The organism is Ochrobactrum sp. PL_is501 (genome assembly GCF_055816895.1).
Genome location: NZ_JBVPGR010000026.1, coordinates 56822 through 112556, shown reverse-complemented (window position 1 = coordinate 112556; position 55735 = coordinate 56822). Strand labels below are relative to the sequence as shown.

The 55735-nt window shown below is 56.9% G+C and carries 58 protein-coding genes (2 of these 58 cut by a window edge); 23 read left to right on the top strand and 35 right to left on the bottom strand.

The window, feature by feature from the left end; all coding sequences use genetic code 11:
- Positions 1–207, top strand: the 3' portion of a protein-coding gene (locus AC0TOF_RS03190) for a TRAP transporter permease (RefSeq protein WP_473767197.1). It extends 1899 nt beyond the left edge of the window; the window shows 207 of its 2106 coding nt (coding positions 1900–2106); the start codon falls outside the window, past its left edge; its stop codon occupies positions 205–207.
- Entirely contained in the window at positions 207–566 is a 360-nt protein-coding gene (locus AC0TOF_RS03185; RefSeq protein ID WP_473767196.1) for a DUF1850 domain-containing protein, read from the top strand. The genes AC0TOF_RS03190 and AC0TOF_RS03185 overlap by 1 nt, the downstream gene beginning before the upstream one ends.
- A gap of 245 nt (positions 567–811) precedes the next feature.
- Here AC0TOF_RS03185 and AC0TOF_RS03180 read toward each other — a convergent pair whose 3' ends face one another.
- The 5 genes from AC0TOF_RS03180 to AC0TOF_RS03160 form a co-directional block, all read right to left on the bottom strand.
- Complete coding sequence (locus AC0TOF_RS03180; protein WP_473767195.1) at positions 812–2137, bottom strand: NAD(P)/FAD-dependent oxidoreductase; 1326 nt, start codon at positions 2135–2137, stop codon at positions 812–814.
- Positions 2138–2243: 106 nt separating this feature from the next.
- Positions 2244–3548 (bottom strand): histidinol dehydrogenase, encoded by a 1305-nt coding sequence (gene hisD / locus AC0TOF_RS03175; protein WP_473767194.1) that lies wholly within the window; start codon positions 3546–3548, stop codon positions 2244–2246.
- Between the two features lie 127 nt (positions 3549–3675).
- On the bottom strand, positions 3676–4713 hold the full coding sequence (locus AC0TOF_RS03170; protein WP_473767193.1) for a LacI family DNA-binding transcriptional regulator: 1038 nt from the start codon (positions 4711–4713) through the stop codon (positions 3676–3678).
- A 25-nt stretch (positions 4714–4738) separates the two neighbouring features.
- A complete protein-coding gene (locus tag AC0TOF_RS03165; protein ID WP_473767192.1) occupies positions 4739–5182 on the bottom strand; it encodes a MaoC family dehydratase in 444 nt (147 codons plus the stop codon).
- The gene (locus AC0TOF_RS03160) at positions 5179–5610 is read right to left on the bottom strand and encodes an acyl-CoA thioesterase (protein ID WP_473767211.1); all 432 of its coding nucleotides are present in this window, start codon (positions 5608–5610) and stop codon (positions 5179–5181) included. Before AC0TOF_RS03160 ends, AC0TOF_RS03165 begins: the two co-directional genes overlap by 4 nt.
- Before the next feature lie 195 nt (positions 5611–5805).
- Between AC0TOF_RS03160 and AC0TOF_RS03155 the strand changes: the two genes are divergently transcribed.
- From AC0TOF_RS03155 to AC0TOF_RS03100, 12 genes are all read left to right on the top strand, one after another.
- The gene (locus tag AC0TOF_RS03155) at positions 5806–7845 is read left to right on the top strand and encodes an acetate--CoA ligase family protein (RefSeq protein ID WP_473767191.1); all 2040 of its coding nucleotides are present in this window, start codon (positions 5806–5808) and stop codon (positions 7843–7845) included.
- A gap of 5 nt (positions 7846–7850) precedes the next feature.
- The gene (locus AC0TOF_RS03150; RefSeq protein WP_473767190.1) at positions 7851–8669 is read left to right on the top strand and encodes an enoyl-CoA hydratase/isomerase family protein; all 819 of its coding nucleotides are present in this window, start codon (positions 7851–7853) and stop codon (positions 8667–8669) included.
- Between the two features lie 39 nt (positions 8670–8708).
- Positions 8709–9803 (top strand): ABC transporter ATP-binding protein, encoded by a 1095-nt coding sequence (locus AC0TOF_RS03145; protein WP_473767189.1) that lies wholly within the window; start codon positions 8709–8711, stop codon positions 9801–9803.
- Positions 9804–9827: 24 nt separating this feature from the next.
- The gene (locus AC0TOF_RS03140) at positions 9828–10895 is read left to right on the top strand and encodes an ABC transporter substrate-binding protein (RefSeq protein WP_473767188.1); all 1068 of its coding nucleotides are present in this window, start codon (positions 9828–9830) and stop codon (positions 10893–10895) included.
- A 136-nt stretch (positions 10896–11031) separates the two neighbouring features.
- A complete protein-coding gene (locus AC0TOF_RS03135; protein ID WP_473767187.1) occupies positions 11032–11904 on the top strand; it encodes an ABC transporter permease in 873 nt (290 codons plus the stop codon).
- Positions 11901–12710 (top strand): ABC transporter permease, encoded by an 810-nt coding sequence (locus AC0TOF_RS03130; RefSeq protein WP_473767186.1) that lies wholly within the window; start codon positions 11901–11903, stop codon positions 12708–12710. Before AC0TOF_RS03135 ends, AC0TOF_RS03130 begins: the two co-directional genes overlap by 4 nt.
- 263 nt (positions 12711–12973) lie before the next feature.
- Positions 12974–13627 carry a hydrolase gene (locus AC0TOF_RS03125; protein ID WP_473767210.1) on the top strand — a complete coding sequence of 218 codons (654 nt, stop codon included), beginning with the start codon at positions 12974–12976 and terminating at the stop codon, positions 13625–13627.
- A gap of 105 nt (positions 13628–13732) precedes the next feature.
- The gene (locus tag AC0TOF_RS03120; protein WP_473767185.1) at positions 13733–13984 is read left to right on the top strand and encodes a DUF1427 family protein; all 252 of its coding nucleotides are present in this window, start codon (positions 13733–13735) and stop codon (positions 13982–13984) included.
- A gap of 143 nt (positions 13985–14127) precedes the next feature.
- Entirely contained in the window at positions 14128–15978 is a 1851-nt protein-coding gene (locus AC0TOF_RS03115) for an amidohydrolase (RefSeq protein ID WP_473767184.1), read from the top strand.
- Between the two features lie 2 nt (positions 15979–15980).
- A complete protein-coding gene (locus AC0TOF_RS03110) occupies positions 15981–16397 on the top strand; it encodes a DoxX family protein (protein ID WP_473767183.1) in 417 nt (138 codons plus the stop codon).
- Positions 16394–17983, top strand: coding sequence for an MFS transporter (locus AC0TOF_RS03105; protein WP_473767182.1), 1590 nt, complete (start codon positions 16394–16396; stop codon positions 17981–17983). Before AC0TOF_RS03110 ends, AC0TOF_RS03105 begins: the two co-directional genes overlap by 4 nt.
- 124 nt (positions 17984–18107) lie before the next feature.
- Positions 18108–19037 (top strand): LysR family transcriptional regulator, encoded by a 930-nt coding sequence (locus AC0TOF_RS03100; protein ID WP_473767209.1) that lies wholly within the window; start codon positions 18108–18110, stop codon positions 19035–19037.
- Positions 19038–19126: 89 nt separating this feature from the next.
- Here the strand turns inward: AC0TOF_RS03100 and AC0TOF_RS03095 are convergent, their stop codons facing one another.
- The 8 genes from AC0TOF_RS03095 to AC0TOF_RS03060 form a co-directional block, all read right to left on the bottom strand.
- On the bottom strand, positions 19127–19471 hold the full coding sequence (locus tag AC0TOF_RS03095; RefSeq protein ID WP_473767181.1) for a RidA family protein: 345 nt from the start codon (positions 19469–19471) through the stop codon (positions 19127–19129).
- Between the two features lie 2 nt (positions 19472–19473).
- Positions 19474–20970: an FAD/NAD(P)-dependent oxidoreductase gene (locus AC0TOF_RS03090; RefSeq protein WP_473767180.1), complete on the bottom strand. Its 1497-nt coding sequence runs from the start codon at positions 20968–20970 to the stop codon at positions 19474–19476.
- Between the two features lie 2 nt (positions 20971–20972).
- Positions 20973–21272 (bottom strand): (2Fe-2S)-binding protein, encoded by a 300-nt coding sequence (locus tag AC0TOF_RS03085; protein ID WP_473767179.1) that lies wholly within the window; start codon positions 21270–21272, stop codon positions 20973–20975.
- A complete protein-coding gene (locus AC0TOF_RS03080; protein WP_473767178.1) occupies positions 21256–22380 on the bottom strand; it encodes an NAD(P)/FAD-dependent oxidoreductase in 1125 nt (374 codons plus the stop codon). Before AC0TOF_RS03080 ends, AC0TOF_RS03085 begins: the two co-directional genes overlap by 17 nt.
- A gap of 61 nt (positions 22381–22441) precedes the next feature.
- Complete coding sequence (locus AC0TOF_RS03075; protein ID WP_473767177.1) at positions 22442–23269, bottom strand: lysine/arginine/ornithine ABC transporter substrate-binding protein; 828 nt, start codon at positions 23267–23269, stop codon at positions 22442–22444.
- A 32-nt stretch (positions 23270–23301) separates the two neighbouring features.
- Positions 23302–24084 carry an ABC transporter ATP-binding protein gene (locus AC0TOF_RS03070; RefSeq protein ID WP_473767176.1) on the bottom strand — a complete coding sequence of 261 codons (783 nt, stop codon included), beginning with the start codon at positions 24082–24084 and terminating at the stop codon, positions 23302–23304.
- Positions 24081–24800 carry an ABC transporter permease gene (locus AC0TOF_RS03065; protein ID WP_473767175.1) on the bottom strand — a complete coding sequence of 240 codons (720 nt, stop codon included), beginning with the start codon at positions 24798–24800 and terminating at the stop codon, positions 24081–24083. The genes AC0TOF_RS03070 and AC0TOF_RS03065 overlap by 4 nt, the downstream gene beginning before the upstream one ends.
- A 2-nt stretch (positions 24801–24802) precedes the next feature.
- A complete protein-coding gene (locus AC0TOF_RS03060; protein ID WP_473767208.1) occupies positions 24803–25498 on the bottom strand; it encodes an ABC transporter permease in 696 nt (231 codons plus the stop codon).
- A gap of 162 nt (positions 25499–25660) precedes the next feature.
- Between AC0TOF_RS03060 and AC0TOF_RS03055 the strand changes: the two genes are divergently transcribed.
- Entirely contained in the window at positions 25661–26611 is a 951-nt protein-coding gene (locus tag AC0TOF_RS03055) for a LysR substrate-binding domain-containing protein (RefSeq protein WP_473767174.1), read from the top strand.
- Here AC0TOF_RS03055 and AC0TOF_RS03050 read toward each other — a convergent pair.
- The 4 genes from AC0TOF_RS03050 to AC0TOF_RS03035 all read right to left on the bottom strand — a co-directional run bounded on the left by AC0TOF_RS03050 (position 26574) and on the right by AC0TOF_RS03035 (position 29783).
- The gene (locus AC0TOF_RS03050) at positions 26574–27620 is read right to left on the bottom strand and encodes a LacI family DNA-binding transcriptional regulator (RefSeq protein ID WP_122002119.1); all 1047 of its coding nucleotides are present in this window, start codon (positions 27618–27620) and stop codon (positions 26574–26576) included. The two genes, AC0TOF_RS03055 and AC0TOF_RS03050, sit on opposite strands and share 38 nt — an antisense overlap.
- A 191-nt stretch (positions 27621–27811) precedes the next feature.
- The gene (locus AC0TOF_RS03045; RefSeq protein ID WP_473767173.1) at positions 27812–28135 is read right to left on the bottom strand and encodes a MoaF-related domain-containing protein; all 324 of its coding nucleotides are present in this window, start codon (positions 28133–28135) and stop codon (positions 27812–27814) included.
- A 177-nt stretch (positions 28136–28312) separates the two neighbouring features.
- A complete protein-coding gene (locus AC0TOF_RS03040) occupies positions 28313–28738 on the bottom strand; it encodes an SRPBCC family protein (RefSeq protein ID WP_473767172.1) in 426 nt (141 codons plus the stop codon).
- A gap of 25 nt (positions 28739–28763) precedes the next feature.
- A complete protein-coding gene (locus AC0TOF_RS03035; protein ID WP_473767171.1) occupies positions 28764–29783 on the bottom strand; it encodes an aldo/keto reductase in 1020 nt (339 codons plus the stop codon).
- Between the two features lie 105 nt (positions 29784–29888).
- Between AC0TOF_RS03035 and AC0TOF_RS03030 the strand changes: the two genes are divergently transcribed.
- Complete coding sequence (locus AC0TOF_RS03030; protein ID WP_473767170.1) at positions 29889–30818, top strand: LysR family transcriptional regulator; 930 nt, start codon at positions 29889–29891, stop codon at positions 30816–30818.
- Positions 30819–30912: 94 nt separating this feature from the next.
- Here the strand turns inward: AC0TOF_RS03030 and AC0TOF_RS03025 are convergent, their stop codons facing one another.
- From AC0TOF_RS03025 to AC0TOF_RS02985, 9 genes are all read right to left on the bottom strand, one after another.
- Positions 30913–31257, bottom strand: coding sequence for a RidA family protein (locus AC0TOF_RS03025; protein ID WP_122002124.1), 345 nt, complete (start codon positions 31255–31257; stop codon positions 30913–30915).
- Between the two features lie 21 nt (positions 31258–31278).
- Positions 31279–32388: an NAD(P)/FAD-dependent oxidoreductase gene (locus AC0TOF_RS03020; RefSeq protein ID WP_473767169.1), complete on the bottom strand. Its 1110-nt coding sequence runs from the start codon at positions 32386–32388 to the stop codon at positions 31279–31281.
- Positions 32385–33794, bottom strand: a complete 1410-nt coding sequence (locus AC0TOF_RS03015) for an FAD/NAD(P)-dependent oxidoreductase (RefSeq protein ID WP_473767168.1) — start codon at positions 33792–33794, stop codon at positions 32385–32387. The genes AC0TOF_RS03020 and AC0TOF_RS03015 overlap by 4 nt, the downstream gene beginning before the upstream one ends.
- The gene (locus tag AC0TOF_RS03010; RefSeq protein WP_473767167.1) at positions 33791–34087 is read right to left on the bottom strand and encodes a (2Fe-2S)-binding protein; all 297 of its coding nucleotides are present in this window, start codon (positions 34085–34087) and stop codon (positions 33791–33793) included. Before AC0TOF_RS03010 ends, AC0TOF_RS03015 begins: the two co-directional genes overlap by 4 nt.
- 24 nt (positions 34088–34111) lie before the next feature.
- Positions 34112–35236, bottom strand: a complete 1125-nt coding sequence (locus AC0TOF_RS03005) for an NAD(P)/FAD-dependent oxidoreductase (RefSeq protein WP_473767166.1) — start codon at positions 35234–35236, stop codon at positions 34112–34114.
- 9 nt (positions 35237–35245) lie between these two features.
- Complete coding sequence (locus AC0TOF_RS03000; protein WP_473767165.1) at positions 35246–36052, bottom strand: ABC transporter permease; 807 nt, start codon at positions 36050–36052, stop codon at positions 35246–35248.
- Entirely contained in the window at positions 36049–36915 is an 867-nt protein-coding gene (locus AC0TOF_RS02995; protein WP_473767164.1) for an ABC transporter permease, read from the bottom strand. Before AC0TOF_RS02995 ends, AC0TOF_RS03000 begins: the two co-directional genes overlap by 4 nt.
- On the bottom strand, positions 36915–37943 hold the full coding sequence (locus AC0TOF_RS02990; RefSeq protein ID WP_473767163.1) for an ABC transporter ATP-binding protein: 1029 nt from the start codon (positions 37941–37943) through the stop codon (positions 36915–36917). Before AC0TOF_RS02990 ends, AC0TOF_RS02995 begins: the two co-directional genes overlap by 1 nt.
- Before the next feature lie 237 nt (positions 37944–38180).
- Positions 38181–39215 (bottom strand): ABC transporter substrate-binding protein, encoded by a 1035-nt coding sequence (locus AC0TOF_RS02985; protein ID WP_473767162.1) that lies wholly within the window; start codon positions 39213–39215, stop codon positions 38181–38183.
- Between the two features lie 133 nt (positions 39216–39348).
- Here AC0TOF_RS02985 and AC0TOF_RS02980 point away from each other — a divergent pair, with 133 nt between their 5' ends.
- The gene (locus AC0TOF_RS02980) at positions 39349–40254 is read left to right on the top strand and encodes a LysR substrate-binding domain-containing protein (RefSeq protein ID WP_473767161.1); all 906 of its coding nucleotides are present in this window, start codon (positions 39349–39351) and stop codon (positions 40252–40254) included.
- Positions 40255–40376: 122 nt separating this feature from the next.
- Here AC0TOF_RS02980 and AC0TOF_RS02975 read toward each other — a convergent pair whose 3' ends face one another.
- The 4 genes from AC0TOF_RS02975 to AC0TOF_RS02960 all read right to left on the bottom strand — a co-directional run bounded on the left by AC0TOF_RS02975 (position 40377) and on the right by AC0TOF_RS02960 (position 45103).
- Complete coding sequence (locus AC0TOF_RS02975; protein WP_122002133.1) at positions 40377–41075, bottom strand: polysaccharide deacetylase family protein; 699 nt, start codon at positions 41073–41075, stop codon at positions 40377–40379.
- Positions 41076–41831 carry a putative nucleotide-diphospho-sugar transferase gene (locus AC0TOF_RS02970; RefSeq protein WP_473767160.1) on the bottom strand — a complete coding sequence of 252 codons (756 nt, stop codon included), beginning with the start codon at positions 41829–41831 and terminating at the stop codon, positions 41076–41078.
- Positions 41832–42188: 357 nt separating this feature from the next.
- Positions 42189–44300: a carboxy terminal-processing peptidase gene (locus tag AC0TOF_RS02965; protein ID WP_473767159.1), complete on the bottom strand. Its 2112-nt coding sequence runs from the start codon at positions 44298–44300 to the stop codon at positions 42189–42191.
- 167 nt (positions 44301–44467) lie between these two features.
- The gene (locus tag AC0TOF_RS02960; protein WP_473767158.1) at positions 44468–45103 is read right to left on the bottom strand and encodes a hypothetical protein; all 636 of its coding nucleotides are present in this window, start codon (positions 45101–45103) and stop codon (positions 44468–44470) included.
- A gap of 181 nt (positions 45104–45284) precedes the next feature.
- Between AC0TOF_RS02960 and AC0TOF_RS02955 the strand changes: the two genes are divergently transcribed.
- The 5 genes from AC0TOF_RS02955 to ptsP all read left to right on the top strand — a co-directional run bounded on the left by AC0TOF_RS02955 (position 45285) and on the right by ptsP (position 50092).
- Positions 45285–45716: a transcriptional regulator GutM gene (locus AC0TOF_RS02955; protein WP_473767157.1), complete on the top strand. Its 432-nt coding sequence runs from the start codon at positions 45285–45287 to the stop codon at positions 45714–45716.
- Between the two features lie 37 nt (positions 45717–45753).
- Positions 45754–46539: a PTS glucitol/sorbitol transporter subunit IIC gene (gene srlA, locus AC0TOF_RS02950; RefSeq protein ID WP_473767156.1), complete on the top strand. Its 786-nt coding sequence runs from the start codon at positions 45754–45756 to the stop codon at positions 46537–46539.
- Between the two features lie 21 nt (positions 46540–46560).
- Entirely contained in the window at positions 46561–47547 is a 987-nt protein-coding gene (gene srlE / locus AC0TOF_RS02945) for a PTS glucitol/sorbitol transporter subunit IIB (protein WP_473767155.1), read from the top strand.
- A 116-nt stretch (positions 47548–47663) separates the two neighbouring features.
- Positions 47664–48044, top strand: coding sequence for a PTS glucitol/sorbitol transporter subunit IIA (locus AC0TOF_RS02940; RefSeq protein WP_473767154.1), 381 nt, complete (start codon positions 47664–47666; stop codon positions 48042–48044).
- Between the two features lie 50 nt (positions 48045–48094).
- Complete coding sequence (ptsP, locus tag AC0TOF_RS02935) at positions 48095–50092, top strand: phosphoenolpyruvate--protein phosphotransferase (RefSeq protein ID WP_473767153.1); 1998 nt, start codon at positions 48095–48097, stop codon at positions 50090–50092.
- On the opposite strand, the gene AC0TOF_RS02930 is transcribed toward ptsP, so the two are convergent.
- Positions 50080–50856, bottom strand: a complete 777-nt coding sequence (locus AC0TOF_RS02930; protein ID WP_473767152.1) for a hypothetical protein — start codon at positions 50854–50856, stop codon at positions 50080–50082. The genes ptsP and AC0TOF_RS02930 overlap by 13 nt on opposite strands.
- A 146-nt stretch (positions 50857–51002) precedes the next feature.
- Between AC0TOF_RS02930 and AC0TOF_RS02925 the strand changes: the two genes are divergently transcribed.
- Positions 51003–52025: a sugar-binding transcriptional regulator gene (locus AC0TOF_RS02925; protein ID WP_122002142.1), complete on the top strand. Its 1023-nt coding sequence runs from the start codon at positions 51003–51005 to the stop codon at positions 52023–52025.
- 68 nt (positions 52026–52093) lie between these two features.
- On the opposite strand, the gene AC0TOF_RS02920 is transcribed toward AC0TOF_RS02925, so the two are convergent.
- The 4 genes in view from AC0TOF_RS02920 to AC0TOF_RS02905 are tightly spaced (at most 11 nt apart) and all read right to left on the bottom strand, a layout consistent with a single transcriptional unit that may run on beyond the window.
- On the bottom strand, positions 52094–53425 hold the full coding sequence (locus AC0TOF_RS02920; protein ID WP_473767151.1) for an acetoin dehydrogenase dihydrolipoyllysine-residue acetyltransferase subunit: 1332 nt from the start codon (positions 53423–53425) through the stop codon (positions 52094–52096).
- Positions 53426–53427: 2 nt separating this feature from the next.
- A complete protein-coding gene (locus tag AC0TOF_RS02915; protein WP_473767150.1) occupies positions 53428–54426 on the bottom strand; it encodes an alpha-ketoacid dehydrogenase subunit beta in 999 nt (332 codons plus the stop codon).
- Positions 54427–54428: 2 nt separating this feature from the next.
- A complete protein-coding gene (locus tag AC0TOF_RS02910; RefSeq protein ID WP_473767149.1) occupies positions 54429–55466 on the bottom strand; it encodes a thiamine pyrophosphate-dependent dehydrogenase E1 component subunit alpha in 1038 nt (345 codons plus the stop codon).
- Between the two features lie 11 nt (positions 55467–55477).
- On the bottom strand, positions 55478–55735 hold the 3' end of the coding sequence (locus AC0TOF_RS02905; protein WP_122002146.1) for an NAD(P)H-dependent oxidoreductase. 1062 nt of this gene lie beyond the right edge of the window; only the last 258 of its 1320 coding nucleotides appear in the window; its start codon lies beyond the right edge, outside the window; its stop codon occupies positions 55478–55480.

The following is a 55735-nucleotide window of genomic DNA, read 5'->3' as shown; positions in this document are numbered from 1 at the left end:
CTCAGTATCCTGCTTTGGGGAGCTGCCGCTATCGGGCATCTGCGAACACCGCTGAATATGTGGGAGCGCATATGGGCCTTCGTTGCCATCGCTCTGATGCTTGCAACCTATCCCTATAGCGATGAGCTCGGTTTTGCAGCCTGTGCTGCCTTTCTTGCCTGGCACTTCTGGAGATCGCGGCCTTCCATCGTCGCGTCATCAGGTTGATGGCTGTCTGTATTGCAACGGCTGGCGGCGTTCTGAAAATCGCCGCCACAAGTTTTATTCTATCTTGGACGCACAGCGTTGAAAAAGTGCCGTGGCAGGAATTCTGGACTGTCACGGCGCAGGGATTGGTATTGTCCGAGGCCCGCATCAAAGGCTCCGGCGCGGGCATGGAGCCTCCGGAAGATGCTGTTTTCAACGAAGGGTGGTATATTTACCATCCAAACATTCCTCCGCGCCATGAAATTGTCCTCGCTGCGTCTGGCAAGACGATTGGAGGCTGGACTTTCTGCTCGGACCAAAAATGCATGGAACTGGGCAAAACGGAAGAAAAGCCAATACGTATCCTCCCCTGCAACTAAAGCGTGTCGTACTTTATCATAGTCATATGACACGCTTTAAGTTTTTGTTTTCATGCATGTCTTTATCCCATCGTAGCGGGATCAGAAATCAGTCCAGTGAACTGATTTCCCCGCGAAGGCGGTTCCCACTTTTGGGAGACATGCATTGGGCTCAGACTGAGTTCAACGCAATCAGATCATTGCGCGTAGGAGTTGGCTGAAACCCATGAACGCAGTCAATATGTTCTCGCATGACGAGCAGGCACCTACAATGCACCGCGCATTCCATAGGACGCGTTTTCAAACAGTCGACCATAGCGATAAGGCTGAGGATCGACGATTGGTTTGTCGCCTGTAACAATATCGGCAATGAGGTGACCAGCCGAAGGTCCAACTCCGAAACCATGGCCGCTGAAGCCTGATGCGAGATAGAGGCCCGGCAATTTTTCGATTGGCGACATGATCGGAAGGGAATCCGGCGTCCAGTCGATGGCCCCTCCCCAGGCTTCCGCAACGCCTGCCCCGGCAGCCGCCGGGAATATCTTTTGCAGTTCGGCTTTTGCTGCGTCGATCAATGATTGCTCGGGAGCGGGGTTTAAAATACGCACTTTTTCGAAGGGCGTTATCTGATCCAAGGTCCAGTTGCGGTTCGCGAGACCGGAGAGGAACGTGCGGCCAACCTTGATTTTGAGATCCTTGCGACGCGCCAGAAACATTGGCCAGAATTTGCGCGCATAACGTAGCGAGTCCGGCGTCATATCAAGCGTTCCCTTGCCCTTATAGGCAACAGTCACGCTACCGTCCAAACGCTGGCGTATACAGACTGTCGGGGTGCCAACAGCGCCGGTTGGAATGGTGAGATTGCCAGCAGTTCTGAAAACCGTAGCATTGACTGCGGCTTGCGGGAAATCGATGCCGTGTTGCCGACAGAACATACTCGACCAGACGCCGCCGGCCACGATAACGTTGCTGGTTCTGACACTGCCCAGTTCTGTCACCACGCCTGAAATGCGGCCATTGCTGGTCTCGACACCACGCGCCGCACAATTCTCCAGAATAACGACGCCTGCATCGCGGGCATATTGGGCAATGCCTTGAGTTGCGAGCGATGGTTCGGCGCGTCCGTCTGTACTGGTGAGCATCCCGCCAACCCAGTTCTTCGCACTTCCCGGCATGCGCGCGTCAACGTCGCTTTTCCGCAATATCTGGCTGTGAACGCCGAAATCGACGGCTTTGGCCGCCCATTTTTCCCAGCTCGCAAGCTCTTCAGGCTTGTCTGTCGCCCATAAAATGCCTGATGTTCGAAAGCCGAGCTCTTGGCCGTTCTCCTGTAATTTGCCCCATAGATTCAAGCCTTCGCGCGCAAGGGGGATTTCAATCTCGTCTCGGCCTTGTTGGCGTACCCAGCCCCAGTTGCGGCTTGATTGCTCGGCAGCGATACGGCCTTTCTCGACCAGCAAAACCGACACTTTGCGCTGTGCGAGATAGTAAGCCGCGCAAACACCGATAATTCCGCCGCCGATGATAACGACGTCCACCGACGAGGGCAGCGGGGATTGCGGATGATGATGGACGGACGGAGAGGAAAGCATCTTTAATCCGATCGGAGCTGATTTGTGTCAGGGATTATGCGGATCTCGGTTCAAGACGACACACGAGGATATCGTCTTGAACCGGCAGGCCTGGGAGGTATTAGCTTCATGCACTTTGCGCATAGGGGACGTTTTTGCCGCCATATTGCCGCAAGCGAATATTGGCCTGCTCGGCATGGCCGGCGAAACCTTCGAGCATGCACAGTCTGGAGCAATATTCGCCGATGCTGACGCTGGCCTCATCCGTCAGCACTTTCTGATAGGTGCAAGTCTTGATGAACTTTCCAACCCACAATCCACCCGTGTAACGGGCCGCTCCCAAAGTCGGCAACGTATGGTTCGTGCCGATCACCTTGTCACCGTAGGCAACATTGGTGCGCGCGCCGAGGAAAAGAGCGCCGTAATTCTTCATCCGGTCCTTGAATATATCGGGGTCCCTTGTCATGACCTGAACATGCTCGGAAGCAATCCGGTCAGCCTCGGTGATCATCTCTTCTTCGGTGTCGCAAAGGATGACCTGTCCGTAATTGCCCCATGATTGGCGGGCGATGGCAGCCGTTGGCAGAATTTCGAGAAGACGGTCGATTTCGCGCAGTGTTGCATCCGCCAGCGGGCGCGACGTTGTCAGAAGGATAGCGGGAGAATCCGGTCCATGTTCTGCTTGCCCCAATAGATCGGTTGCGCAAATTTCTGCATTGGCGGTTTCGTCGGCAATGACCAGCGTTTCTGTCGGGCCGGCAAACAGATCAATACCAACCTGTCCGAACAATTGGCGCTTGGCCTCAGCGACATAAGCATTGCCGGGGCCGACCAGCATGGAGACGGGATTGATGGTCTGGGTTCCGACCGCAAAAGCGACCATGGCCTGAACGCCGCCAAAGCAATAGATTTCGTCTGCACCGGCCAGATGTTGCGCCGCAACGATTGCTGGCGCCGGTTTGCCCTGAAAGGGCGGCGCACAGGTCACAATCCGTTCAACGCCCGCGACCCGCGCTGTGATAACCGACATATGTGCCGAAGCAAGGAGGGGATATTTGCCGCCGGGAACATAGCAGCCCACGGAATCGACCGGGATATTCTTGTGCCCCAGAATGACGCCGGGAAGGGTTTCGACTTCAAGGTCAAGCAGACAGGATTTCTGATGCTCGGCGAAGTTTCGGACCTGTTCCTGAGCGAACTTTATGTCGTCAAGCGCCTTTTGTGGAAGTTCGGCAACGCAATCCAGAATCTCCTTTTTGGTGAGCCGGTAATCGCTGCGATCCCAATTGTCGAACTTGACTGAATAGGCACGCACGGCCTCGTCGCCTTTTTGGCGGACATCCTCGATGATCGATTGCACGATATGCGGAACATCATTATTCCGCTGAAATTCCTTTGCTGAAGCGGTGCGATCTTTCAGTATTCTTATCATGTCATGATCCTTGCGTAGATTGTTCGATCCAAACTTGTAAATCCGGGCCTGTATCAGGCCGCAGCGAACCCTTTGGGGGAGCCGAATGCTCCTCCATGCTTAAATTTGTGAAGTCGTTTGCGAGGGCCTATGTCATGCCGAGACGCACGGTCTTGCGAATGATCAGCCGGCCCGGCTCAAGATGAAAGACAGGTTCCATATCCGGATTTTCAATATTGGCCTTCAGTATATCGAGGGTGGCGCCGATCATTCTGTCGCCTTGTTGCTGCACCGTGGTCAGCTCCACGCCCGACCAGCCCGCCATGGCAATGTCATCGAAACCGACAAGCGAAATGTCTTCGGGAACGTTCAGCTTGAGGTCGATCCGCAGGCCATCCAGTGCCCCGATTGCCATGATATCGTTTGCGCAGAAAATCGCGTCCGGCTTGTCGCCCTGGAGGATCAGCCGCTTTACCGCCTCGCGCCCGCCCATATAGGTATAATCACCATGTTCTACAGCGGGCATCGGAAAGCCCGCTTCGGCCAGTCGCTCGGTAAAGCCCTTGAAGCGATCACGGTTGGTCGATGTGTCTTCCGTGCCCGAAATATAGCCGAAACTTTTATGTCCGGTCTGGATCAGAAGCCGGGCAACATCGCGCCCGCCCGCTAAATTATCGCAGCAAACCGCGTTGAGATTGCCATCATCGATATGTCGGTTGAACAATATGACAGGCAATCCAGCCTGCTTGCATTGTGTGATCGCCCTCGATGAAAGCACTGCGGATAAAGCGATCAGGCCATCGACCTGATACTGCAAGACCTTGTGCAGAATATCGTCGAAATTGTCGTTTGGTCCGACTGAAAACAACAACACCTGGAGGTCGAGCGTTTGCAGACGTTCATTGGTCTGGCGCACCATATCCCAGTAGAATGGATTATCCATGGACCCGCAGACGACTGCAATCAGGCCCGAGCGCTGGAGGCTTAGGCTGCGGGCCATGGCATTTGGCCTGTAACCGAGAATGGCAGCAGCGTCCTGGACAAGTTTTCGGGTTTTTGACGAGACCAGCGGATTGTCCGCCAGGGCGCGCGACACTGTCGGCTGCGATACGCCGGCGAGTCTGGCCACATCGGCTGCCGTCGCAATGCCCTTTTTGTTGGCGCTCAACTCATGGAAAGTCGTCACGGGAAACCCTTTGCCTAAAACGCTGTTACAACGGCTTTTCACGTGTTTGAACGCTGAGCAGCGCTTCACCGGTCAGGACGGTCACCGACCCGCAACTGCATATGGTATCGAGGATCACACGCCTGCGTTCCGGGATCAGCTCTCTGATCGTAACCGTGGCGGTTACGACATCGCCGGGTTTCACCGGCGCCTGGAATTCCAGGGTCTGCTTCAGATAGATATTGCCGGGTCCGGGTAGTCTGGTGCCCATGACCGCAGAAATCAGGCCAGCGGTCAGCACACCATGGGCAATGCGGCCCTTGAAGCGTGTGGTCTGCGCCCATTCCTCGTCGATGTGAACGGGATTGCGGTCACCCGTAACCGTCGCGAACAGATCGATATCCTCTTGCGATATCGTTTTTGTGAGCGAAGCGGTCATGCCTACGGTCAGATCCTCGAAATAGTAACCCGAGCTTCGCGCATCGATCATTTTTCGTTCTCCTGCACAGATTCATGAACAAACGGAAACAAGCGCGCGCGCACATCATCGGGAATGCGTGAGGACTGCTGCTCCCGGTAGTCGAAATACACGTAGACGATCATGCCTTTCGCGCAGATGACGCCATTCTGGCTCGCGGTTTCGCGGATCGTCAGGCTCTTGTTCCCCAGCTTTGAAACCCATGTGGATATTTCCACGTCTGCGTCCAGATAGATCTGTTTCAAGAACGACACGTTCATTTCAACAAGGCTGAGCTTCCACTCCGAGAAATGCAGAGAAGGGGTAATCGCCTTGAAAATCTCGCGCCTTCCCGCCTCGAACCAGACCGGCAGGGTTGTGTTGTTGATATGGCCGCATCCATCGGTCTCGGACACTCGCGGAGTGATGGTTGTGCGGGTCGCCTGGGAGGGGATCAGCATCACGGTTTCCTGATTGTTTCCTCAAAACTGCATACGTATTCAGTTTATGTCAATACGGAAAAATGGCTGAATCATGGAGTTTGATATTTTTCTCTATTCAGCATGGATTTCATATTGACATGAAAGCAGAAATAAAATTGCATGCGCATGCAAAGCCTGCAAAACGACATGAGGTGAGGGATGTTAAGTGTCAGTATGGGGAAGCTCCTCAGGCCAAAGAGCATCGCGGTTATCGGCGCGAGTGCGAAGCCTGGCAATGTCGGAGGCCGCATTGTTGGCGAGTTGGAGGGGTGTGGATATGAAGGACAGGTCTATGCCATTCACCCGCGTGCCGAGAGGGTTCTGAACGCCGAGGGATTTGCAAACGTCAGCAGCATTTCTTCCGGTGTCGATTTCGCCGCATTGTGCGTTCCCGACGAAGCGCTTGTTCCCACGCTGGAAAGTCTGGCAAGCGATGGCGTGAAGGGATTTTTCATTCCATCCCGCGCCTTCGACAGGGCATCAGGCTCCCATACCAAAATACCCGACGCCATGGCCGCCATCGCCAAGGCAGGCAATCTGGCAATTTGCGGGCACAACTGCATGGGCTTTGTCAATTTTCGCGACAAGGTGACCATGACATTTGGCGTGCCTGCAACGGATGCGAAGCCCGGCGGCGTCTGTGTCGTCTCGCAGAGCGGTTCTACCTGGTCTGGCATCGTGGGCAGCCAGAGAGACCTCGGCTTCGATATTGTCGTCTCCGCGGGCGGTGAAATTGCCACCGGCGTTGCCGACTATCTCGAATATTTCGTGTCGCTGCCGGAAACACGCGTAATTGGTCTGGTGATCGAGACCATTCGCGAACCGGAGCGCTTTATTGCAGCCTTGACCGAAGCCGAACAGCGGGGGATTCCGGTTGTTGGCCTGTTCGTCGGCCTTAGCGAAGCGGGCGCACGATTTACCGCGGCGCATTCAGGTGGGTTGTCCAGTCCGCGCCAGATTCTCGATGCAATTTCGCGCCAGCACGGGTTGATCGTCACAAAGAATCCCGACGAGTTTCTCGACTGCCTTGAAGTGTTCCGCACCAGCCGACGCCCGATGGGGGAAAGCGCGGTCATCGTCAGCGATTCAGGCGGTGAACGCCAGTTGATCGCAGATGTCTCGTCCCGCGTCGGTCTTTCGCTGAGCCGATTCACGCCGCAGACCGAGCAGGCTCTGGCGGATATTCTCGATCCGGGCATGGTCGTGGGCAATCCGATCGACTGTTATGGCGATGGCCAGTTGCTGATGTCCGAATCCGGTATCATCGCTGCCAGGGATCCGAATGTGGCATTGGTCGGCGTCGGCACCAATCTTGTGCATGGGCGCAAATTCCTGGAAACGACATCCAATGCGTGCGTCGATATTTACGATGCCACTGAAAAACCCGTGGTCGTCTTCGGCAATATGTCCTCCACGATTTCGCGTGACGGCGCGCGCAAGCTGCGGGAGAAAAACATTCCGGTGCTGATGGGGACCGAAACTGCCTGTTATGCGATCGGACAATTCATCGGCTGGCATTCGCGGCAACGGAATTCCGGCGCGAACCGTGCGGCGGCGGACATATCAACCGCTCAGATTGTGCAAGACTTTTCCCGGTTATCGACCCAGGAGACGCTCACTTACGCGCAGAAACTTGGGTTGCCCATCGCGCCTTTTGCGATTGCCGACAATGCCGCTGATCTGTTGAAAGCAGCAGACCAGATCGGTTTTCCGCTGGTTCTCAAGACGGCCAATAGCGAGATAGAACACAAGACGGAAGCCGGCGGTGTCATCGTCAATATCCGTGATCGTCATGAGCTCGGCCAAGCCTATGACGACTTGACGGCGCGCTGCGGTCCGCTCGCCATGGTCCAGCCGTTCCTGGCGGCCGACTTCGAGCTTATCGTGGGCATGTACCGTGACGAGCGGTTTGGTGCGGTGGTCACCGTCGGTCTCGGGGGCATTTTCACGGAAATCCTCAAGGACAGCGTCTCGATGTTGCTTCCCCTGAACGAGAGGGATCTCGAAGAGGCCACAGCGACCTTGCGGGCCGCTGGCGTGCTCAATGGCGCGCGGGGCAAGAAGGGCATCTCCTGCACCGACCTTCTGAACATTGTGCGTATCGTGGGCGCCATTGCCGAACACAACCCTTCCGTCACCGGGATTGACTTCAATCCCGTCATGATCCGCGACGGCAAAATGTCGATCGTCGACATGCTTGTTACAACGGAGTGATTTGAATGAACTATGAGACGATCAAGGTCAGCAAAGATACCGGTATCGGCTATCTGACCTTTGCGCGACCGCAAATCCACAACGCGATCTCCGTCGAACTGATGGCGGAATCTCGCGATGCGCTGCAAAAGCTGAATACAGATGACGACGTGCGGGTCATTGTGGTGTCCGGCGAGGGGCGCTCCTTTTGCTCCGGCTTCGATCTCAAGCAGAGCGCGGTCCGCAATACCAAGGGCGTGGATGCGTGGAAACAGCGCTATCAGGAAAATTTCGATTTCATGCTGAACTTCTGGGATTGTCCGAAGCCAACTATCGCGTCGATCCACGGTAACTGCCTCGCCGGTGGCTTCGAGGTTGCTCTGGCTTGTGACATGAGTGTTGCCGCTGAAAGCACCCGTTTCGGGATGCCGGAAGCCAAGTTCGGGTCGGCGAGCGTCAATCTGATGCTGCCTTGGCTGGCGGGGCCGAAAGTCGCCAAGGAAATCCTGATGAGCGGGCTGGAAAGCTTCGATGCAGCGCGCGCCAAAGAGGCGCATATCGTCAATCATGTCGTTCCCGATGCGGAGCGAGCAGAATTCGTCCGCGAGATGGCATTGCAGATCGTCAGCTCCTCGCCCGTTTCCGTTGCCTATTTCAAGCGCGTCATCAACCAGACCTTCGATGTGATGGGAATGCGCAAGGCGCTTCTGGCCTCGCTGGAAGCAGGTGCGGAAATAGAAGCCGAAGAAGGCGAGGAGAAGATGGAGTTCTCGCGCATCCGCAAGGAAAGCGGCCTCAAGGCCGCCGTCGAATGGCGGAAGAGCCGCTCGGTGTCGAAGGCATAGACAGATGGGTTTTACAAAAACTTCAACGAGGTGTGCACGATGACGCAAGCGGGAGGACGTATCGAGTTCAGGAATGTCCAGAAACTCTATGGCGACATGGCCGCAGTGGAAAAATTCAATGCGGTTATAGAGCCGGGCTCCTTCGTCACCCTTCTGGGGGCGAGCGGTTCGGGGAAAACGACACTGCTGAACATGCTCGCGGGTTTCATCGAGCCCACCGATGGAGACATCCTGCTGGACGGCCGTTCGATTGTTTCGATGAAGCCGGAAGCACGCAACATCGGCATGGTGTTTCAGAATTATTCCCTCTTTCCGCATATGAATGTCCAACAGAATGTCGGCTTCCCTTTGCGGATGCGGAAAATCCCCAAATCGGAAGCAGACCAGAAGGTCATGAAGGCACTGGAAGCTGTCCAGTTGAGCACCTTTGCTCAGCGCATGCCCCGTGAATTGTCTGGTGGACAGCAACAGCGTGTGGCAGTCGCGCGTGCGATTTCCTTCGGCCCGCGTGTGCTTTTGATGGATGAACCGCTGGGCGCACTCGACCTCAAGCTCCGCGAAAGCCTGCAATACGAGATAAAACGGATTCAACGGGAAACCGGAAGCACTGTCGTCTACGTGACGCATGATCAGTCCGAAGCCATGTCGATGTCGGACGAAATCATCATTCTCAGCGGTGGGCGTCTGGTGCAGCGGGGAACGCCACGGAAAATCTACGACGAGCCCGTCGATGGCTTTGTCGCGTCGTTTGTCGGGCATTGCAACAAGTCCCGCGTGAGCATCAGGGAAAACCGCCTCTTCGCCGATGACTGGGGCATCGGCATGAGCGGGATCGAAGCGAACCGCCTTTCCAGTCACGCACAGGATTTTGTCGCTGTTGCAAGGCCTGAGAAAATATCCCTCAAGCCGACCTCCTATCATCCGGCTGACCAGGAAATAGCCGTCGATGTTTCAGTCGATAATGTCCAGATGATGGGAAACAACCTGATGGTTTATCTCAAGACGGAAAACAAATCCAATATTCTGGCCCAGATATTCAGAACTTCAGAAAATATATCTGATGAACTTTTGCAGATAGGCGGGAAGATAAAAGCAAAAATATCGAACTCGGATATTTCAATACTGAGAAAATAAGAATCCGATAAATGGGAGAGTAAAATGAAAAACAGCAAAAGCAAATTCGGCACCACCATTCTATGTCTGTTCATGACATGCACTTATGCGCAGGCACAGGATGCCAAAACGATTGTTCGCGCCTCTGCTGGCGGCTCGTTTGGTGAAGCGCTGCGCAAGGTGTGCGATGACCCGTTCACCAAGGAAACTGGCATTGTCATTCAGCCAGCGAATACCGACGATTCCACGCCGCAGATCCGCGCCCAGATGCTTACCGGGAATGTGATCTGGGACATTTCGAATACCTCGGCTGAAACGCTGCCGGTTGCCGCAGAGAACGGCTGGCTGGAGAAAATCGACTGGGATCTGATCGACCCTGAGCACAAGTTGCCCGATGTCGCACGACAACCATATGGCGTGGGCATCAACTCCTACTCGGAAACCATTGTTGTGCGCACCGACAAGCAGCCAGAGGGCAAACAAATGTCCTCGTGGGCGGATTTCTGGGATACCAAAACATTCCCGGGGCCGCGCAGCCTGCATGATACTCCAATCAAGAATCTGGAGTTTGCGCTTCTGGCCGATGGAGTGCCAGCAGACCAGATTTACAAGCAACTGGCAACCAAGGAAGGCGTGGACCGCGCCCTGAACAAACTTGGTGAAATCCGTCCCAATATTGCAATCTGGTGGACGTCCGGCCAGCAGCCCTTGCAGCTTCTGGCCAGCGGCGAGGTCTATTATGCCACGGCCTGGAACGGACGCGTCGCGCCGCTTCAGCGTGAGGGCGTTCCCGTCAAGATCGTCTGGAACGGCGGAGCCATTGTTCCTGGATACCACTCCATTCTCAAGGGTTCCAAGCATGTGAAAGAAGCACATGAGTGGCTCAAATATTGCTGGAATGATGCGAAGCGCGGTGCAGAGCTGACCAAGCTTCTGCCTTACCCCGGTTTCGCACCGGGCCTGATGGACCAATTACCGGAGGAACTCAGAAAAGAACTGCCGACTTATCCGGAAAACCTGAAGGCACAGTTTGTTTTTGACGGACAGTTCTGGGCGGATCATCGGACCGAGATACAGCGTGCATGGGATCGCTGGCGCCTGGCTGGCAAGTAATCGGCGCGATTCCAACAAAAGCGCAAAGCTCCATTGTGTTGGAAAGCGCATAAAAACAAAGAGCTGGAGTGGTTTCTATAATCCCGGTTACCCGAAACCTCTCCGGCGGCTCAAAGCGCATCTTGGGAAATGAAAAATGCTTAAGCTATCGAGGCCGGTATCCGGCGCAGGACGCTCGTCGGCGTTGTTATGGCCATCCATTGCATTGCTGGCGGTCTTCTTCATCGTGCCAATGTGGGAGGTATTGCGCTGGAGCGTCGCGGACGAACAGGGGTATGGTGCAAGTCTGTTCAATTTCTCGGATGTGCTGACGGCTGGCGTTTACGTACAGCTGCTGTTGCGAACATTTCTGGTTGCCGCAGTGGTTGCGATCTCCTGCCTCATTCTCGGCTATCTCATTGCCTTGCAGGTTTACAAGCTGCGTTCCGGCCTGCGCACATTCGTTCTTCTCGCAATCATTACGCCGATGTGGTTGAGCGTTCTGGTCAGGACTTATGCCTGGATGGTTCTCATTGGACGCGAAGGGCTGATCAACCGCGTATTGCTCGACGCCGCGATCATCCAGGAACCGTTGCGGATGCTGTTCACCCGTGGAGCCGTTTATCTGACGATGACGCAGATTCTCCTGCCGATTGTAATTCTGAGCAGCTTCAGCGCCATGTCTTCCATCGACACGACCATCGTTCGCGCAGCCCGCGTGATGGGAGCCAGCAGAATAAAGGCATTTTTCTCGGTGTTTCTCCCCTTGACCGCAGTCGGGGCGATCAATGGGGCAATCCTCGTATTCGTGTTCTCGCTGGGCTATTTCGTGACCCCTGCTCTCGTGGGCGGTCCCGATGACAGTCTTGTTGCCAATGTCATTTCCACGCAAGTCACCCAGACCTTGCAATGGAATTATGCAGCTGTGCTCGCGATCGTTCTGATCGGCTCCGCATTGATCGTCCTACTGCCCGTCGTCGCAATTATCCGGACGGTTCTGCCGAAGAATTACCAAGGGGGAATGAAGTGAAAAAGATCGACGCACCCAACCTTCTGGGACGCACCTTCCTAGGGGCGGCATTGATATTCATGCTTTTCCCGATTGCCATCATCATCGCAATCTCGTTCAGCGACAGTGAGTTTCTGTCATTTCCGCCCACCTCGTTCTCATTTCGGTGGTATTCGTTTGTCTTCACTCATCCAAGCTGGACAAATGCGACTTTGCTGAGCTTGTGGATTGCCGTGCTTTCCACGCTGCTGGCTGTTGTGATCGGCACATTGGCGGCAATCACAATCGTCCGGCGGCCATCCCTTTCCACGAAATTCGTTTCCATAACGTCCTTCGGTCCGCAGCTTGTACCCCATATCATTCTTGCGCTGGGCATATTGCTGCTCATTGGCCGGTTGGGACTCTATGGCCAATGGTGGGTTCTCGTTCTCGCTCATGCCACCATGGCGCTTCCGCTTGTCATCATCATTGTGATGGCGGCGATCCGCCAAAATGGTGAAGGACTGGAGCGTGCCGCCAGAATTTTGGGCGCCGGGCCGACGCAGGCCTTCTGGCTTGTGACATTGCCAGCGATCCGCCCCGCAATCATTTCATCAGCCGTTTTTTCGTTCTTCATCTCCTTCGACGACCTGATTGTCGCCCTGTTTATCATGGGCGGGAAGGAAACTCTGCCGATGATGATCTGGTCCAATTTGAAATACGAGTTGACCCCGGCACTGACCGCAATCGCATCGTTCCTGATCGTCTTTACGTTCGTCTGCATTCTACCTGCGGAATACTATCGCAGAAAAAAGCTGACGGGTGCCGCTCCAGCGTCAGGTGCGTGAGTCGCAAATCATGTAAGCGGGGTCATCACCCCGTTTGCATTCCCAGAAGGGACCCAGTCATTGCGGCTGAGAAATCATGCGGCAATCCTCGAAGCCGTGCTGCCCCCAAAATCCGGATATATCCCGAACACTACTTTTCTATTTTCTTGAACAAATTGGATTAAATTATACGTCTAACAATATTTGAGGCCCTCTGCGAAGGTTAGATCGCGGCAACCGGAGCGCTTGCCCAATTATTCGCCACGAGGAGACCTGCCATGAGCATCACAGCGACCCCTACCCCCGGAAAATTGTTGCTTTCCCCCACCGATCACGCCCTTGTTCTTATCGATTTCCAGTCACAGATGGCATTTGCAACCAAGTCGATCGAACCGGAAATCCTGCGCAACAATGCAGCCCTGATCTCGCAGGCCGCGGCGGGTTTCAAGGTTCCGACCATTCTGACCACTGTCGCCGAGAAGAGCTTTTCGGGTCCGATGTTCGAAGAAATTACCAGCGCTTTTCCGGGCCAGAAGCTTCTTGACCGCACCTCGATGAACACCTGGGAAGATGCCGCCGTGATCGAGGAAGTGAACCGGATCGGCAAAGAGCGGATTGTTTTTGCCGGTCTGTGGACTTCCGTCTGCATCGTCGGCCCGGTGCTGTCCGCGCTCGACCAAGGCTTCGAAGCCTATGTCATCACCGACGCCAGCGGCGATATATCGCCTGAAGCGCATGAACGCGCGGTAGAGCGCATGGTGCAGGCCGGTGCGCGTCCGATGACGTCGCTGCAATATCTGCTTGAACTTCAGCGCGATTGGGCACGTGCCGATACCTATGGCCTCACCACGGGTATCGCAACCAGATGGGGCGGCGCCTATGGCATTGGCCTGAACTATGCCAAGCAAATGTTTGGAGCGTCCGAAGGCGCCCATTGAATGTGCTAAACTTCAAAAGTCGTGCCACGAGGACGGCTCAACTGTGGCGCGACTTCTTCCTGGTTCCATTAAATCTGCCGAAAAACGACGGAAAGGAGATGCAGCATGAAAATGTATGTACTCTCGCTCGGTACAGGCCTTCTGGTTGGCGTGATTTATAGTCTGCTCGGTGTCCGCTCCCCTGCTCCACCGGTGGTCGCGCTGATCGGCCTGCTCGGCATGCTGCTTGGCGAGCAGATCGTGCCGCTCGCCAAACGCGCGATAGCGGGGCAGGAAGTGGCGTCTTTCGTCAAGGGCGAGTGCAGCGAACATATATTGGGATCGTTGCCAGACAATCGCACAAAGGGACCCTCGTGATCCGCTTCACACGCAACTAGAGCATTTCCAGCAAAAGTGTGAAACGGTTCTACGCAGGATAATGCGGATAAGCAGGAACCGCTCCAAACGCCGCTCTAGCGGTGCTTTCCTCGCCATTTCGTGGCCATGCCAAGGAGGCTACAATGAGTAAGCAGGACTTAATCCTCGTCAATGCCAAGGTAACGACGCTGGACCGCCAGAACCCGACAGCAGTGGCGATTGCCATCCGCGATGGTCGCTTTCTTCTGGCAGGCTCGGAGGCGGAAGCCCGCGCGGCCGCGCCCGACGCGACGATTGTCGACGTCAAGGGCCGACGTGTCATTCCGGGGCTAATCGACAGCCACACGCACGTCATCCGTGGCGGACTGAACTATAATATGGAGTTGCGCTGGGATGGTGTGCCGAGCCTGGCCGACGCCATGGCGATGCTGAAAGAACAGGTAGCTCGCACGCCTGCGCCGCAATGGGTGCGGGTAGTTGGCGGTTTCACCGAGCATCAATTCGCCGAAAAGCGCCTTCCCACCATTGAGGAACTGAATGCCGTTGCGCCCGACACTCCGGTCTTTATCCTGCACCTTTATGACCGAGCTCTGCTGAACGCGGCTGCATTGCGCGTTGTCGGTTACGACAGAAACACACCCAACCCGCCGAGCGGCGAAATCGTACGGGATGCTGCCGGTAATCCGACAGGGCTCTTGCTTGCGCAGCCCAATGCAACGATCCTCTACTCCACGCTCGCCAAGGGGCCGAAGCTGCCTTCTGATTACCAGATCAATTCGACACGGCATTTCATGCGCGAGATCAACGCGCTTGGAGTTACCAGTGTGATCGACGCCGGTGGCGGCTTTCAGAACTATCCCGACGACTATCAGATCATCGAGAAGCTGCATCAAGACGGTCAATTGACCGTCCGCATCAGCTACAATCTCTTCACGCAGAAACCAAAAGAAGAACTTGCCGACTTTTCGTCCTGGGTGAAGCAGGTTTCGCCTGGCCACGGCGACGACAGCTACCGTCACAATGGCGCAGGTGAAATGCTGGTTTATTCAGCGGCCGATTTCGAAGATTTCCGCGCCGAGCGCCCGGAAATGCCAGCCAATATGGAAACCGACCTCGAGCCAGTCATCCGGCTGCTGGCAGAACACAAATGGCCATGGCGCCTGCACGCAACCTACGATCAGACCATCGACAGGGCGCTGGATGTGTTCGAGAAGGTGAATCGCGATATCCCCCTATCGGGCATCAACTGGTTCTTTGACCATGCCGAAACAATCAGTGACCGCAATATCGACCGTATCGCGGCCCTTGGCGGCGGCATCGCCGTCCAACATCGCATGGCGTATCAGGGTGAATATTTTATCGAGCAATACGGAGCGAAGGTTGCCGAGCGCACGCCACCCGTACGCCGCATCATGGAAGCAGGCGTCCCTCTGGGCGCTGGCACCGACGCCACCCGCGTAGCGAGCTATAATCCATGGGTATCACTATCCTGGCTGGTCACGTCGAAGACCGTCGGAGGAACGCGACTCTACCCGCAGGCTAACCGGCTCGACCGGGAGACGGCCCTGAGATTATGGACCGAAGCCAATACCTGGTTCTCCAACGAACAGGGCAAGAAAGGCTTGATCAAAACGGGGCAGCTTGCCGATCTTGCGGTGCTATCCGACGACTATTTCTCCGTCCCCGAAGATGAAATCGTGCATCTGCGTTCGGTATTGACCATTCTCGGCGGCAAGGTTGTTCACGGGGAGGGCGACTATGCGCCGCTTGCGCCGCAACTTCCCAAGCCGATGCCGGATTGGTCCCCGGTTGCCACCTTTGGCGGCTATCACAAGACGCCCGAGGCGCGCGCCAAGCTGTCGCTGCATTGTGGTTGCGCCAATAATTGCGCTGTACATGGGCATGACCACGCCGCAGCGCTCGGCGCCAATCTTCCGACGGGTGACGCCAGAACCTTCTGGGGTGTGCTTGGCTGCGGTTGCTGGGCGGTGTAGTCATGAAAACACCGGCTTCAATAGCTTCGCTGCTCGACGCGGAATGGCTCACCAGGCTCGCAACCATATTGCTCACTCTTCCGTACTGGACGAGTGGTTTCGCCAAGCTTTTTGACTTCAATGGCGCGCTTGCCGAAGCCAGTCATTTCGGGCTCACTCCGGCATGGCTGGTAGCGATTGCGACAATCATCGTCCAGATTGGTGGATCAGCGCTGATCATATTCGGCCGACAAGTGTGGCTTGGTGCAGGCGCGCTCGGCGTGTTCACGGCACTGGCAACACTCATCGGCCACCCATTCTGGCGGATCGACGATCCGATTGCACGGTTTCACGAGCGCAATACCTTTCTTGAACATGTCGGATTGATCGGCGGATTTATCGTGGTGGCTGTGCTCTTCAACAGGAAGGAAAGGACATGACCGTGTCGGACTCTGCAGCAGCGGGCGCGAAAAGCCCTTTGAGCTTCCCGGTATTCCGGGCGTTGTGGATTGCCACAATCATTTCCAACGTCGGCACATGGATGCACGACGTTGGCGCGGGCTGGCTGATGACATCCCTCTCCCCCAGCCCTCTGCTGGTAGCGCTGGTACAGGCCGCGACCACGTTGCCGATGTTCCTGCTGGCATTGCCAGCAGGCGCTCTGGCCGACATCATCGACCGGCGACGAATGCTGCTTGCCGCACAAGTGCTTGGCCTGGTTGCCGCGGCAATCCTGTCGGTAACGACCTGGCAAGGACTGACTACGCCTTATGTGCTTCTCACTGCCACATTCGTATTGGGTGTTGCGGCTGCGCTCAGTGCCCCGGTGTTTCAGGCTATCGTTCCTGAACTGGTCGACAAGACTGCGCTTCCCGATGCTGTGGCGCTCAACAGCCTTGGCGTCAATATCGCACGTGCCATCGGACCGGCTCTCGGCGGCGTGATCGTGGCGCTCGCTGGCACGCCCGCAGTCTTTGCGCTCAATGCCTTGTCGGTCACCGCAGTGTTGTTTGTCCTGTTTCGGTGGCAACGTTCCGCCACCGTGCATACGCTTCCTCCGGAGCATTTTTTCGGCGCTCTGAAAGCTGGTTATCGTTATGCCCGTCATTCGCCTGCCCTGCGTCTGGTACTCATCCGCGCGGTTGGCTTCTTTGCATTCGGCAGCGCCCTCTGGGCCATGCTGCCGCTGGTGGCCCGGCGCGGCCTCGGCCTCGACGCAGCCGGGTATGGCGCACTTCTGGCTTGTATGGGCGCCGGGGCGGTCGTTGGTGCCCTTCTGTTGAAACGGCTGCGCAAGCAGATTCCAGCCAATACCACATCCATCGGTGCGACCATATTGTTTGCCGTGGCAACGGCTGCGCTTGGTCTGGCGCCAAATGCATGGTTCGGCGGAGCCGTCATGTTCGTCGCAGGCCTCGCCTGGATCGGCATGCTGACGTCTCTCAATGTCGCTGCGCAAATGGCCTCCCCCGGTTGGGTGAAAGCACGTGCGCTCGCCGTCTATCTGCTGGTTTTTCAGGGAGCAATGACCGGAGGCAGCATCATTTGGGGGGCGATCGCAGTCCGGACGGATGTCTCTACAGCGCTCATTATCGCCGCCGTCGGCAATGTTGTGGGGTTGTTGCTGGCCTCGATCTGGCGGCTTCCCAAAGATACAGGCGTCGACCTTGCTCCTTCCAACCATTGGGCGGAACCGGTCGTATCGGTGCAGCCGGGTGACGATCGCGGTCCGGTTCTCGTCGAAATCGAATATCTGGTCGCACCGGAACAACAGGACGAATTCATCACTGCTCTGCGCCGGTTCCGGTCCGTGCGCCAACGCGATGGCGCCATCCGCTGGGATGTATGGGAGGACATTGCTCAACCCGGCAGGATACTGGAAAGCTTCGTCGTTGAAAGCTGGGTGGAACATCAGCGCCAGCACGCTCGGGTCACCCACGCCGATCAGGTTGATCAGAACCTGATCAATGCATATCACATGGGTGAACATCCACCTGTCGTGCGGCACCTGCTCAGGCCGTCCTGATTAGGTGACCTCTCCGAAACGCACACTTTCACTACTGTCTGATATGATGCGTTTGCATGAAGCATGAATGGCTCCCAATTCGGGGCCATTCATAATCGATATATGGTATGAAAAGAGCAACAGGCTGATGAACCCCGGCACGCCCACATTCGAGCAATTGCGGATTTTCCTCACCGTCGTTGATACAGGCAGCTTTGCAGGCGCAGCCCGCAAGCTTAATCGTGCCGTATCCGTGATCAGCTATGCCGTTGCCAATCTGGAAGCACAGCTCGATCTCAAACTGTTCGAGCGGCAGGGCACGCGCAAACCGCAGCTCACTGCCGCAGGCCGGGCCGTGCTCGCCGAAGCGCGCGGGCTGGCACATGGAATGGACAGTCTCAGAGCTAAAGTGAAGGGATTGCTCAGCGGCCTGGAGGCAGAGGTGGATATGGCGGTGGACGTCATGATGCCGACTGAACGCCTGAGCGAGGTACTGCGCGCCTTTGCCGATACTTTCCCCACCGTATCGCTGCGCCTGCACGTGGAAGCACTGGGAGCCGTTACGGCAATGGTGCTGGACCGCAGGGCGGCAATTGGCATCTCCGGTCCGCTGGCGGCGCGCGTCCAGGGCGTCGAGTGCATTGCAGCCGGCTCAGTTCTTATGGCTCCAGTCGCGGCACCGGGGCATCCCCTTGGCATGATGGAGCGCATTGCACCTGGCGAGGCCCGCAATCATGTACAACTTGTGCTGACCGACAGGTCCCATCTGACGGAAGGACAGGATTTTGCGGTCCTCAGTCCGCGAACATGGCGCATTGCTGATCTGGGTGCCAAACATGCGCTCTTAAGCGAGGGGATCGGATGGGGGAACATGCCTTTGCCGCATATACGCTCCGACCTGAAAAACGGCACCCTGAGACGGCTGGCCATGCCGGATTACAAAGGCGGCATCTATCGCTTTGGTGGCATCTGGCCCCGCGACGCGCCCCCCGGCCCCGCCGCTTCCTGGCTTCTGGACCGCTTCGTAGCGCTCGGTGCCAATGACATCGAAGAAGAAGGCTTCGCGGATATATAGATCGGTTCCGGTTAGAGCGCGATCCGATCCAAACAGATCGAAACGCGCTCCAACTTCTCAATGTGAACCTGTTTCCCTAGCGCCGATGATTATTTGAATGCGGAAACAACAATCTCGATCATGGTATCGCCACCCAGATCGGCGACGCCAACCGTGGCGCGGGTCGGAAGGTCTTCGGGACCGACCCAGGCCTTCCACACGGCATCCATTTCCGGCTTCTTTCCCAGATCAGTGACAAAAATCGTCGCGGTCAAAAGCTTCGTCTTGTCGCTGCCCGCTTCGGCCAGATAGTGATCGATCTTGGCCAGGATCTCGCGCGTCTGGCCTGCCATATCCAGGCTTTCATCGTCGCATGTGGTGCCGCCGACATAGACGATGCCGTTGCGTTCGACAACGCGATGCATGATGGGGGTGCGCAGATAACGTTCAGCCATTTTCATATCCTTTCGATGGGTTGTGTTTCATCCGGGCGCTCGCCGGTAACGGCGTAAACAGCGTCGGGTGTCTGAGGAAGAGCCGCGATTTCGCGCAGAGGCACAGGTTTTATCGGCGCGCGCAGCCGATAGGTGCCGACATCCGCCGGTCTGCGTTGCTGTACGGCCGCAAGAATTTCCGTCACCGTCGCAGTGCACATACGTCCCTGGCACGGCCCCATGCCGCAGCGCAGCATGGTCTTCAGCTGATTGGGTCCGATCACATTGCGCTGGGCAGCGTCCTGAATGGCGCCCGCTGTGACCTCTTCACATCGACATACAATCGTCCCACGGTCAGCTGGCACGCGAAACGAGAGCGCTGGCTGGTAAAGGGCATCGATGAATGACCGTCCGCGAAGCAGCGCCTTGCGCTCCCGCTTATGTCTTGTCAGTGCAGCTTCGATACGGGACGCTTTTTCAGGAGCGACATCCATGCATGCCGCCAGAGCGGCAATACGCCCTCCGACTTCCGCCACAAGCGCGCCGCCAATGCCACCGCCATCACCGGCAATCAAGATCGCCGCGAGCGAGGCGCGCCCTTCCGGGCTCAATTCTGGCTCAAAACATTTCTGCGCGTCATTCCAGACAATGGCGCAGCCAGTCGCATTGGCCAGACTGTTATTGGGGATAACGCCTTGATGCAGAAAGACGCCATCAACATCGATTTTCTCTGTCCGACCTTTAGTCGCAAAGCGAATGGCGCTGACGCGATCTTCACCAAGAATCTCGATTGGTTCGACGCCAGAAAAAACGGGAACCGACCGCCGCACCTTGCGCAGCAGTGACAGCCCCTTCAACAGGTAAGGCGACAACAGGAATGAAGGCAGATGGGGAACTGCCCTGATCCAGTTTTGTCGTGGTGTCGTGTCGAGTATGGCTGCAAGCGTCCCGCCGGCTTCCAGCAATTGCGCTGCAAAGAGATAGAGCAGCGGGCCAGTGCCGGCCAGCACAACACGGCCATTCGGCACGAGACCGGATGATTTCAATGCAATCTGGGCCGCGCCAATCGTCATCACACCGGGCAATGTCCAGCCTTTCAGAGGCATGGGGCGTTCCATGGCACCGGTTGCGAAGATCACCCGCCGCGCATGAATGATCCGGCTTTGCCCCGACGCCGAAATCCGCAGCTCAACGAGTGGGCCGTCTTCCGCTTGCTGCTGCTCAACACTCCACACCAGCGACTGCGGCACATAAGTTGCATCACTTGCGAGAAATGCGCCCAGAACTTCCTTGCCCTTCCAGTAGTCCTTGCCGAGGAAGGCGCGTTTTGCCGGCGTATTGGTTTCGATCGCGCGATATATTTGGCCGCCCATGGCCGGATTTTCGTCGAAAAGCACGACGCGCACGCCGATGGCAGAAGCTTCTGTGGCAGCGGCCATTCCAGCAGGACCTGCGCCGATTATGGCGAGGTCGTATCGCATATGGAGCGATTGAAGATCGTCGATTTTCGTGAGCGCCATTGTCAGCGACCTTCTTGCGCCGCGCGGGCACCATGTTGCGATGACACAGACATGCCTTCGCGCACCAGCGTCATGCAGGCCTGTCGGTTCTGGATACCGTCGATGGCGACCAGACATTCGAAACAAACGCCCATCAGGCAATAAGGGCCACGCGGTTGATTACCGACAACGCTGGTGCGAAACGTGCTTATGCCATGTCCCAGCAGTGCTGCGGCAACGGTCTGACCGGCTTCGACCTGCAAGGGATTTCCATCGAATGTTATGGTGACGGTCTCCTGCGCCGTATCAGTTTTCCGAAACATGAAACCTCCGGCCTGAAAATGCGTTGTCGGCAAGCTTGTCCTGTTGGCTGGCAATTTCATTGGCGATAATCAGCGCGTGGTTCGCAGCCAAGGTGACACCGGAATGGCACATGGCCACATATGCGCCGGGACAGGTTGCGGACTGCTCATAGATGGGAAGCCCGTCGAGCGTCTTGACGCGAAAGCCTGCCCAGCTGCGCACGACGTTAACCTCGCTCAGACAGGGAAACGTACGTATCGCACGATCAGCGAGAACCGCACTGATCTCTTGATTGGTTGCGATGGAATCCGTCGCGGTTTCCTGGCTGTCACCGATCATGACGCCACCCTCATCGGTCTGGCGGAGCGTGGCCGCCGTATACGGGAAAAAGGGCTGGCATTTTTCTGTCACCAGAATCTGGCCCTTGCTGCGCACCAACGGAGCAGAAATGCCGACCATGGCAGCGAGCTTGCTGTTACCGACACCGGCGGACAAAACGATACGGCTGGCGAAAACTTCGCCCCATCGGCCCTTCAGAAGAAACCCGCCGCCGGACACCGGATGGATTTCTTCAACGTCGCAATGCGGTTCATAGCGTGCACCGAGATTAAGCATGCCGATATGCAATGCGTTGAACAGACGAAGCGAATTCACGTCGCCATCGAGAGGTGAGTAGATGGAGCCGATGACATCACGCCCGATGGCAGGCACCATTCTGGCGGTTTCGGCATGATCTAGAACAACGTGTTCAGGGGCATCGCTGCCCAGCTCGCGCGCTACAGTTTCCACTTCGTCACGCAAGCGGTCGAGCTCAGCCTGATCCAGCGCAAAGCTGAACGCTCCATTTTGCCGCAAGGCGACGTCTACGCCGGATGTTTCCCGCAAGGCGGCGGAAAATGTCGGCCATGACCGGGCCGACCGCATTGTCCAGCGCGCATAATGGGGGGCTCCCAACCCCTTGCCTTGAACCCAGACCAACGCAAAATTTGCGCGTGATGCCCGTAACGCAAGGTCTTCGCCATCAAGCAACATCGGACGATGGCCCAGCCGAGCCAGGCCCCATGCAATGGCAGCGCCAACGAGCCCGGCTCCGATAATGACAATGTCCTGATCTGGCAGTCTGCGCATGCTTCCCGTTCCGTATGCCTGCGGGCACGACCCGCCGATGATATCGACGGGTCGGGTTGTCTTACTCTTGCGGGCTTACGTCCACTTTGAACCACTTCTCCGACAGTTTCTTCACCGTGCCGTCCTTGACCGCAGCGGTAATTGCTTCATCGAAACGCGCCTTGAGAGCGGTATCGTCCTTGCGCAAACCGACGCCGATCATGCCAAACACCTTGCCTGAGAAAAGCGGGCCGGCGAGCTTGACGCCCTTCATGTCCTCTTTCTCAAGAGCCGCGGCCAGAACGGTAGCATTGGCTACGACGGCATCGAGGCGACCGCTTGTCAGATCGAAGTTGTGCTCTTCAGTGGTCTTGTATTCGCGTACGCTGGCGCCGTTCTTGAAGTACTGCTCCAGGAAGGCAGATGCCGTCGTCGCACCCTGGACGCCAACCGTCTTGCCCTCGATCTTCTTGGCGATTTCCTCCAACACAGGCTTGGCCGCGTCGGAATCGACGGAGATTGGCTTGCCCTGTTCCGGCAGGTCGGCCAGATCGCTATCGTCCATCACCGCAAAGGAATTGATTGCGGCGGCATAGGGCGCGGAAAATGCGATCACCTCTTCACGCTTGGGCGTGATGCTCATGGCAGCCATGATGGCGTCGTATTTGCCAGCAGTCAGCGAAGGAATGATGCCGTCCCAGTTTTGCGCGACAATCTCGCATTTGGCCTTCATGCGGCCGCAGAGTTCCTTGGCCAGATCGATTTCAAACCCTTCCAGAACATTGTTCGGGCCTGAGAAATTCCACGGAGCGTAAGCGCCTTCTGATGCAATGCGGATAACGTCTTCGGCATGAGACATATGGACCGACGCCAGAAGCCCGACGGCAGACAAGACAATCTTCAATTTCATGGGTTCACCTCTGTGTTTGTTGGTTGTTGGTATTAGACGTTCTGCCTGGAAATGAACTGGCGGAAACGCTCGCTTCTCGGGTTCGAGAAAACCTCCTCCGGGCGACCGTCTTCTTCGATCAACCCTTGGCGCAGGAACAGCACCCTGCTGGAAACATCGCGCGCGAAATCCATTTCATGGGTCACAACGAGCATGGTGCGGCCTTCGGCGGCAAGGTCGCGCATGACACGCAGAACCTCTGCCACCAGTTCCGGGTCGAGCGCTGAGGTAGGCTCATCGAAAAGCATGATTTTGGGACGCATGGCGAGCGCCCGCGCAATCGCCGCACGCTGTTGCTGACCGCCCGAAAGATGGGCCGGATAGAAGTTGCGTTTGTCGGCAATGCCGACCCGCTCAAGCAGGGCTTCGGCTTCTGAGATACACTCGGCGCGGTTGCGTTTTTGCACATGCACGGGGGCTTCGATCAGGTTTTCCAGGATCGTCAGATGAGACCAGAGGTTGAATGATTGAAAAACCATCGTCGCCTGCGAGCGCAGACGTTGCAGTTGCTTCTGATCGACGATGCGCGGTTGACGTCCCGGCTGCTGTGCAAGCTTGTAGGTTTCTCCATGAATGGAGATCTCGCCTCCCTCGGGTATCTCCAGCATATTGATGCAGCGGAGTAATGTGGATTTTCCCGAACCGGAGGCCCCGAGAATGGAAATCACCTCACCCTGATGAGCCTTGAAGGAGATGGAATGCAACACCTTGTGAGCGCCGTAGCTTTTCTCCAGTCCGGTGATCTCCACGGCAGGAGTGGTGGAATTGTTCGTCATGGTTTGTCTCCTGCGACCGACAGTAAAAGCGGTTGGCGCTGGGCTGCCGAAAGCCGATATTCGATCAGCTTGAATATGCGGCTGACGGTGAAGTTGAGCAGAAGGTAGATCGCACCCGCCGCGATGAAGACCTCTACCGGGCGGTAGGTCGCCGAGATGAGTTTTGCAGCAAGCCCCGTGACCTCCATCATCGTTATGGTGGAGGCCAATGCGGTCGATTTCACCATCAGGATCACTTCGTTGGAATAAGCGGGCAGCATCTGTCGCAGGGCCTGCGGCGCAATGATGCGTCGTATCAGGGTGAGGCCGCTCATCCCGTAGGCGCGCGCGGCCTCGATCTGCCCGGCTGGAACGGAAAGGACGCCGCCACGGATGATTTCCGCGCTATAGGCTGCCGTGTTCAGCGCCAGCGCGAGCACCGCGCACCAATAAGGTTCGCGCAGAAATGGCCACAGCAAGCTCTTGCGCAGTTCGGGAAACTGGCTGAGCCCGTAATAGATGAGATAAAGCTGGACCAGAAGCGGCGTCCCGCGAAACATAAAGATATAGGCGCGCGCCAGAAGATCGAGCAACGCCCAGTTCGACAACCGCATGGCCGCAAGAACGACGGCCAGGAACGCTCCCGCAGTCACGGACAGTGCCATCAGTTGCAAGGTCAGCGGAATACCGCTGCAAATACTGACGAAGGACTCATAGATGAATGGAAAATCGATCATGTTCAAATCGCTCGCCGGATGCCGCGCATTGCGCGTTTTTCAGCCGCACGGAACAGGACGCCCGACACGAAACTGATCAGCAGGTAAAGGACGGCCGCGGTCAGAAAAAAGGTGAAGGGCTTGCGCGTCGAACCGGAGCCGATTTGCGCCTGGCGCATCAATTCAACCAGCCCGACAACCGAGATGAGAGCGGATTCCTTCAATACAAGCTGCCAGACATTGCCTATACCGGGGATCGCGAAACGGGCAGCCTGCGGCAGGATGATGCGGCGAAACATGAGGCCGGACGGCATTCCATATGCTTTCCCTGCTTCCATCTCGCCTCTGGACAGGGCAAGAACCGCACCACGATAGACTTCCGCCTGATAGGCACCCGAAACAACGCCGATTGCGAGAGCGCCAATGAGGAAAACCGGGGCGCTTACGAAGCCTTCGGAACCGAAAAACACAGCGACTTTGCTAAGCACGGCGCTGCTGCCGAAATAAAATAGATAAATCACCAGAAGATCGGGAATGCCGCGCAGGATCGTGACATATCCGTCGGCCAGCAGACGCAAGACCCGCAGCGACGAAAATGATGCGGCAGCAGCCATGCAACCGAAAATCGCACCCGTAGCGAAACCGCTCAATGAGACCGAAATGGTCACGCCAGTGGCCTTGAGCATATCCATGCCCCAGCCGCCATCAGCGAACCCCATCAGGTCGAGATATGCGTTGACCGCATTCACCAGTCTGTTCCCTCCCGTGCGTTTCCGGCCTGAACCGTACGACACATTCATTTTCTGAGGGTTTGACAGCGCGCTTCAATACAGTCAAATTCGAAATAAACGGTCAAGCATAACCAAATATTATGGTGAGTGATGAATCTGCGTCAGGTAGAGGCTTTCCGAACGGTCATGTTGACCGGAAAAATGACGGCGGCAGCCGAATTGATGTCCATCACCCAGCCGGCAGTCAGCCGACTGATCCGCGATTTCGAGATCGACACGAAATTGAAGCTGTTCGACCGGCGCGGTAATCAGCTGACGCCCACGCTGGAGGCCCTGACCCTGCTACAGGAAGTGGAACGGGCCTATGTCGGGCTTTCCCGTATCAAGGCTTTTGCCGAAGAAATCAGCCGTCAGAATGTAGGCATGCTGCGCATTGCAGCGATGCCTGCGCTTGCCAACGGAATCATGCCACGTTTTCTGGCGCGATTTCTGCGTGACCGCCCCAATGTCCATGCCTCCCTGAATGGCATTCCATCGTCGATGGTCATCGAAGCCGTCGCGTCGGGCCAGATGGATCTGGGCTTTGCCGATGGTCCGCTCGACCGGCCCGGCTTCATGATCGAAACCTGTGCAATAGCTGCGGTCGTTGCCGTACCTGCCGGGCACCCTTTGGCGAACATGGAAAACATCATGCCCGCCGATCTTGCCAATGAGCGGATGATTACCCTTGAACCGGGGACATTGTTTGCGATGCGGGTCGAGGTGGCACTGGCCGGTATCCCGCGATCATCGACAATCGAAACACGGCTTTCCCATACCGCTCTGACGCTGGTATCGGAGGGCGCGGGCATTACGATCATCGATCCGTCATCCGCGACCGAGTTTCGCGGACGAGGCGTCGTTATCAGGCCGTTCGGTGTCTTCGTGGATGCCGGATTTCTGGCAATCCGCCGTAGCCAAGGGGCCGATAATCAACTCGCCGGGCGATTTGTCCGCGAATTCTGGGCCTATCATGCCGCCCTTCTGAACGGAGAAGAAGCCGACGGTCGATCGCCCGGCGAACTTATGCAGTCCGATCCAGACGCACCGTCTGGCGAATGATGAGTTTGCCGGGTTCAAGCCGGAATTCAGGCCCCATTTCGGGCTGATCAATCCGTTGTTTGAGGATTTCTATCGCGGCTTCGACCATCTGGCCAGATTGCTGGCGCATGGTGGTCAGATCGATACCCGACCAGGCAGCCATGGGAATATCGTCGAAGCCGATAATGGAAACGTCTTCGGGAACCTTCAACCGCAGATCGATCCGGATCCCATCGAGAGCGCCGATAGCCGTGATGTCATTGGCGCAGAAGATCGCATCAGGTCGCTCCCCCTGAAGCAGCAGCCTTTTTACCGCCTGCCGACCGCCCTCATAAGTGAAATCGCCGACTTCAACGAGCGGCGGCTGGCAACCCAGTTTCGCAATCTGACTTTTGTATCCTTCGAACCGATCCTTGTTGGTGGAACTATCCTGTAGGCCGGAAATAAAGCCAAAACGCCGGTGCCCGGTATTATATAGGAATTGCGCCACGTCCCGCCCGGCAACCGCATTATCGCAGGACACCGCGGACACGGCTTCGCTGGCGACATAACGATTGAACAACACAACCGGTAGCCCGAAATCCTTGCATTCATCTATCGCCCTGGACGAAAGCTCGGCTGACAAGACAAGGAGTCCGTCGACGCGATACTGGTGCACTTTGCGAATGGCAGCATCAATGCTTTCGCCCTCTCGCACCGTTACCAGCATGACATGCATGCCTTCGGCCTGAAGACGTTCGTCGATCTGGCGCAACACTTCCCAATAGAAGGGATTTCGCGCCGATCCTGTCACAACGGCGATCAATCCAGAACGTTGTGTGCTCAGACCCCGGGCCATGATATTGACCTGATAACCAAGCTGCTCTGCGATTGCGATAATGCGGTCACGCGTTTTCTTGGAAACCAGCTGACTATTGGCAAGCGCTCGCGAAACCGTGGATTGAGATACCCCTGCCTTACGAGCAACGTCCCAAGCGGTAATATTCGTGCCTTTGAGTTTCGCTTGCGAATTGTCGATCGGTTCTGCCATGTCTTTTGGTCGTCGTTGCTGTTCGGTTTTTCCATACGTTGATAACAGATCCGAACCGGCTGTGCCCATTCCGATCCACGTGAAGATTTTCTATCGTGTTCCTGCTGAACAAGCACGCTTTTTCCGCTTGGCAGATAGAGGCTGACCTATCAGCTTGTCGTCAGCCTCTGAGTCACCATTTGACGCTCAACTCACTCGTGATCGCTGAGGGCGTGCAAGGTTCCTGAAAGCCGGTAGAAGTCCGATTTTGGTGTCGTGAAGAAGGTCAGCGAGGAACCCTTCTCGAAATTGTCGACATGGACGACAGTAGAGCCATCGGCCTCCTGCCAGGAGATGACGAAGTTACCGCCATCAAGTTCCGTCCATTCGAATGCGACCTCGGCGGTAGCGCCCTTCAGCGGTCCGCCGGTGATTTCATAGGTCAGGCTGTTCTTGTCGGCGGCATAGGCATTGGTTGCGACCAGATCGCCGTAATTGACCTCAAAGGTGCGTCCGGCAAAGGGGAAATGCTTCATCTCACTCTCCAGTTTTCATAAGGTCCGCAGACCGGGATATTTGTTGTGTAGATAAGGGGAGCATACACCCTCCACCTGAACGTCAGTCGCCATTTCTCCCTCCATCGCCGCATTGGCCGCAGCGACCCGGCACTATCGCGCCGGGTCGGCATGAGGAAGCGGAGTATCCGCGTCCGCTCACGCTGTCTTGCTGGTCAGAGTGGCTTCCAGCGCTTTCAAGCCATCGCGATAGATGCCCTCGAACAGGCGCGATGCGTCTTCATCGCTCACCCCTGCCGGCGTGAACTCACCAGACCATTCGACGCGCGAGGACCGATCACCGTCGATACTGACCACGCGCAGCGTGGAGAGGTAGTTGGTGACTGGAAATGGCGCCTGAAGAATCGAATAGGTATAGCTGCGTTCGCGGTTGTCGAAGGCTTCAAGCCGTTCGATGATTGTGTCACCGTCAGGGTTGGCGAGGTGGCGCACGCGGCCACCCTCGCTTACTTCGCTCTTCGGAATATACGGCAACCAGTCTGGCAGTGAATCAAAGCCTCCGATCAATTGCCATATGCGGTCGGCTGCGACCGGGAGAGTAATCGTTGCAGAAGCTTGTGCCATGGTAGGCTCCTTCGCTAATCAGGTGTTAGATGTGATCGACGGGCAGCGGCGCATTCGCTGCGACCAGATGCTCCGCACGCAATTCGTTCCAGAAGTCGGCTGGAATGACTTCCTTCAGCGCAGCTGCATCCTCGGCAATACGTTCCGGCCGGCTTGCACCCGGAATGACGGCTGCCACAGCCGGATTGGCCAAGGAAAACTGAAGAGCAGCCGCCTTGATGCCGACGCCGTGTCTCTGTGCGACCGCCTTGATGCGCTCAACCTTGGCTATCACCTCGGGCGAAGCCTTCTGGTATTCGAAATGCGTGCCACCGGCCAGAATGCCGGAGCTGTAAGGGCCGCCGACGACGATCTCGGCCTTGCGTTCCGCAGCCTTCGGCATCAGGCGCTGTAGCGCCCGTTCGTGGTCGAGAAGTGTATAGCGACCTGCCAGCAGGAAGCCACCCGGCTCGGCTTCGGAAAGATCCAGGGTCAATTCGATTGGCTCGACCCGGTTCACGCCCAGACCCCAGGCCTTGATCACGCCTTCTTCGCGGAGACGGGTCAACGTCCGGAAAGCGCCTTTGCGCGCCACTTCGAAATAGGAGAGCCATTCATCGCCGTAGAAGTCCTGGGCAATGTCGTGGACCCATACGAAATCAATGCGGTCGGTCTTCATGCGCTTGAGGCTGTCCTCAATCGAACGCATCGTGGCGTCGGCGGAATAGTCGTTGACGAGCTTGTTCGGTCGGCCAGCAGCAAACAGGCCGCTCTTTTCGCCAAGCGCACGCGCGCTGGCGTCTTCAACTTCGTCGAGGATCAGGCGGCCGACCTTGGTGCTGAGAACATATTCGTCGCGCTTATGCCGGGAGAGCGCCTCGCCAAGCCGTATCTCGGCCAGGCCCGCACCGTAGAACGGCGCCGTGTCGTAGTAGCGTACGCCTTGCTCCCAGGCGGCGTCAACAGTGGCCTGCGCCTCGGCTTCCGGGATGTCACGGAACATGTTGCCGAGCGGTGCGGTGCCAAAGCCGAGAACGCGTCCGGCCAGTTTGTCTTTAATGCTCATAACTGCTTCCTTGTGCAGAGTTAACTGATGTGACGTGGATTTAGGGTTGCAAGTTAAGTCTGTCCAAGACATAATTAGCTAAACTTAAGACATAATGGATCTGAAATGCTGGACATTCGCCAACTGCATTACTTCGTGGTCGTCGCAGAGGAAGAACACGTCGGGCGCGCCGCCGAACGGCTGCATATTTCCCAATCGCCTTTGAGCCGACAGATTGCCCAACTGGAAGAGAAGCTGGGGCTGACCCTGTTTGAGCGCTCGCAGCAACGCATCCGCCTCACCCGGGACGGACACACATTCCTGGCAGAGGCGCGGGGGCTATTGACGCATGCCAACCGGCTCGAATCTCTCGCACGGCGGCTTGGACGCGGCGACGAGGGTGGGCTGTGCATCGGCTATCTGGAATATGCGATGCATTCGGGCGTGCTACCGAATGCGCTGCTTGAATTGCGCAACGACCGGCCTGCGGTACATATCGCGCTGTACAATCAACAGTCGGCGGTTCAACTGGAAGGGTTACGCCAGCGCAGCCTCGACATTGCGCTTGTTTGCGAACCGCCATCACGCGACGATCCGGACCTTGAGGCCGCTCTGGTACTGAATGACCCGATGTTGCTGGCGCTCCCCGTGGGGCACCCGCTTGCCGAGGCCCACGACATCACCCCGGCCGATCTCGCCGCACAGAACTGGATTGGTGTGATGCATCAGGAAAACGCGCTGCGACACGACACATTTGTCGCGGCTTGCGCGAAAGCTGGATTCACTCCAACCATCTCGATGGAAGCCACGGAACCGCTGGCGGCCCTCGGCCTTGTCGCCGCAGGATTGGGCGTAACCACAGTCCAACAGAGTCTGCGTCATCAGGCGCCCGCTGGCGTGGTGCTACGCGAATTGTCGTGGTTTGCCTATCGGACACCCTTGTGGGCAGTCTGGCACAAGATCAATCTGCGACCGCTGGTAGAGATTTTCCGCAAGACATTGGTAACAACGGCGAATAGTGTAGCGCACGAGAGCGCGGCAAAGGAAGCGGCATAAGGGAATGCGCCTTACAGCCGGTGGTGATCGGGCGGAGACTTCGCCGCCCGATCAAGCACGCATTGCAACCCCGCAGATAGCGGGGGCTCATGGATCAGGCGTTTGCAGTCAGCACGACTTCGATCATTGCGCCACCGCCAAGATCGCTGACACCGACAGTTGCACGCGCAGGCAGATCGTCACCAAAAACTTCGGTCCAGACCGCATCCATTTCCTTTTTCTTCGACAGGTCGGTAACAAAAATGGTCGCCGACAAGGCTTTGGAAATGTCCGACCCAACCTCGTTGAGATAGGCTGCGATCTTGCCAAGAATTGAGCGGGTCTGATCGGCCATGCCAAGACTGGTGTCGTCGGCAACGGTGCCACCAACATACACGATGCCGTTTGCCGAAACGGCGCGGTGCATGATCGGGGTACGGATATTGCGGGAAATGCTCATGCTCTTCTCTCTTTCTGTCATTCAAGGGTGGAAACGGGACATGGACAGTCCCGAAATGTCGGTCGGGGTACGACCTTCAGCGACCAGCTCGGCCATGACCGCACCGGCGGCAGGTCCAAGCTGGAAACCATGGAGGGAAAAACCGAATTGATAGAACAGACCCTCATGACGGGACGATTTTCCCAGAACGGGCAAGTCGTCTGCCATTTTTCCTTCGATGCCGGCCCAAGCACGCACGATGGTCGCGTCACGCATCACTTCAAAAAGATCGAACACCGTGCGCGCGCTTTCATGGAGTTTTCTCCAGTCCAGAAGCGTGGTGTTGGTGGCGGGATCGGCCACGCCAAGATGCCCGCCGCCGATCAGGACGGTCCCATTGGCGAATTGTTTGAACGAAAGCTTGCGGCTGCGTAAGATAACGACCGGATCAATGAAATGCGGCACCCGCGACGTGATCATCAGCATCGGCGCAACCGGCTTTATTGGTACTGGCTCGTCGAACTGATCGGCGAAAGCGCCTCCCCAGGCACCGGCTGCAATAATGAGGACCGGCGCGCAGAATGTCTCGCTTCCTGCATCGACATGCCAAAGGCCAGCCTTATAGCGGACATTTCCCGCCGCGACGCCTTCAATGATCCTTGCACCCATTTGCTCGGCCTTGCGCCGGAACGCGCTTGTCGTTCGAGCTGGTTGCGCTGCGCCGTCGCGGCGCGAGACGATACCGCCAGTGCAGGTCTCGGCAACGGCAGGCAGCAACGCACGAACCTCATCAGCGGAAATCAACTCCTCATGGGTAAAACCATGTCGCTTCAAGGTTTCAATCCGCTCCACGCAGGATTGAAAATCTGCCGCATTTTCGGCAACCAGCACCTGCCCATGGCACTCGAATGCGCATTCGTCATCGACAAGATCGGCGATGTTTTCCCAAATACCCATCGAGCGGATCGAAAGCGGAATCTCGGCAAGATCGCGCATCAACTGGCGCACACCGCCTGCATTGACGCCGGATGCGTGGCGTCCCGCATAATCCTTCTCGATGAGGACCGGCTTCATTCCTTTCATGCAAAGGTGCAACGCGGTCGAACAGCCGTGAAGACCGCCTCCGATGATGATGGCGTCCGGTTGCGTCATTCCCGTACCACTGCCTTGAATGCGGTCTCATCGCTTGGCAGATCAGCCAATTCGTTCAATGCAATCGGCTTGATCGGGGCACGCAGGCGGTAGTAACCGATTTTCTCCGGCGTTGTTCCTCGTGCCCTGGCCATCAATTCCGTCATGGTGAGACCGCACAGACGCCCCTGACACGGCCCCATCCCCGTGCGCAGATAGGCCTTTGCCTGGTTGGGTCCGGTGGCCCCGGTTTCCACGGCTTTAAGCACATCGCTGGCACGGATTTCCTCGCAACGACAAACAATCGTGTCGCCATGCGGGGTGCGGAATTGTTCAGCCGGCTTGTAGAGCAGATCGAGAAAATCGCGCCCCTTCTCCGCCCGCACAAGCGCTGTACGCGCCTGCGTTTCGGCGCGCGGCGATATCGCAATACCTTGCGCTTTTGCAGCCGCCAGCGCTGCGATCCGGCCACGTTCCAGAGCAGCCAGCGCGCCCCCTATTCCCGCACCGTCACCGGCGATGTAGATGCCGGGACTGTCCGACTGGCCATCTGCATCCAGAACCGGCCGCCAGCAAAGCTGAACCTTGTCCCATTCGTGCCTGACACCCGCAGCCATGGCGAGATTGACATTCGGCACAACGCCTTGATGTAACAGCAGAACATCGGCGTTCAGTGTTTCGGACTTGCCGCCAGCCTGATAGCGGACCGAGGAGAGCTGCCCGTCTCCAATCGCTTCGATTTCAGTCACATGCTTGATGATGCGTGCTTGCCGTTTCACCTCGCTCATCATCTTCAGGCCCTTGACCAGATAAGGCGATGTCAGAAATGGAATAGCCTTTGGCAAGGCGGCGCGAAGATTGCCTTTGGGCGTTGTGTCCAGAATACGATCAATCCTGCCGCCGAGACGCAATATCTGCGCCGAAAGCAGCCACAACAGCGGCCCCTGCCCGGCAATCACCAGATTGCCATCCGGCACCAGACCGGCATTCTTGATGAGCGTCTGGGCCGCACCCGCCGTCATGACACCGGGCAATGTCCAGCCGGGAATAGGAAATGGACGCTCCTGCGCGCCAGTGGCGATGATGACCCGTTTCGCCTTGACGAAACACGAGCCGCCGCCAACGGAAATCGCCAACTCCAGCGATGCATCCAGCGACCAGACCGTCGCACGATGCACAATTTCCGCTCCGCTCTTGCGCAAGGCTGCAATATGCGTCTCGCCAACCCAATAGTCTGCACCAAGAATATCGGGCGCTTTTACCGGGGTGGCGGTAATGGAGCGCCAGACCTGCCCCCCCGGACCAGCGTTCTCGTCCAGCATCAAGGTGCGAGCACCTGCCGACGCCGCCGTAGTGGCAGCTGCAATTCCGGCCGGGCCAGCGCCAATGACCACTACGTCATAATTGTCATGCAGGGGACGGGTCATTTGCCGAGCTCCCTCTTGCCCTTCTGGATCTCGATTTTCATGCCGGAGGCAACGGGAATGAGGCATCCCTGACGGTTGCCGACACCATCGATGGTAACGAGACAATCGAAACAGACGCCCATCATGCAATAAGGCAGGCGGCGCGCACCGCTGACCGCGGTGGAACGCCGCGCATCAATGCCGGATGCGAGCAGGGCCGCGGCAACGGTATCGCCCTCGCGGGCGATGAACTTCTGCCCTTCGATAAAAATATCGACCGGCGTGCGGTCATCCTTGACTGCTGATCTGTACATGGCTGCTCCTGCGGGTTTCGAGTGTCAGAGCGTTGCGGGCGCATCGGCGAAACGGCGTGCGGAAAATGCCGACACCTTTTCAGGATCAAGCGCACCCTGCTTGATCATCGCAGCGATTTCCAAAGCGTGTTGCGATGCGAGCGTCACACCTGAATGACAGCAGGTGACGAACGCGCCGGGGCATTGCGTCGACTGGTCGTAGATCGGAAAGCCGTCACGAGTCATGACGCGAATGCCAGACCAGCTGCGCACAAGATTGACGGACCCAAGCCTGGGGAATGTACGGCGCGCCCGATCGGCGATCACAGTGCTGACCGGAAGCCGGGCGACACGGTCATCGAGATAATCTTCCTTGCTGTCCCCCATCATCACCGTCCCCTCGTCGGTCTGGCGGATGGTGCCCAGCGGATAATTGAGGAAGCGTTCGGTGCGTTCGCTGACCAGAACCTGACCGCGGGTCGGCATCATGGGAGCGAAGAGCCCGACCTGCGCAGCCAGACGCTGATTTTCGTTGCCAGCCGCAAGAACGATCTTGCCGGAAGTAACAGTCCCCCGTCCGGTCCGCAGGGTGAATTCACCGCGCTGATGACTGATCGACGCCACGGGTTCGCCGGGCCGGTAATCCGCGCCGAACAAGCGCATGCCTTCGTGAAGGGCGCGGTAGGCGCGCAGCGAGTTCACATGTCCATCGGCAGGGCTGTAGCTCGCCCCCACCACTTCGGGACCGATTTCCGGGATATGTCGTGCCAGTTCCTCCCGGCTGACCAGCTCCATTGCGTAGCCCTCGGGCGCACCTTGAGTAAACATGGTGGACCTGACATCCGCGCGCTGCTGCATTTCCTTTTCGCTAAGCGCGATGAAGAACCCGCCGGGGCGCTCGTAACGAACGTCGAGACCCGTTTGCTGCAACAGTTCTTCGGCAAGTTGAGGCCAAAGGCGCGAAGCGCCCAGGCTCCAGCCGGCATATTCTGGCTTGCCGATGCCCTTGCCCTGCACCCAGACCAGCGCAAAATTCGCACGCGAGGCGCGCTTGGTTATATCTCCCTCGTCAAGCACGCAGACTTTCTGACCAAGTCTTCCAAGCCCCCAGGCTATGGCAGCCCCCAGGAGGCCGCCGCCGACGACGGTGACGTCATAATCGGAACGCATCGATTTTTCCTAACGGTTCTTGTCGCTATGACCGGAGAGGATGGCCTCCAGTCCGTACAGGCGGTCGAGCAGGACCAGAACGATCATCGTTATCGCGATCACAACCGCCGAAACGGATGTGACGAGCGGATCGATATTGTCCTGAACATAGAGAAACATGCGTACGGGCAGCGTTTCGGTTCCCGGCGCTGCAAGGAACACAGTCATCGTCACTTCATCGAACGACTGGATGAAAGCCAGCGCCCAGCCGCTGATGACGCCCGGCAGGATCAGCGGCAGCGTGACCCGGCGAAACAGAGTCCAGTTGTCCGCCCCCAACGACACGGCTGCCATTTCAATCGAGCGATCCATTCCGGTTGCTGCCGCCAGCGTCAGCCTGAGCGCGAAAGGAAACACCACCACGATATGCGCGATGACCAATGCGGTCATGGTGCCCGACAGGCCGCCCATGGAGAAAAAGCGCAGGAAGGCGATGCCGAGCACCACATGCGGTATCATCAGCGGCGAAAGAAACAGTGCCGAGAGCAGGCCGCGCCCCGGAAACTGATAGCGAGCGATGGCCAAAGCTGCGGGAACGGCAACCATCACCGCAATTGTGGATGACAACGCGCCAATCTTCAGACTGGTAAAAAAGGCACGGATGAATTCCGGATAATTCGCGATCTCGTAAAACCAGCGGAGCGAGAAGCTGCGCGTGGGAAGGGCAAGGAAACCTTCAGGCGTAAAGGCCACAAGACAGACCACGACAATGGGCGCGACCATGAAGATCACGAAAAGCGCGTGGAAGATCAGGGCCAGAGGTCCGTTGCGGCTCATTTGAACACCTCCGCATAGCGGCGCTCGATCAGAGTATTGCAGCCGACGATAATGAAGACGATGCCGATGAGCAGCAGTACTGCCACCGTCGCGCCGAGTGGCCAGTCGAGCGTGTTGAGAAATTCGTCATAGGCAAGGGTGGAAGCGACCTTCAGCCGACGCCCACCGATGATTGCAGGCGTTGCAAAAGCCGAAGCGCTCAACGCAAAGACAATGATTGAGCCAGATAAAATACCCGGCATAATCTGGGGAACGATGACGCGACGAATAACCGTTATCTGGCTCGCGCCAAGCGATAGCGCTGCATTTTCGATTTGCGGATCGAGTTTTTGCAAGGTGGTCCACACCGACAGGACCATGAAGGGCATCATGACATGCGCGAGCGCGATGACGACGCCCGTTTCGGTAAACATGAAGGGGATCGGCGCATCGATCACCCCGACCGACATCAAGGCTTTGTTGGCGATGCCGTTATTCCCGCCGAAGAGCAGCGCCCAGCCGAGTGTCCGCGCGACAACTGACAATAGCAGCGGTCCCAGAATAATGAGCAAAAAGAAGCTCTTCCAGCTCTTGCTCATGCGGTTGAGGATATAGGCCTCAGGAGCGCCGACCAAGGCCGCAAGCAAGGTTGCGAGGAGGGAGATCCGCAACGTGCGAAGAAACATTTCGCCGAAATAGGAGTCGGTCAGAACTTCGCGCCAGTTTTCCAGGGTGAAGGTTTCAACGATGCCCGTATATTGGCCCCAGCTATAGAACGACAGCAATATCGTCATGACGAGGGGAATGATAACCACGGCCACGAAAAGCATCATGGCGGGAAGTACCAGGGAGAAAGCGGTGCGAAGACTGCCACGGGCTGCCATTATCGGCCTCCTGCGCGTAGCGTCATGTCCGCATCGCGCCAGTCGAGATAGACCGACTGTCCTTCCTCTGCGGGCCGCACACCGTCATTCTGACGGACAACGAGAACCGGGCCCGCCTCGGTTTCGCATTGATAGAGCCAGCTATTGCCTTGGAATATCCGGCTTGCGACCTTCGCGGCGAGCCCCTTTTCGGCGAAGAATATCTTTTCAGGGCGGACATTGATGGTGGCCAGCCCTGTTGGCGTGTCCTCAGAGGCTGGATGGCGCAGCCCGCCGCATTCAACGGTCCCGTCCCGGACACTGCCAGCAAGTTCGTTGGTCTTGCCGAGAAAACCCGCCACGAAGGGCGTTGCCGGGTTTTCATAGGCGGTGAGCGGAGTATCGATCTGCTCGATCCGGCCCTTGCTCATGACGACAACACGATCCGACAAGGCCATCGCCTCGTGCTGATCGTGCGTGACGAGGATAGTCGTCGTGCCGATGGTGCGCTGTAGCCGCCGCAGTTCGATCTGCATCTCCTCGCGCATCTTGGCGTCGAGATTGGAAAGAGGCTCATCGAGCAGGAGCAATTCCGGTTTGATCACCAGCGCACGCGCAAGGGCAACGCGCTGCTGCTGCCCGCCGGACATTCGGCGCGGATGACGATCTTCGTAGCCGGCCAGCCCTACCATTTGGAGGGCTTCCCTCACCCGAGCCGCGCGTTCCGGCTTGGCTACGCCGCGCATTTCCAGTCCGAATGCCACGTTTTCGGCGGCTGTCATGTGCGGAAACAAGGCATAGCTTTGAAAAACAATGCCAAGCCCCCGCTTGGCGGGTTTGACCTTCGTGAGGTCTCGCCCATTCAGATGAATCGCGCCCCCGCTGGTCTCGACGAAGCCGGCGATCATCTGAAGCGTGGTGGTTTTTCCGCAGCCGGATGGGCCCAGCAAGGAGATGAATTCGCCCTTCTCGACAGAGAGGGAGAAATTCTCCACCGCCACCTGATCGCCAAAGCGTTTGTTCACGCCCGAGAGTTCAAGAAAGCCCATTGCGAAAGTTCTCCAATATGAGTTGTAGGCAGGCGCGAACCGCGTCGATGGCAAGATGCCTCGCCATCGCATGCAAGTCGGATTATCTGGGTATCGCCCCTTCAAGCCCCGGCCAATTGCCGGTATGAGCGTCTTTTAGAGCGCGTTTCGATCTGATTGGATCAGATCGGCGCTCTAAGGCTTTCTATGTTAAGCATAATCTTATCGATCCTCGTTTCACTCCGGTCGGATTATGCTCTAGCGCTCAACTTCCCGGTTCCAACGCTTGGTCCAGTTTTCACGTTCTTTATTGATAACCGACCAATCGGCGCTGTAGAGCTTATCGACCGTTTCGCCGCTGGGAATGAAATCCCGCTCGTCTTCCGGCACTTCAACGGATTTGTTGACCGGGCCATATCCGTATTCTTTAACCATCAGTTCCTGAACGCGGGGCGTGAGCAGTTCCTTGGCGAATTCTTCGGCCAGCGGGGATGCGTCCGGCTTGTTGACTGCGCAGGTGGCGGCGAGAAGCGTTATGGCCTTTTCCTTTGGATAGGCGAAGGAAATTGGAAAACCGGTCTGGGCAAATGATTTGACGCGACCAGTACCCCATACGCCGATTATCGCCTGCTCCGACTGGAACAACTCAGTCATTTTGCCGGGCGAAGGCTCGTAGGCAAGAACATTGTCGTTCACCTTTTCGATCATGGCATCAAAACCCGGGTCGATGTTATTTTCGTCGCCGCCATTCATCTTGGCGAATGCGAGCAGCGCATGCAGGCCATAGGTGTTGTTGACCGGAGGAATAACCACCTTGCCCTTGTATTTTGGATCGGCAAGATCAGCCCAAGAGGTCGGCGCCTCCCAACCCTGCTTAGCAAAGTAATCCTTGTTATAGATCAGGCCCGTGGCGACTACGCCGACGGCGACCGCCTTGTCTTCAGGAAAACGGGCGACGTCGTAGAGTTCGTTCGACGGCAGATTTGAAAGCGGTTTGCAAAACCCCAGTTCGATAGCCTGATACATCGGACCGTCGTCCAGAAGGATCGCATCGAAAGGCGGATTTGAATGTTGCGCCTGTATTTTGGCAAGCGTATCAGTGGAGTTGCCCGCGACATATTCCACTTTCACACCATGCTTCTTTTCAAACGGCGGGATAACCGCTTCGCGCATGGTCTTTTCAAAACTGCCGCCATAGCCACCAACAATCAACGTTTTGGTTTCGGCATGGGCTGCGCCAGCCAGAACAAGCAGCAGAGCGGTCGTCGATGTCAGTTTCAGAGCAATATTCATTCGTTTCCTCCGGTGCGAGATTCGAATTATTTCAAATCGTTCCCTGTTTGCGACTATTTCCCGAATTGACGGGCCATTCGTCAAATGCTTAATTTTAACCGTTCCATACCAAAATGTTATGAGAGAGGCGATTATGAAGATCAACCACCGGCAGATTGAAGCCTTTCGGTCCGTCATTCTGGCCGGCAGTGTCACCAATGCCTCCCAGCTTATGAGGATTAGTCAGCCTGCCGTCAGCAGGCTCCTTAAGGACCTGCAAGCTCATCTCGGTCTGGTTCTGTTTGAAAAACGCGGCTCCGGCCTTGAGCCGACAGCCGCAGCCGTCGCGCTCTACACGGAAGTCGAGCGGTCATATGTCGGGCTCGATCGTATTGCGCGAGCCGCCCAGAATATCAGCAAAAGTCGGACAGGCACGTTGCGCATCGCTGCATTACCGGCATTGATCAATGGCTATCTGCCGCGTTTTGCCGGTGAATATCTTGCCGACAAGCGAGACCTGTATTTTTCCATGCAAGGGGTTGTTTCGCCGATGGTCATCGACCTCGTTTTGAACAATCAGTGCGACCTTGGCTTTACTGAAAGCCCGATGACGTCATCCGGTCTGGCGACGGTTCGGCTGCCATCCATTCCCCGCGTTGTCGTTATGCCCGAAAACCATCGTCTGGCGACACGTCAGTCAATCCATGTCGAAGATCTCGACGGTGAAGATTTCATTGGATTGTCAGGCTCTTCGGTAGCGCGTGCAGCAGTCGATCTGACCCTCGACATGTACAATGTAAAAGTGGTCATGCGCGCCGAAACACCACTGTCGGAAATCGCTTGCGGACTGGTATCGTCAGGCCTCGGTGTTTCCGTTTGCGATCCGTTCACAGCCATGGAATTTGCAAACCGCGGGGTTGTGTCACGTCCGCTCACGCCACGTGTAGATTTCGCGTTCGACGCGATTTTTCCACCTCATCGCGCACCGCTGCCTCTCGCCATGGATTTTGTTCAAAGCCTGACGGAGAAAATATTACAGCAATATCCTCAAGTGGACTGAGAGCCTGAATCAAAAAGCGGCATTTGCAGACCGGCATGGCGACTTTTGGAACAGGCTCTGAGACAGGCGGGACAAACAAAACCTGTAAATTGGAGTATGTGCCCACTCGTTGTATGCATGTCTCAAGCACGCAAACGCATCAGGAATTTCGGCCATATATCCCGGCGGCGAATGCTGATCCGGGGCAACCCGAACGGATCATCTGCTGGGCCTGCGTGCCCCCGCACTGTTGTGGTGGCGGTTGTGAACCCGGCTTCTCTCGCCATTTCGCGATGAACCGGATTGTTCTCACCATAAGGGAAACAGAATGCGGTTACTTTGTCGCCCAGCATATCTTCCAGAATTGTCTTCGATTGAGAGATCTGCCGCCTTGCTTCATCGTCAGGCGTTTCTGTCAAATGGACATGATCGAGCGTATGCGCACCGACTTCGTGTCCAAGCGCCGCCCACTCTCGCAACTGAGCGAGGGACATCAATGGCGTCTTCGGGACGCCAAGCGGCTGATCCCAGACATTACTCCCACCAATCTGGTTTGCGACGAAATAATTGGTCGCGGTGAAACCATATTCGGCCAATACGGGAGCTGCGTTTTCCAGCACGTTGAGAAAACCGTCATCGAAGGTAATCGCGGCGACTTTGCCTGTCTTCTCACCCTTGATGTAAGGTATGGCCTCGCGCAGAGAGACACCACGATAACCCGCTCTCTTCAGCCATTTCATCTGGCTTCTGAAGCGGTCCGGATGCACCAGCAAACCATGAAACGGCATGTTCTTTTGCGGTAGCGGCGCAATCTGATGGTATAAAAGAACAGGTACTGACATTCAAACGTCCCTCATAGTCACATCATCGAGACGCTCAGCATCAGTGTTGCTTACCAAAATGCGTTCGATCTCCGCGATCCGGTCACGCCTGCGCTGCAGCCGCTTTCCGGTACGCCCCAGGAAACGTCGGCGTTTCTTCGCTTCGCGACTTGCCTGAAGGTGCTCTATGTAAACTTGCTCCACCGGTTCGTTATCGAGATGATCGAAAATCCAGCAGAACGATACCGGAAGCCTGTCCACTGAGTAACAGGGTGCAGCTTTGGCTGCGTCGTCGGCAAGTATTTGCTCCAGTACAAGTTGATCCCAAGTATCCGGCGCTTCCGCGCACCCTTTATGCCAGGCTTCCAGAAGAGCAAGAGCCGCGTCAGTGTCATTCAAGAGCACCGTTCCGCTCAGAAGATGTCCGCTTTTTTCGTAATATACCGCAATGTCGCTCTGTATGGGCAGCAATTCAGGCCACGGATTGCGATGAAACACGGCATCTACATCAACATAAAGCAACGGGCCTCTCACGGCCTTGCGCTGTTGCAGGAGCACGCTGGGCTTCAACCCGGCATTGCGCACCCAGCTTCCTGTGTTTTCAACAGCGACAGAAATGATCTTGAGTCCAAGATGGCGGGCGCTTGCGAGAAGCCGTTCCTTTTCATGCTCGTAGAAACTATTGGTTGTATAGAATGCGACAACTGTTCCGGCCGGCCCGGTGTCGGCGCGTTTTCGAGCCGCGAGTTCCGCCGGGGTTGGAAAGGCTACCGCCATCTTGCGATGAGCCCGACCCCATGGTCGAAACTTGTCAAAAAGCCGAAGGAACATGTTGCACTCATTAGTAAATTGCAGATTCTCGCGCGGAGTGACGGATATTGCGTCCGGGTTAGTGCACATTCAAGAGTGAATCTGGAATTGGCCTGCAGTGTTGGGGTGGACGGCCTCCGAACGGCAGAAACGCGCCAAAGGGGGCGGCCTGCCCCATTTGCGGCCCTTCCTGCACAGACGCTTCGCACTGTTCGGGATGCGCCTCAAAGCATATCGCATTTTATTGTGTTCGCATGACACGCTTTAAGCTTCTGTTTTTAAACATGTCTCCCAAAACCGGTTCCCACTTTTGGGAGACATGCATTAATTTGCCGCGTGTTTGGGCGTGCTCGCTTGCAGGACACTCAAATCCGCAACGATGGCCGCAGCTTCATTCTGCAAAACATCCGTCGCGTTCTTGCGGCTCTTCTCGATTGCAAGGTCGGCACTCAGGCTTCGCTCGTTCGACTGCAAACCGTCGTCAATCTGCGTATCAATACCATCATTGGATTTTCCGCGTGCCTTGGCCCGATTTTCCTGCGCGGTCATCTCATTGCGGCGCACCGTTTCGTTGAGAGAGATAACCGTTTTCTCACGCTGCGCCTTGAGCGTCGCTACATCTTCCACAAAGTCCTGGAACTCGCGGGATTTCTGCACGCGCTCGTCATGCAGATTTTGCAGCTTTGGCAACAGTGCTTTTATCTCGCCTGACGATTTGTATTTAGCCGCGGAGACCTGAGACCACGGCAAAGCGTTGTCGAAGCTCGATTCACCGACAAGCTTGAGGTCGAAGAGGCCGGGCAGGCTTATATCCGGCGTCACGCCGCGCAACTGCGTCGTTCCACCGTCGACACGGAAGAACTGCGCGACCGTAAATTTAAGTTCGCCATATTCGGGCTTGGGATTGTTGGCCACTTCGTCGAGGTCAACCACGGTCTGCACGGTTCCCTTGCCGAAACTTGGCTCGCCGATGACCACGCCACGACCGTAATCCTGCATTGCCGCAGCGAAGATTTCCGAGGCAGAGGCAGAGCCACGATTGATAAGCACGCCCAGCGGTCCCTTCCAGGCTGGAGCCGGAAGATTGTCGCTTTCAACCTTGACTTCGCCGTTTGCGTTGCGTTGCTGAACCACCGGACCCTTGCCAACGAATAGACCTGTCAGGTCAATCGCCTCGCTCAGCGATCCGCCGCCATTGTTGCGAAGATCGACCAGAACACCCTCAACCTTATCCTGCTTCAACTCGGCGATCAGCTTGGCAACATCGCGGCTGGCGCTCCTGTAGTTCTTGTCGCCCTTCCGCCGCGCTTGAATATCCTCGTAAAACGCCGGGAGAGTGATCACTCCGATCCTGCGGGTAACGTCTCCGTCCTTTACGGGAAGGATCGTTTTCTTGGCAGCCTGCTTGTCGAGACTGATCTTGTCGCGAACCAGTGTGATGACATGGTGCTTGCCGTCAGCCCCAGCATCAGCCGGCAGGATATCGAGGCGCACGACCGATCCCTTATCACCACGGATCATTTGCACAACTTCATCGAGGCGCATTCCGATTACTTCTTTGATCGGACCGTCTTTGCCCTGACCTACCCCGATGATACGATCGCCCACGGCAAGCTTGCCCGACGACTGCGCCGGGCCACCGGCGACCAGCTCGCGGATCGTCGTGTAGTCGTCTCTTTCCTGAAGCACCGCGCCGATGCCAACCAGCGATAGCTTCATGGAAATATCGAATTCGGCTGAAGCCTTTACGCCGAAATAATCGGTATGCGGATCGACCGATGTCGTATAGGCAGCCATGAATGACTGAAAAGCATCGTCGCTTTTGTATTTATACGTGCGTTCGATGGAGTTCTCGTAACGCTTGTCGAGCGTCTTGCGAATAGTCGCATCGTCCTTGCCGGCGAGTTTCAGACGGAGCCAGTCGTTCTTGACGCGCTTGCGCCACAGATCGTCGCTTTCTTCATTGGAGCGCGGCCAAGGCTCCTTGTCGCGCATGGTGGAAAAATCTTCCTGCTTGCTGAAATCGAAATTCTGCTTGAGCAGACCACGTGCAAACGTCATACGCTCGATGATGCGCATCTGGTAGACGTTGAAGATCGAAAACGGAATGGTCAGGTCCTGACGGTCGATGGCATCATCGATTTCCTTGCTGCTGGCCAGGAACTTGTCGACATCCGCCTGCAGAAAGATGAGCCTGTCCGGGTCGAGCGAGTCAATAAACCGGTTCATGATCCGAACCGATAACGCATCATCCAGCGGAACGGGCCGATAATGGAAGCGGGAAAGAAATTCTGCCGTCAAATGGGCGGCTTGCACCTGCTCAGGCGACGGTTTCAAAACAGTCGGAGAACGGACGTCGAGCGCATATGCTGGCAAAACACCTGCCAGGAAGAGACAAACCAGGCTAATTTTGATGCGTTTCAAGTGATGTTCCATTCTTGACGCTGAGCGTTTGATTCCAACCCTTGTTGGCTAAATATGGTTCTTTGGCAACCGTCTATGCCATTGGGAGCTGTTTCTTGCTTTCATAAGCTTTGGAATGCCTGTCCAAATTATATCCGGGAGGCCCTTACCGAGGGAGAGACGACAAAGGGCAGGAGCGGCTATTTATTCCGAATTTTTGTGACCGGCTTATCTGCGCCCAAAGCGCGCTTCACTGCCGCCCGTGCGGATGCCAGATCGGGCATGACCCAGTTCGGCTCCCCGCCAAGAAACTTATCGAGAAATGCGATCGCATATCCGGGCATTTCGGCGATATTTTCCCTATAGGACCACCATGTGCGTAATTCATCGGCGCATTGATCTATGTCGGGGATCGTACCGAACTCCTGTTCCTGCACAGCAGCAATCGCGCAGATACAGTAATTTGTGTAGAGAAACCCTTCTGGCCAGAAGCTGACAATCTCGTAAAGGCGAGCGGCATCCCCCGCAGCGTGCTTTGGTGGGGAAACAACCTTCGCCGGAGATAGACGGATCAGTTCGCGCAACACAAGCCCGGCTGCAAAGGTGATGAAATCCTTGCGATCCACCTTGGCGAAACGCTTGTTCTGGTCAACCAGCTCTACCCAGTTCAGAAACGCCTCGGTGAGCTTCTTTTCATCAATGTCGTATTCAACACCGTAAAGTTCATGCAGCAGGCTTGCATGCTTGCGGAACGTCGCCCTGAACCAACGCAGCTGGCGCAGTCGATGACGCAGATCGGGCATCGATGCCATTTGTTCCCTAAGCAGCAAATCCATGGTGCGAGCGGCCTCCTGTTTCCAAGCGACATTAAGCGAAGTGGATTGAAATGTCAGTCTTCATTCGCCTTTCAATAGCGGAAAAATTATACATATTGACATTCAGGAAGACAAATGTTCTCTAATTGATGAAAGGCGGACGCGGAAAATACCCCGTTCGCCTTCGTGGGAGGAGAACAAAATGGCTATCTGGCAATGGGCTTTGCTGGCGCTCGCCTTGCTATGGGGCTTTCAGTCGCTGGGCGTATGGTTCCAGATGCGCCACTATTCCGATGTGATGAAAGGTATCACTTCGAAATATTCCGACGGCTTTGTTGGCGCCGGGCATATACGGGGACGCTTCGGCAAAGGCGTCATCGTGCTGATCGTCGTCGATCGCAATCTTGTGGTGCGCCGCTTCCTCCAAATGAGCGGACGAACCGTCTTTGCGAAGTTCATCCGTCGCGAAGGCTTTGAGGGAAAGCGCCTTGGCGAATTGCCGGACAATCCCGCGATCGGAGAAGGAACGCCTGAGGTGGTGGCTGCCGCCAGACAGGCGATAGAGCAGATCGGCCGCATAAGAGACCAATCCGATGGGACCGAACTCGAAGGACTGAAGGCAGTGGGAGCATAGGAGTTGCTTGCCTGAAACAAGCAATCGAGGAGGAGCAATGTCGATAGTGACGATGTTGGCGCAACATGCCGACGCAACGATGCAATCCATACATATGGCTGGCAGCATGATTTCCGATGCCGCACTGCATGGCAAACATGCCGCAGAGCACGCAGGAAATGACCTTCTGCAGCTTGCGCAAGCAACTACCCCCGCACCGGGCGATGCGGGCAGTGGCGGAATTACCGTCGATCAGTTCAAGGAACGCCTTCAGAACGTCCAGCAGGAAGAGCAGCTCGGCTGGCTTGCCTCTATCGGCAAGCACTTCATTGGCGTATTCCAGAAAGGCGGCGAAGTTTTTGCCGGATTTGTCACAGGCATCATTCCGACACTTGTGGTGCTGATGACCGCGTTTTACGCCGTGACCGAACTGGTCGGCGAAAAGCGCGTCCATGGCATCGCACGCAGCGCGGGGCGCATTGCGCTGACCCGCTACACGGTTCTGCCGGTTCTGTCGGTGTTTTTTCTGACCAACCCGATGGCCTACACGTTCGGTTCGTTCCTGGACGAAAAGTACAAACCTGCCTTCTATGATGCGGCTGTGTCCTACGTCCATCCGCCGCTGGGACTTTTCCCGCACATCAATCCGGGCGAATATTTTGTCTGGGGCGGCGTGCTGGTTGCCCTTCTCGAACTTGAGAAAAAAGGCGCGGTTCCAACCGGTTACCACATCAATGTCGCCATCTGGTACGCGATCGTCGGCCTCGTGGTGATCCTCCTCAAAGGCATACTCACGGAACGCATCACCGCCATCATGGCGCGGCGTCAGGGCATCGAGCTTTAAGCGGGACATGGGGAGGACGACATGGTGAAGACCTATAAGGCAGTTCAGATTTCCCGCGGCTCGAATGGTTGGGGCGGCCCTCTTGTCATTCAACCGACCGAGCAGCGCAACAAGGTGGTTTCGGTCACTGGCGGCGGTATCCACCCGCTTGCACGCCAGATTGCCGAAATGACCGGCGCAGAGGCCGTTGACGGCTTTCGCTCACCGCCAATCGAAAGCGAAATGGCAGTCGTGGTTGTCGATTGCGGCGGCACAGCCCGTTGCGGCGTTTATCCGCGCAAGCGCATCCCGACCGTGAACATCACGCCGGTTGGGCAGGCAGGTCCGCTGGCGCAATTCATTACCGAAGACATCTATGTGTCGGGCGTGAAGCCGGAAAACATTGTTCCGGCTGACGGCTCAACCGCCGCCGCTCCCGCCGCTGCGGCTATTGAAGAAGAAAAGCCAGTGCCTGTGGAGCAGCCAAGCGAAGGCGGCCTTGTCGGGCTTATCAGCAGCATCGGCCGCGTCATGGGCCGCGTCGTGGGCATCTTCTTCCAGGCCGGGCGCCGTACAATCGATCAGGTCATTCGTAACGTTCTGCCATTCATGGCGTTCGTGACGATGCTCATCGGCCTGATCCTCTATACCGGCATTGGCGATATTCTCGCCCAGCCGCTCGGACCATTGGCCAATAACATTATCGGCTTGCTGGTGCTTTCAGCGATTTGCGGTCTCCCGTTCCTGTCGCCGATCCTCGGGCCGGGGGCGGTTATCGCGCAGGTCGTGGGCGTGGCGATCATCGGACCGCAGATTGCAAACGGCACCATTGCCCCGGCGATGGCCCTTCCCGCCTTGTTTGCCTACAACACGCAGGTCGGTTGCGACTTCGTGCCGGTCGGCCTGGCGCTCGGCGAAGCCAAACCCAAGACCATCGAGATCGGTGTGCCCGCAGTTCTGATCAGCCGCCAGATCATGGGCCCGCTTTCGGTTCTGATCGCATGGGTCGTCAGCCTCGCGGTACTCTGAAATCCCGACCCGCCGCGGCAAGCGCTGCGGCGGGCGACCTCTCAAACATATGCAATAACGATGTTTCCGATCAGCTTCACGGGCATCGAATACCAAACGAAGAAAGGACCGCTTCTATGTCGATACATCTGAAAACGCGGATCACCGCAATCGGCCCGGAAGTCGCGGACCTCGCGGAAGGTGGCGTTCTCATCCTGTTTGCTGACGGTTCACCACCTGAACTGGCGGAAGTATCCGTTCTCCATGTAGTGGAAGAAGGCCCTGAAGCATCGGCCCCGGCTGTCGGAACAAAGATCGCAATCGGCGCGCTCAAAGCCGAAATCACTGCCGTTGGCGAAAGCGCCTGGCAGAAGGTGCGCGAAATCGGGCATGTCGTCATTTCATTCACGGGTGCAGGTTCGGCAGATCGCCCCGGTGAAATCTGTGCCAGTGAAATAGCAGGCGAAGAGCTTGTGGCTGCTCTCAAGGAAGGGCAGATTATCACCATTGGCGGCTGAAACTGCCGATCCTCGGATTTGAAATTGCATTCGACTTGAGGCTTACATAGATGGAACGCTCGACTATCGTCCGGGTGCGTGAGGGGCTGCATGCGCGCCCTGCTACCCGCTTCGTTAAACTGGCCAAGGGGTTTGAGAGCGATATTGAAATCGCCAAAGCTGGTAAAAGCGTAAGCGCCAAAAGCTCCGTCAAGCTGATGTTGCTTGGCGTGAAAGAACTCGATGAAGTCACTGTTCGTGCCGATGGAGCAGATGCGATTGAAGCCATTGAAGCCCTGATCGGCTATCTGGAAAACCCGCAAGCGGGGCTGGAAGAGGGCGCCGCGCCGGCTGCACCTGAACCTTTGGCTGCACCTCAAGCCGAAACCGTGCCGCAAGCCGCGATGACGCCAAAACTCCCCGCAGGCCAGATCAAGGGTGTTGGCGCCAGCGAAGGCATTTCATTGGGGGCGGCTTTTCCGTTCTTTCCCGAAGCAATCAAGCCCCTGGGCCGAAAGCTTGGGTCCGCTGAAATAGACGCCGAGATTGCTCGCTTCAGAGCCGCTATCGTCACTGTCCAACAGCGTATGGATGCTTCCCTTTCCAGTGGCGATCTTGCCGACGCTGACAGAGGCATTATCGCGGCACTGAAGGATATTGCCGCAGATGACAGCCTGACTGACGAAGCGCTTGGGCTTATTCGCGGGGGCCTCGATGCCATTTCAGCCATGCTTGCGGCGGCTTCAACCGTGGCCGCACAATTTGCCACGCTTGATGATCCCTATCTCAACGCGCGCGCGGATGATGTTCATGCCGTCAGCCGCCAGATCTGCCTTGCGCTTCTCGGCAAGGAAGACGTCAATCTGGAGGGGCTGCCGGAAGGGTCGGTACTCATCGCCGACGACATCGGCGCCTGGGATCTGGCACGAGCGCCGCTCAAGAAGATCAAGGGCGTCGTCTGCGGACATGGCGGCGCAACATCGCATGTGGCGATCATTGCACGCACACACGGCATTCCTGCGGTTCTTGGCCTCGGGAGCGCCGTGCAGCAACTACGAAATGCGAAAACCGTAGCGGTGGATGGAAGTTCGGGCCTCGTTTATTCCGATCCGGACATAGCCACCCGCGATGCAATCGAAGCGCGCATTTCCAATGCATTGCAGGAAAGGCAGGCGCTGGATGCCTACCGCTCCGTCACGCCGCGCAAGGCCGACGGCACGGTCATAGAAGTCGCAGCCAATATGGGTGCGCTGGAGGAGATCGAAGTCGCGCTTGAAGCCGGTGCGATGGGTGTCGGGCTTTTTCGCACCGAACTCCTTTTCATGAAGCATATTCACCTGCCTTCCGAAGATATGCAGACCGAAACCTATTCCGCGCTGCTGAAAGCCTTTGCCCCGAATCCCGTTATCGTTCGAACACTGGATATCGGCGGGGACAAACCGATTGCAGGCATCGAGTTCCCGGAAGAAGAAAACCCTTTCCTTGGCTGGCGCGGCATTCGCATGTGCCTGGACCGGCCGGATGTGTTCAAGCCGCAATTGCGAGCCCTTTTGCGTGCGGCGGTCAGCGGCAATCTCAAGGTTATGTTGCCCATGGTTTCGGATGTCGAGGAAATCCGCGCAACCAAACGCCTTATCACTGAATGCATCGGCGAGCTTGAAAGCGAAGGCAAGGCCTTTGCCGGGTTCGATCTTGGTGTGATGATCGAGACCCCCGCAGCCGTTTTCGCAGCGCGGGAACTTGCAAAAGAAGCAGCTTTCTTCTCCATCGGCACCAATGACCTGACGCAGTATGTGATGGCTGCGGATCGGCTCAATCGGACCGTTGCAAAGCTCAACGATGTCAGCCATCCGGCTGTGATGGCGGCAATCGAGATGACCGCGAAAGCGGGAACCGAAGCAGGCATCATGGTGGGCATGTGCGGCGAGGCGGCAGGCAAGCCGGAACTCATCGGTGCGTTCCTGCGAATGGGACTGACCGAACTCAGCATGAGCCCGGCATCAATTCCCCGCGCAAAGAAGCTGATTATGGATATGTTTCAGCCGTCCGGCCCGGATCAGGGAAGATGAGCAATTAACGTCTGGAACAATGGCTCGAGCTGCGCCTGATCGCGATCTTCTGCCGCCTGCATGAGACGATCATGGCGCACATCCAGCGCCAGAATTGCACTTTCCAAAGGATCGACGCCCGCCAGATCGGCCGCTTTTGCAGTCGCCAGACCGCAGGCAAGTCCCGCCGCCGCGAAACAGGTCGTTTCAAATTTACGCAAGGCCTGCGGGTCAAGATGCCCTTCCATGGAGATAAAACGCACGGGCCTTTCGCCGAGCAGTTCCAGGAAAAGAGCTGTCACGGCCTTGGCAGTTGCCGCAATTTTCGTTTCGCCTGCTTCTGCCGAAAACACGTTCTTCAGCAACGAGCCATATTTCCGTATCATCCTTGCGTGAACCGTTACGAACGCGGCTTCGTGGATCAGCACGTTCGGCAACTGATGGCGGCGCAGTACTTCCTTGGCGAGATAATACATATCCTTTCGGAAAGCGCGCGCTCCTTCCGTGCCAGCGCCGAAATAAACCGACAGGCTTTTTACATGCGGCGCGCTGTTATGGACTTTCGGGTCGGCAGAAATCAGCGAAATGGAAATCGTTTCGGCTGTCGTCAGGGCCTTGTCCACCATGCTTGCCGCATGTTCCAGCAACAGTTCAGGGGACGGAATGTCGCTGCGCCTTTCGGCTTCCGGCAAACCGTCATGGCAATTGCGACGAATCATGTATCGAACCCCGCGCAGGCGGTCCTTCAGATTGACTGCAATTTCTTCCGAAAGAGTGCGCAACATCGTCGATTTCCTTATGGCAGCACCATCGCAACAGGATGGACCAGGCACTTGAATTATGGTTTGCCTTCACACGGAAAAGCAATAGTTTCGGTGTAGAAACAGCGCTTCTATAATGCAGTATTACGCCGTTAATTTGAGGGATAGTTTTGAAAAAAGCCGGCAGGAAGACACAGAAAAATCCGGAAGCAGCCGACCTCATCATCGGATCGGAAGGTGTGGCTGCCGAAAACCGCACAAGCCGGCTGCGAACACGCGCTGCGTGGATGTATTACGTCGAACAGATGACCCAGAACGATATCGCGGAAGCGCTCGGTGTCGGACGTGTCACGATCGTTCGCCTTCTTGCCGATGCCCGTGCGCGCAATGAAGTAAAAATCACTATCGAAGGCAAGCTGGCAAGTCTGACATCCCTTGAAGTCGAGCTTGAGAAAACCTTCGGTCTGGAGCGCGCCATCGTTGCTCCCCTCTCCTCACCCGAGGTCGACCCTATCCCGCCGATCAGTGCCGCCACCGGCGCCTATCTCTCTGAAAAAGTACAGCACGGCATGACGATCGGCGTTGGCTGGGGACGGACTCTTTCCAGCACTCTGCAACACATCGGCGCGCGTCCGCTCAACGATCTGAAAGTCATTTCCCTGCTTGGCGGTATCGTACAGCCGCGCCGTTCAAATCCGCCGGAATTCGCCTGGCAATTTGCCCAGATTTTTCAGGGCGAAGGCTACCTCATCCCCGCCCCGGCTCTGGTCGACAGCAAAGAAACCCGCACTGCACTCATCGAGCGCTGTGGCCTGAACACAGTACTCGACATGGCTGAAAAACTCGACATGGTCCTGCTCAGCGTCGGCGATATTCAGACTGCCAGCAGCACGTCTTATCGTGTCGGGCTGATCGATGAGGCGCAGAAACAGTCGCTCATCGAAAACGGCGCCGTTGGCGACGTGTTGTTCCACTTCTATGACAAGGACGGCAAGATCGTTGATGATCCAGTCCATGATCGTGTCATGTCGGCGAAGATTGAGAGCCTTCAGAAGACGCCGCAGCGTATCCTCACCTCAGGTGGAAAAGAGAAGATTGCCGCTCTGCTTGGCGCAATAAAGCTTCTGAAGCCCACTGTTCTCATCACCGATGAAGAAAGTGCTGCGCAGATGCTGAAAGCGCGATCCGGGTAGATGCAAAAAGCACATCGTCGCAAAACAATGTGCTTTTTCTGATTGCCGCATTTGCGATGAAACCGGCATCAATTGGCAGCGGCCGCACACTCTTTCAGGATTTGCAGCACCGCAGCCCGCTCCTCGATTTGTGGCATATGTCCGCAACCGGGGAAGATATGGACGCCGACTTTACCCGGCAAACCATGCGCATGAGCAACGGGGATAACACGGTCTTCAGCACCGAAAATAAGCCGCACCGGCATCGCAAGCGAGGCAATGCTTGAGCGCACTTCAAAGGTCTGCGTGCCATCTGCGAAGAACCGGGCGCCAATCGCTTCCTGCGTATTGCGCAATTCTGTATCGGCAGCCTGCGCAACAGTTGCAGTGATGAACGGCTTGGTCAGATGGTTCTCGTCAGCGACGAGCAGCTTCAGCCAGGGAACGATGCTGGCTTCGCTTTTCGCGCCGACAAGCCCCTTGATAAAGGCACCGTTGATCTGAGGCCCCAAGCCGCCCGACGAAATCAGCAGCAAGGAGCGCACATCGACCAGCCCCCGCGCCGCAATGACGGTCGCCACCGCACCGCCAAGCGAATGCCCGACCAGAAGACACGCGCTTACGCCCAGAGACTCCAGTGTCGCTTCCACAGCGACGGCAATCTCGTCGATATTTTCGGGAACGATGCGTGGCGAATTGCCGTGTCCCGGAAGATCAACCGCCAGAATCGGATGGCCAAGCGATGCACCGGCAAACAATCCGCGCCATGAATTGAGATCGGCTGCAAAACCGTGGAGCAGAACCACCGGCAGACGCCCCGCTTCACCCTCACGCAACCAGACAGCATTGAGCTGGCCGGGAGAGCGCGGCTCCGCGCTTTTGCTTGCAAACGATTTGGCCGTGACCGCTGCTTTCGCAATGCCAATATCGCCTTCAACGTCCTTCTTCTGCACGCGGCCCTTCGGCCCCGAGCCCTGAACGGCAGCGAGGTCAATGCCTGCGTCGCGCGCAAGTCGGCGGGCAAGCGGTGTCGCCCGCACCTTCGCGGCTGAACCCCGCTCATCGTCTTGGGAGGACTTGGGATCAAGCTCGCTCGGCGGAGCTGTTTCGATAGCGGCATTTACAGGCGCAGCAACAACCGGCTCTTCGGCAACAACCGCGGGCTTGCCATGGCGCTCTTCGCCTTCTTCATAAATCCAGGCGACGGCCTGACCGACAGGCACGACCGTCCCTTCCGCCGCGCTGATGTCTGCGATGATGCCCGATGCGGGGGCATCGACTTCCATCGCAGCCTTGTCGGTCTCGATTTCAAAGAGAAGTTGGCCTTTCGTGACCGTATCGCCATCCTTGGCATACCATCGCGAGATCTGCCCCGTCTCCATATCCATATCGACCTTGGGGAGAATGACTTCCACGGCCATGGTCAGCGCACTCCCTTAACCAGATCGCGAGCACTTTTCAGGATGTCGGGCACCTGTGGAACGGTCGCGCGTTCGAGGTCGGGATTATATGGAATTGGTGTTTCGGCGCCGCCAAGACGCACGATGGGCGCATCGAGATAATCGAAAGCCTCGCTTTCCGCGACGATAGCGGAAATTTCGGCACCAATGCCAAGCGTCTTGACCGCTTCATAAACACAGAGCAGCCTCGACGTCTTCTTGACGCTTTTGACAATGGTTTCGCGATCGATCGGGCGCACCGTGCGCAGGTCGATCACTTCAACATCGATCCCATTCCGGGCCAGTTCGGCAGCGGCATCAAGCGCCTTGTGCACCATGATCGCGGTTGCGACGATGGTCAGGTCGCGGCCTTCGCGAACCACTTCAGCCTTGCCGATGGGAACGGTGTAGAAACCTTCGGGAACCGGACCTTTCATCTTGTAAAGCAGCTTGTGCTCAAAGATCATTACGGGGTCCGGGTCTTCAACGGCAGCGAGCAACATGCCCTTGGCATCATGTGGCGTAGAAGGCTGGAGGACCTTCAGGCCCGGCACATGCCCGAGCCACGCTTCCAGGCTCTGGCTATGCTGCGCTGCGGCACCCGTTCCAGAGCCAGCCGGAAAACGCATGACCAGCGGCACGGACACAGCGCCGCCAAGCATGTAGCGGATTTTTGCCGCCTGATTGACGATCTGCTCCATACCGAGGGCAGCAAAGTCGGAAAACTGGAACTCGAAAATCGGCCGCATGCCGGTCAGCGCTGCGCCGACAGCCACGCCGGCGCCGCCCAGTTCCGAAATCGGTGTATCCATGACCCGGTCTTCACCGAAACGATGGACAAGATCACCGGTCACCTGAAACGCGCCGCCATAGACGCCAATATCTTCGCCCATCAGAAACACGCGGTCGTCGCGCTCCATGGCAATCGCCATGGCTTCCTGGATAGCTTGCGAATAGCTCAACTCACGAATTGTCGCGTCCATGTTCAAATATCGTCCGTGTAAACGTCGCGGGTCAGGTTGGTCAGGTCGGGCGCAGGGCTGTTCCTGGCGAATTCAATCGCCTCGGCGATTTCCTTCTCGACCTCCGCGCGGATTGCCTCGATCTCGGCGTCGTCGATGAAGCCATAGGCTTTCAGATCAGCCTCAAAATGCGCGATCGGATCGCGATCATTCTGCCAATGCTCGATTTCTTCCTTGGTGCGATAACGGTTGCGGTCGCTCTTGGAATGCCCCCGGATGCGGTAGGTCTTGTTTTCAATCAGCGTTGGTCCGTCGCCGCGCCGTGCGCGTTCGGTGGCCTCGCTGACAGCCTCCGCCACTTCCGACAGATTATTGCCGTCGACGATCACGCCCGGCATATTATAGGCCGATGCACGGTCGGCAACATTGGCAACCGCTGTCGAGCGCTTGGTGGAGGTGGACATGCCGTAGCCGTTGTTTTCGCACACGAAAACGACCGGGAGCTTCCAGACCGAGGCCATATTGAGGGCTTCGTGGAAAGCACCCTCATTGTTCGCGCCATCCCCGAAGAACGACACGACGACCTTGCCGTTTTTCTGTTTCTTGGCAGAAAGCGCAGCGCCGACCGCAATCGGAATACCGCCGCCGACAATACCGTTCGCGCCAAGGTTTCCCTTGGAAACATCGGCGATATGCATGGAGCCGCCACGCCCCTTGCAATAGCCGGTTTCCTTGCCGAAAAACTCGGCAAACATACGCTTCACGTCCGCGCCCTTGGCGATGCAGTGGCCGTGACCGCGATGGGTGGATGTGATCATGTCGTCGTCGTTAAGCGGCAGACAGGAGCCCATCGCGCTTGCTTCCTGTCCGATGGAAAGATGCATCGTTCCGTGAATGAGGCCACGCGTGTAGCTTTCCTCCGCCCCCTCTTCAAAGCGCCTGATGAGATACATCTTGTGCAGCGCTTCTTTCAGCTGATCCGGCGAATAGATGCGGAAGGCATAAGGCAGGTTGTGGCGGTCGCCCGTATCCTGCGGCTCAACTTTTTTGGCTTGAACCATGGTGTTTGTCCTTACGCCCCGTAAACGAGCTTGTCTTGACGCGCGCGCAGCTCCGCAATCCTGGAACCGGGAGCCACAGCCGCATTATCGTAGGTAATGAGCTCGCCCTTCTTGATCGGCCTGGTCACGCTGCCGCCTTGCAGAAGTCCGCAGGGGATCGCATGCGCGCTACGCGCTTCGCCGGACGTCATGATCCATGCGCGGTAGCAATATTCGCCAATGGCATCGAGCTTTTCGCCCGGCTGCATGTCCTTCTTTGCAACCGCGGC

What these genes read in the sequence shown, in the direction of transcription:
- AC0TOF_RS03060 (WP_473767208.1), bottom strand. Translation starts at nt 25,498, where the DNA reads ATGGGGTTCGCTGATGGCGGCTGGGGCATGGATATGCTCAAGGCCACT.
- AC0TOF_RS03020 (WP_473767169.1), bottom strand. Translation starts at nt 32,388, where the DNA reads ATGACGCAACCGGACGCCATCATCATCGGAGGCGGTCTTCACGGCTGT.
- srlE (WP_473767155.1), top strand. Translation starts at nt 46,561, where the DNA reads ATGGTGAAGACCTATAAGGCAGTTCAGATTTCCCGCGGCTCGAATGGT.
- AC0TOF_RS03005 (WP_473767166.1), bottom strand. Translation starts at nt 35,236, where the DNA reads ATGCGTTCCGATTATGACGTCACCGTCGTCGGCGGCGGCCTCCTGGGG.
- AC0TOF_RS03065 (WP_473767175.1), bottom strand. Translation starts at nt 24,800, where the DNA reads ATGATCGATTTTCCATTCATCTATGAGTCCTTCGTCAGTATTTGCAGC.
- AC0TOF_RS02920 (WP_473767151.1), bottom strand. Translation starts at nt 53,425, where the DNA reads ATGGCCGTGGAAGTCATTCTCCCCAAGGTCGATATGGATATGGAGACG.
- AC0TOF_RS03080 (WP_473767178.1), bottom strand. Translation starts at nt 22,380, where the DNA reads ATGCGCAGACTGCCAGATCAGGACATTGTCATTATCGGAGCCGGGCTC.
- AC0TOF_RS02985 (WP_473767162.1), bottom strand. Translation starts at nt 39,215, where the DNA reads ATGAATATTGCTCTGAAACTGACATCGACGACCGCTCTGCTGCTTGTT.
- AC0TOF_RS03050 (WP_122002119.1), bottom strand. Translation starts at nt 27,620, where the DNA reads ATGGCAGAACCGATCGACAATTCGCAAGCGAAACTCAAAGGCACGAAT.
- AC0TOF_RS03010 (WP_473767167.1), bottom strand. Translation starts at nt 34,087, where the DNA reads ATGTACAGATCAGCAGTCAAGGATGACCGCACGCCGGTCGATATTTTT.
- AC0TOF_RS03105 (WP_473767182.1), top strand. Translation starts at nt 16,394, where the DNA reads ATGACCGTGTCGGACTCTGCAGCAGCGGGCGCGAAAAGCCCTTTGAGC.
- AC0TOF_RS03160 (WP_473767211.1), bottom strand. Translation starts at nt 5,610, where the DNA reads ATGCTGATCCCCTCCCAGGCGACCCGCACAACCATCACTCCGCGAGTG.
- AC0TOF_RS03115 (WP_473767184.1), top strand. Translation starts at nt 14,128, where the DNA reads ATGAGTAAGCAGGACTTAATCCTCGTCAATGCCAAGGTAACGACGCTG.
- AC0TOF_RS02910 (WP_473767149.1), bottom strand. Translation starts at nt 55,466, where the DNA reads ATGGTTCAAGCCAAAAAAGTTGAGCCGCAGGATACGGGCGACCGCCAC.
- AC0TOF_RS02980 (WP_473767161.1), top strand. Translation starts at nt 39,349, where the DNA reads ATGAAGATCAACCACCGGCAGATTGAAGCCTTTCGGTCCGTCATTCTG.
- AC0TOF_RS03045 (WP_473767173.1), bottom strand. Translation starts at nt 28,135, where the DNA reads ATGAAGCATTTCCCCTTTGCCGGACGCACCTTTGAGGTCAATTACGGC.
- AC0TOF_RS03095 (WP_473767181.1), bottom strand. Translation starts at nt 19,471, where the DNA reads ATGGCTGAACGTTATCTGCGCACCCCCATCATGCATCGCGTTGTCGAA.
- hisD (WP_473767194.1), bottom strand. Translation starts at nt 3,548, where the DNA reads ATGATAAGAATACTGAAAGATCGCACCGCTTCAGCAAAGGAATTTCAG.
- AC0TOF_RS02970 (WP_473767160.1), bottom strand. Translation starts at nt 41,831, where the DNA reads ATGGCGGTAGCCTTTCCAACCCCGGCGGAACTCGCGGCTCGAAAACGC.
- AC0TOF_RS02930 (WP_473767152.1), bottom strand. Translation starts at nt 50,856, where the DNA reads ATGTTGCGCACTCTTTCGGAAGAAATTGCAGTCAATCTGAAGGACCGC.
- AC0TOF_RS03155 (WP_473767191.1), top strand. Translation starts at nt 5,806, where the DNA reads ATGGGGAAGCTCCTCAGGCCAAAGAGCATCGCGGTTATCGGCGCGAGT.
- AC0TOF_RS02990 (WP_473767163.1), bottom strand. Translation starts at nt 37,943, where the DNA reads ATGGGCTTTCTTGAACTCTCGGGCGTGAACAAACGCTTTGGCGATCAG.
- AC0TOF_RS03090 (WP_473767180.1), bottom strand. Translation starts at nt 20,970, where the DNA reads ATGGCGCTCACGAAAATCGACGATCTTCAATCGCTCCATATGCGATAC.
- AC0TOF_RS02975 (WP_122002133.1), bottom strand. Translation starts at nt 41,075, where the DNA reads ATGTCAGTACCTGTTCTTTTATACCATCAGATTGCGCCGCTACCGCAA.
- srlA (WP_473767156.1), top strand. Translation starts at nt 45,754, where the DNA reads ATGTCGATAGTGACGATGTTGGCGCAACATGCCGACGCAACGATGCAA.
- AC0TOF_RS02965 (WP_473767159.1), bottom strand. Translation starts at nt 44,300, where the DNA reads ATGGAACATCACTTGAAACGCATCAAAATTAGCCTGGTTTGTCTCTTC.
- AC0TOF_RS02955 (WP_473767157.1), top strand. Translation starts at nt 45,285, where the DNA reads ATGGCTATCTGGCAATGGGCTTTGCTGGCGCTCGCCTTGCTATGGGGC.
- AC0TOF_RS03025 (WP_122002124.1), bottom strand. Translation starts at nt 31,257, where the DNA reads ATGAGCATTTCCCGCAATATCCGTACCCCGATCATGCACCGCGCCGTT.
- AC0TOF_RS03165 (WP_473767192.1), bottom strand. Translation starts at nt 5,182, where the DNA reads ATGATCGATGCGCGAAGCTCGGGTTACTATTTCGAGGATCTGACCGTA.
- AC0TOF_RS03040 (WP_473767172.1), bottom strand. Translation starts at nt 28,738, where the DNA reads ATGGCACAAGCTTCTGCAACGATTACTCTCCCGGTCGCAGCCGACCGC.
- AC0TOF_RS03150 (WP_473767190.1), top strand. Translation starts at nt 7,851, where the DNA reads ATGAACTATGAGACGATCAAGGTCAGCAAAGATACCGGTATCGGCTAT.
- AC0TOF_RS03015 (WP_473767168.1), bottom strand. Translation starts at nt 33,794, where the DNA reads ATGACCCGTCCCCTGCATGACAATTATGACGTAGTGGTCATTGGCGCT.
- AC0TOF_RS03000 (WP_473767165.1), bottom strand. Translation starts at nt 36,052, where the DNA reads ATGAGCCGCAACGGACCTCTGGCCCTGATCTTCCACGCGCTTTTCGTG.
- AC0TOF_RS02960 (WP_473767158.1), bottom strand. Translation starts at nt 45,103, where the DNA reads ATGGATTTGCTGCTTAGGGAACAAATGGCATCGATGCCCGATCTGCGT.
- ptsP (WP_473767153.1), top strand. Translation starts at nt 48,095, where the DNA reads ATGGAACGCTCGACTATCGTCCGGGTGCGTGAGGGGCTGCATGCGCGC.
- AC0TOF_RS03120 (WP_473767185.1), top strand. Translation starts at nt 13,733, where the DNA reads ATGAAAATGTATGTACTCTCGCTCGGTACAGGCCTTCTGGTTGGCGTG.
- AC0TOF_RS03070 (WP_473767176.1), bottom strand. Translation starts at nt 24,084, where the DNA reads ATGACGAACAATTCCACCACTCCTGCCGTGGAGATCACCGGACTGGAG.
- AC0TOF_RS03135 (WP_473767187.1), top strand. Translation starts at nt 11,032, where the DNA reads ATGCTTAAGCTATCGAGGCCGGTATCCGGCGCAGGACGCTCGTCGGCG.
- AC0TOF_RS03085 (WP_473767179.1), bottom strand. Translation starts at nt 21,272, where the DNA reads ATGTTTCGGAAAACTGATACGGCGCAGGAGACCGTCACCATAACATTC.
- AC0TOF_RS03035 (WP_473767171.1), bottom strand. Translation starts at nt 29,783, where the DNA reads ATGAGCATTAAAGACAAACTGGCCGGACGCGTTCTCGGCTTTGGCACC.
- AC0TOF_RS02940 (WP_473767154.1), top strand. Translation starts at nt 47,664, where the DNA reads ATGTCGATACATCTGAAAACGCGGATCACCGCAATCGGCCCGGAAGTC.
- AC0TOF_RS03055 (WP_473767174.1), top strand. Translation starts at nt 25,661, where the DNA reads ATGAATCTGCGTCAGGTAGAGGCTTTCCGAACGGTCATGTTGACCGGA.
- AC0TOF_RS03180 (WP_473767195.1), bottom strand. Translation starts at nt 2,137, where the DNA reads ATGCTTTCCTCTCCGTCCGTCCATCATCATCCGCAATCCCCGCTGCCC.
- AC0TOF_RS03075 (WP_473767177.1), bottom strand. Translation starts at nt 23,269, where the DNA reads ATGAAATTGAAGATTGTCTTGTCTGCCGTCGGGCTTCTGGCGTCGGTC.
- AC0TOF_RS02915 (WP_473767150.1), bottom strand. Translation starts at nt 54,426, where the DNA reads ATGGACGCGACAATTCGTGAGTTGAGCTATTCGCAAGCTATCCAGGAA.
- AC0TOF_RS03110 (WP_473767183.1), top strand. Translation starts at nt 15,981, where the DNA reads ATGAAAACACCGGCTTCAATAGCTTCGCTGCTCGACGCGGAATGGCTC.
- AC0TOF_RS03140 (WP_473767188.1), top strand. Translation starts at nt 9,828, where the DNA reads ATGAAAAACAGCAAAAGCAAATTCGGCACCACCATTCTATGTCTGTTC.
- AC0TOF_RS02995 (WP_473767164.1), bottom strand. Translation starts at nt 36,915, where the DNA reads ATGGCAGCCCGTGGCAGTCTTCGCACCGCTTTCTCCCTGGTACTTCCC.
- AC0TOF_RS03030 (WP_473767170.1), top strand. Translation starts at nt 29,889, where the DNA reads ATGCTGGACATTCGCCAACTGCATTACTTCGTGGTCGTCGCAGAGGAA.
- AC0TOF_RS03145 (WP_473767189.1), top strand. Translation starts at nt 8,709, where the DNA reads ATGACGCAAGCGGGAGGACGTATCGAGTTCAGGAATGTCCAGAAACTC.
- AC0TOF_RS03185 (WP_473767196.1), top strand. Translation starts at nt 207, where the DNA reads ATGGCTGTCTGTATTGCAACGGCTGGCGGCGTTCTGAAAATCGCCGCC.